The 42,018-nt window shown below is 52.4% G+C and carries 42 protein-coding genes; 9 read left to right on the top strand and 33 right to left on the bottom strand.

Annotated features, from left to right (window positions below; genetic code table 11):
* Positions 1-297: 297 nt before the first annotated feature.
* The 4 genes from AC3Y2E_RS31265 to AC3Y2E_RS31250 all read right to left on the bottom strand — a co-directional run bounded on the left by AC3Y2E_RS31265 (position 298) and on the right by AC3Y2E_RS31250 (position 2,883).
* Positions 298-387 (bottom strand): hypothetical protein, encoded by a 90-nt coding sequence (locus AC3Y2E_RS31265; protein WP_379217218.1) that lies wholly within the window; start codon positions 385-387, stop codon positions 298-300.
* Positions 388-413: 26 nt separating this feature from the next.
* Positions 414-854, bottom strand: coding sequence for a hypothetical protein (locus AC3Y2E_RS31260; RefSeq protein WP_379217216.1), 441 nt, complete (start codon positions 852-854; stop codon positions 414-416).
* Positions 855-1,024: 170 nt separating this feature from the next.
* A complete protein-coding gene (locus tag AC3Y2E_RS31255) occupies positions 1,025-1,924 on the bottom strand; it encodes a GNAT family N-acetyltransferase (RefSeq protein ID WP_379217215.1) in 900 nt (299 codons plus the stop codon).
* A 203-nt stretch (positions 1,925-2,127) separates the two neighbouring features.
* A complete protein-coding gene (locus AC3Y2E_RS31250) occupies positions 2,128-2,883 on the bottom strand; it encodes a MerR family transcriptional regulator (protein ID WP_379217214.1) in 756 nt (251 codons plus the stop codon).
* A 297-nt stretch (positions 2,884-3,180) separates the two neighbouring features.
* Here AC3Y2E_RS31250 and AC3Y2E_RS31245 point away from each other — a divergent pair, with 297 nt between their 5' ends.
* A complete protein-coding gene (locus tag AC3Y2E_RS31245; RefSeq protein ID WP_379217213.1) occupies positions 3,181-7,854 on the top strand; it encodes an S-layer homology domain-containing protein in 4,674 nt (1,557 codons plus the stop codon).
* 124 nt (positions 7,855-7,978) lie between these two features.
* Here AC3Y2E_RS31245 and speE read toward each other — a convergent pair whose 3' ends face one another.
* The 11 genes from speE to AC3Y2E_RS31190 all read right to left on the bottom strand — a co-directional run bounded on the left by speE (position 7,979) and on the right by AC3Y2E_RS31190 (position 19,308).
* Positions 7,979-8,869 (bottom strand): polyamine aminopropyltransferase, encoded by an 891-nt coding sequence (speE, locus tag AC3Y2E_RS31240; protein ID WP_379217212.1) that lies wholly within the window; start codon positions 8,867-8,869, stop codon positions 7,979-7,981.
* A gap of 436 nt (positions 8,870-9,305) precedes the next feature.
* Positions 9,306-10,118 carry a metallophosphoesterase gene (locus AC3Y2E_RS31235; RefSeq protein ID WP_379217211.1) on the bottom strand — a complete coding sequence of 271 codons (813 nt, stop codon included), beginning with the start codon at positions 10,116-10,118 and terminating at the stop codon, positions 9,306-9,308.
* Positions 10,115-11,095 carry an ABC transporter ATP-binding protein gene (locus tag AC3Y2E_RS31230; protein ID WP_379217210.1) on the bottom strand — a complete coding sequence of 327 codons (981 nt, stop codon included), beginning with the start codon at positions 11,093-11,095 and terminating at the stop codon, positions 10,115-10,117. Before AC3Y2E_RS31230 ends, AC3Y2E_RS31235 begins: the two co-directional genes overlap by 4 nt.
* Positions 11,092-12,075, bottom strand: a complete 984-nt coding sequence (locus AC3Y2E_RS31225; protein WP_379217209.1) for an ABC transporter ATP-binding protein — start codon at positions 12,073-12,075, stop codon at positions 11,092-11,094. The genes AC3Y2E_RS31230 and AC3Y2E_RS31225 overlap by 4 nt, the downstream gene beginning before the upstream one ends.
* A gap of 12 nt (positions 12,076-12,087) precedes the next feature.
* Positions 12,088-12,906, bottom strand: coding sequence for an ABC transporter permease (locus AC3Y2E_RS31220; RefSeq protein WP_190929731.1), 819 nt, complete (start codon positions 12,904-12,906; stop codon positions 12,088-12,090).
* Between the two features lie 5 nt (positions 12,907-12,911).
* Complete coding sequence (locus AC3Y2E_RS31215; protein WP_379217208.1) at positions 12,912-13,856, bottom strand: ABC transporter permease; 945 nt, start codon at positions 13,854-13,856, stop codon at positions 12,912-12,914.
* Positions 13,857-13,871: 15 nt separating this feature from the next.
* On the bottom strand, positions 13,872-15,467 hold the full coding sequence (locus AC3Y2E_RS31210) for an ABC transporter substrate-binding protein (RefSeq protein WP_379217207.1): 1,596 nt from the start codon (positions 15,465-15,467) through the stop codon (positions 13,872-13,874).
* Positions 15,468-15,490: 23 nt separating this feature from the next.
* Entirely contained in the window at positions 15,491-16,225 is a 735-nt protein-coding gene (locus tag AC3Y2E_RS31205) for an MBL fold metallo-hydrolase (protein ID WP_379217206.1), read from the bottom strand.
* Positions 16,226-16,247: 22 nt separating this feature from the next.
* Positions 16,248-17,108 (bottom strand): MurR/RpiR family transcriptional regulator, encoded by an 861-nt coding sequence (locus AC3Y2E_RS31200; protein WP_379217205.1) that lies wholly within the window; start codon positions 17,106-17,108, stop codon positions 16,248-16,250.
* A 13-nt stretch (positions 17,109-17,121) separates the two neighbouring features.
* Positions 17,122-17,838, bottom strand: a complete 717-nt coding sequence (locus AC3Y2E_RS31195) for an HAD family hydrolase (RefSeq protein WP_379217204.1) — start codon at positions 17,836-17,838, stop codon at positions 17,122-17,124.
* A gap of 876 nt (positions 17,839-18,714) precedes the next feature.
* Positions 18,715-19,308: a helix-turn-helix transcriptional regulator gene (locus tag AC3Y2E_RS31190; RefSeq protein WP_379217203.1), complete on the bottom strand. Its 594-nt coding sequence runs from the start codon at positions 19,306-19,308 to the stop codon at positions 18,715-18,717.
* A gap of 264 nt (positions 19,309-19,572) precedes the next feature.
* Here AC3Y2E_RS31190 and AC3Y2E_RS31185 point away from each other — a divergent pair, with 264 nt between their 5' ends.
* Together AC3Y2E_RS31185 and AC3Y2E_RS31180 are read left to right on the top strand one after the other, a co-directional pair.
* Positions 19,573-20,148: a sigma-70 family RNA polymerase sigma factor gene (locus AC3Y2E_RS31185; RefSeq protein ID WP_379217202.1), complete on the top strand. Its 576-nt coding sequence runs from the start codon at positions 19,573-19,575 to the stop codon at positions 20,146-20,148.
* A complete protein-coding gene (locus AC3Y2E_RS31180; RefSeq protein WP_379217201.1) occupies positions 20,138-21,193 on the top strand; it encodes a hypothetical protein in 1,056 nt (351 codons plus the stop codon). The genes AC3Y2E_RS31185 and AC3Y2E_RS31180 overlap by 11 nt, the downstream gene beginning before the upstream one ends.
* 167 nt (positions 21,194-21,360) lie before the next feature.
* Here AC3Y2E_RS31180 and AC3Y2E_RS31175 read toward each other — a convergent pair whose 3' ends face one another.
* The 6 genes from AC3Y2E_RS31175 to AC3Y2E_RS31150 form a co-directional block, all read right to left on the bottom strand.
* Positions 21,361-21,822: a GNAT family N-acetyltransferase gene (locus tag AC3Y2E_RS31175; RefSeq protein WP_379217200.1), complete on the bottom strand. Its 462-nt coding sequence runs from the start codon at positions 21,820-21,822 to the stop codon at positions 21,361-21,363.
* Between the two features lie 125 nt (positions 21,823-21,947).
* Positions 21,948-22,220, bottom strand: coding sequence for a hypothetical protein (locus tag AC3Y2E_RS31170; protein WP_379217199.1), 273 nt, complete (start codon positions 22,218-22,220; stop codon positions 21,948-21,950).
* 160 nt (positions 22,221-22,380) lie between these two features.
* Complete coding sequence (locus tag AC3Y2E_RS31165) at positions 22,381-22,632, bottom strand: hypothetical protein (protein ID WP_379217198.1); 252 nt, start codon at positions 22,630-22,632, stop codon at positions 22,381-22,383.
* A gap of 204 nt (positions 22,633-22,836) precedes the next feature.
* Entirely contained in the window at positions 22,837-23,823 is a 987-nt protein-coding gene (locus AC3Y2E_RS31160) for a hypothetical protein (protein ID WP_379217197.1), read from the bottom strand.
* Positions 23,824-24,090: 267 nt separating this feature from the next.
* Positions 24,091-24,828: a hypothetical protein gene (locus AC3Y2E_RS31155; protein ID WP_379217196.1), complete on the bottom strand. Its 738-nt coding sequence runs from the start codon at positions 24,826-24,828 to the stop codon at positions 24,091-24,093.
* A 281-nt stretch (positions 24,829-25,109) separates the two neighbouring features.
* Complete coding sequence (locus tag AC3Y2E_RS31150) at positions 25,110-25,583, bottom strand: hypothetical protein (protein ID WP_379217195.1); 474 nt, start codon at positions 25,581-25,583, stop codon at positions 25,110-25,112.
* A 339-nt stretch (positions 25,584-25,922) separates the two neighbouring features.
* Here AC3Y2E_RS31150 and AC3Y2E_RS31145 point away from each other — a divergent pair, with 339 nt between their 5' ends.
* From AC3Y2E_RS31145 to AC3Y2E_RS31130, 4 genes are read left to right on the top strand one after another with little or no spacing between them, the layout of a single operon-like run.
* Complete coding sequence (locus AC3Y2E_RS31145) at positions 25,923-26,492, top strand: sigma-70 family RNA polymerase sigma factor (RefSeq protein ID WP_379217194.1); 570 nt, start codon at positions 25,923-25,925, stop codon at positions 26,490-26,492.
* Complete coding sequence (locus AC3Y2E_RS31140) at positions 26,449-27,618, top strand: hypothetical protein (RefSeq protein WP_379217193.1); 1,170 nt, start codon at positions 26,449-26,451, stop codon at positions 27,616-27,618. Before AC3Y2E_RS31145 ends, AC3Y2E_RS31140 begins: the two co-directional genes overlap by 44 nt.
* Entirely contained in the window at positions 27,615-28,604 is a 990-nt protein-coding gene (locus AC3Y2E_RS31135) for an ABC transporter ATP-binding protein (RefSeq protein ID WP_379217192.1), read from the top strand. The genes AC3Y2E_RS31140 and AC3Y2E_RS31135 overlap by 4 nt, the downstream gene beginning before the upstream one ends.
* A complete protein-coding gene (locus tag AC3Y2E_RS31130) occupies positions 28,601-29,446 on the top strand; it encodes an ABC transporter permease (RefSeq protein ID WP_379217191.1) in 846 nt (281 codons plus the stop codon). The genes AC3Y2E_RS31135 and AC3Y2E_RS31130 overlap by 4 nt, the downstream gene beginning before the upstream one ends.
* 63 nt (positions 29,447-29,509) lie before the next feature.
* Here AC3Y2E_RS31130 and AC3Y2E_RS31125 read toward each other — a convergent pair whose 3' ends face one another.
* From AC3Y2E_RS31125 to AC3Y2E_RS31105, 5 genes are all read right to left on the bottom strand, one after another.
* Positions 29,510-30,382: an AraC family transcriptional regulator gene (locus tag AC3Y2E_RS31125; protein ID WP_379217190.1), complete on the bottom strand. Its 873-nt coding sequence runs from the start codon at positions 30,380-30,382 to the stop codon at positions 29,510-29,512.
* 220 nt (positions 30,383-30,602) lie between these two features.
* On the bottom strand, positions 30,603-31,919 hold the full coding sequence (locus AC3Y2E_RS31120) for an ABC transporter substrate-binding protein (protein ID WP_379217189.1): 1,317 nt from the start codon (positions 31,917-31,919) through the stop codon (positions 30,603-30,605).
* Between the two features lie 44 nt (positions 31,920-31,963).
* Complete coding sequence (locus AC3Y2E_RS31115; RefSeq protein WP_379217188.1) at positions 31,964-33,499, bottom strand: extracellular solute-binding protein; 1,536 nt, start codon at positions 33,497-33,499, stop codon at positions 31,964-31,966.
* Between the two features lie 78 nt (positions 33,500-33,577).
* On the bottom strand, positions 33,578-34,471 hold the full coding sequence (locus tag AC3Y2E_RS31110) for a carbohydrate ABC transporter permease (protein ID WP_332070656.1): 894 nt from the start codon (positions 34,469-34,471) through the stop codon (positions 33,578-33,580).
* Positions 34,472-34,492: 21 nt separating this feature from the next.
* Positions 34,493-35,368: an ABC transporter permease gene (locus AC3Y2E_RS31105; RefSeq protein ID WP_379217217.1), complete on the bottom strand. Its 876-nt coding sequence runs from the start codon at positions 35,366-35,368 to the stop codon at positions 34,493-34,495.
* A 319-nt stretch (positions 35,369-35,687) separates the two neighbouring features.
* Here AC3Y2E_RS31105 and AC3Y2E_RS31100 point away from each other — a divergent pair, with 319 nt between their 5' ends.
* Positions 35,688-37,922, top strand: a complete 2,235-nt coding sequence (locus AC3Y2E_RS31100) for an AraC family transcriptional regulator (RefSeq protein ID WP_379217187.1) — start codon at positions 35,688-35,690, stop codon at positions 37,920-37,922.
* Positions 37,923-38,051: 129 nt separating this feature from the next.
* Positions 38,052-38,276 (top strand): helix-turn-helix domain-containing protein, encoded by a 225-nt coding sequence (locus AC3Y2E_RS31095; protein ID WP_190929677.1) that lies wholly within the window; start codon positions 38,052-38,054, stop codon positions 38,274-38,276.
* Positions 38,277-38,491: 215 nt separating this feature from the next.
* Here the strand turns inward: AC3Y2E_RS31095 and AC3Y2E_RS31090 are convergent, their stop codons facing one another.
* The 7 genes from AC3Y2E_RS31090 to AC3Y2E_RS31060 form a co-directional block, all read right to left on the bottom strand.
* Positions 38,492-39,262: an ABC transporter permease gene (locus AC3Y2E_RS31090; RefSeq protein ID WP_379217186.1), complete on the bottom strand. Its 771-nt coding sequence runs from the start codon at positions 39,260-39,262 to the stop codon at positions 38,492-38,494.
* On the bottom strand, positions 39,263-40,021 hold the full coding sequence (locus tag AC3Y2E_RS31085; RefSeq protein WP_379217185.1) for an ABC transporter ATP-binding protein: 759 nt from the start codon (positions 40,019-40,021) through the stop codon (positions 39,263-39,265). It abuts the gene before it with no gap.
* A gap of 4 nt (positions 40,022-40,025) precedes the next feature.
* Complete coding sequence (locus AC3Y2E_RS31080; protein ID WP_379217184.1) at positions 40,026-40,388, bottom strand: DUF1048 domain-containing protein; 363 nt, start codon at positions 40,386-40,388, stop codon at positions 40,026-40,028.
* 10 nt (positions 40,389-40,398) lie between these two features.
* On the bottom strand, positions 40,399-40,746 hold the full coding sequence (locus AC3Y2E_RS31075; RefSeq protein ID WP_379217183.1) for a DUF1048 domain-containing protein: 348 nt from the start codon (positions 40,744-40,746) through the stop codon (positions 40,399-40,401).
* The gene (locus AC3Y2E_RS31070; RefSeq protein ID WP_317891237.1) at positions 40,746-41,051 is read right to left on the bottom strand and encodes a PadR family transcriptional regulator; all 306 of its coding nucleotides are present in this window, start codon (positions 41,049-41,051) and stop codon (positions 40,746-40,748) included. Before AC3Y2E_RS31070 ends, AC3Y2E_RS31075 begins: the two co-directional genes overlap by 1 nt.
* Positions 41,052-41,325: 274 nt before the next feature.
* The gene (locus AC3Y2E_RS31065) at positions 41,326-41,604 is read right to left on the bottom strand and encodes a hypothetical protein (protein WP_379217182.1); all 279 of its coding nucleotides are present in this window, start codon (positions 41,602-41,604) and stop codon (positions 41,326-41,328) included.
* Between the two features lie 6 nt (positions 41,605-41,610).
* Positions 41,611-42,018: HAD-IA family hydrolase (locus tag AC3Y2E_RS31060; RefSeq protein ID WP_379217181.1), on the bottom strand; the 408-nt coding region annotated here is incomplete at its 5' end.

Here is a 42,018-nt window from a genome sequence, read left to right as displayed (position 1 = left end):
TTATTTCTGACACATAATCACCTCTGATTACAGGATAACATATGTCAGCGTTGTTCACCTATAGAAACCTTGACATTAAAGGGATTGTTGTAATAGTCACCTAAACATGTATCGGATAGTTAACGTGTCATAAGCCACGCCCTATCCGATATTTTCTAACTTATGACTGAAGTCACGAGTTTGCGAAAACTATGTATCAAAAATAACGGCATAACAGCCATCTCTTCTTCGATAATCGATACGGTCGTTATACTCGCCAAAAACCAATGTATCCTCCATATCATTCACCCCGGTGATTCATACTCCCATAACTACGCCGGAGACCGCATCCATACGTATTCGTTCTCCGTCTTTTATAACCACGGTCGCATTACGGCAACCGACTATGCAAGGAATATTGAACTCTCTGGCTATTATCGCTGCATGGCATACGACACCGCCGCGATCGGATCTGCTGCAATCTGCTGACGCTCATCCAACAAAGTCCGAAGCTCCTTGCTCCAGGGCTGTTGGCTTCGGGACCACTCCCCCCTTTTAATGCCCAGTTCCTGTAACAGAGTCCACAGATGCAACTCATATATCGCCTGGTCGAAACAAACGATTAAATCAAAAGGAGACATTTCCTGTTGTCTCCCTAAAGCTTCAATGTACTTGCCCTTTGAACTGAGGATATGAGGGATGAATATGTTCAAAATAACTGCCGCGGCTGCAATCGCTTCCCGCATTTTGATTTCATTTGCTGGTATTCGTTGCAACTGATATTCATGCACGGTCTGATACGCTTCCCGTAATAATGGCTTAAGCTGCGCTAGTTCATCTCCAAATCCATTTCGAACCTTGTTGAAATCGAACATCCCCTTTGTCAGGGAATACCGGTGTTAGTAGAGCTAATAAACCGTCTTCCCCTTATTCGTATTCGTAAGCTTATGAAAAATAGTTCTTCTTTTCATCTGCAACGCCTCCTTTCCGATTCACCCATCAAAATATAACACTCCGGAACAACATCGTTCCGATCACAATCCTCTTAAAAAGCAGCCGTAATCGGAAAGTGAATCCGCTTCGGAAGCTCGATAGCCCCCCTTACCATCAGATGACCCGGAGAAGGTATCGGCGTCCATGGCCCCGGATGAAGCAGGTCGGGATGAAAATAACATTCCACCTTCGATACCGGTTCGCCAATCGCTGCGGCTACTTCATCAAGTTTCGGTATCCGCCTTCCGACGATGTCGTACAGCTTCAGGGTCTCGCCTTCAAATTTACAAACAATCAACGCCTTAAGCTGCTCGGAGTAATACAAGTTGGACTGCAACTGCGGATCGAGCATGTTCAAATAAAAGGAAGCGCCGTGCGCCATTGGAGCAAAGATAGACGATACGGGCGCATGTTGCCGGAATTGTTCCTGGATCACCTGTACATCTTCCACATTGGTTAAGCTCAGCTTCCTTAAGCTCCGTATGCTTCGTTCGCTCGCTTCGCCCGGACGATATCGATACGGAGAGACGAAGAACGTTTCTTCGACTTTCCTGAAACCGAAGCCTTCATACAGCCGCGGCGAATCGGTAAATAAAAAGCTCGCCTCATGCCGCCGGTCCAGCTCAGTCAGCATCGTCTCAAACAATTGACGAAACAATCCCCTCCCCCTGTGCCCGGGGTCGGTCATGACCGATTGGATGCCCGCCGCATTCACCCTACGCCCGCCGATCCTCATCGGCAGCTCGAACATCGAAACATTGGCAACCGCAGTTCCATCATGGAAATAAGTAAACGGGGTGTACGTAGGATTAGCGAATCCGCTTGCGTATAACGCCTTGAGGTCTGATTCGTTCAGATTGAATACCGCTTGGAACAACGGAAACAGTTGTTCTCTTTTCGGTTCATCCGAATTGTAATTCCACTCGAAATCATACTGGTGGTTGTGACTCACAATATGTCTCCTTTAATTCGCGCTCCGAATCTTCAATCCCAGGTAGTACGGCTCTCAGTATCAGGATAATTTTTCCTTCTCCGTCCGGTCAAGTTGTAAATCCTATTTATTAGATTTCTACGCGCGACCGTCGTCGTATCGCCAAAAGGCCGCCGATTGAAATCGGCAGCCTCTCGAAGCACGTTTATTCTGGTCACAAGCAGCTACTTCCGTTCTTCCGCCGCATAACATTCCGCCGCCGCACTAAGGTAATACGCCAAGCCGACTTGCTGTCCTTCCAGCATCTGCAGATGAAAGTCGTCCTGGAGGAAAAAACGGGTTTGCGATGCAAACTCCTCGGCGGTTACCGACACTCCCTGCTTATTCAGAAAATCCAGATGCTCGCGGATAAGCCGCAGTATGGCGTCGTCCTTGCACTTCACGCCGTTCCTCAGCGCCTCGGCCACTCCCGTCATGAATGCCGCGGCTTCTTCCGCCATCGCATTCATACTTTGGGCGTCCACCTCCACCGAATCCAGCATATCGTAGCCGTACGTTTCTTTCAGATGCTCATTTTGCTCCTGCATCGCTTCTTTCCATGCCTCGTCGCTTTCAAAACCTTTGAACATCTCTTTCATCTCCATCTGTTCTCCTTTCTGTGCGCAAGCAATCGTCGTTCGCAGCGTTTGAATAATGGTTTCCAACCTGCGCTTCCGGAGGACGAGCAGCTCCTCCTGCTGCGCGAGAATGGACGGTCTGTCCGGGTTCCCGTCCAGCAGCTGCCCGATCTGTTCCAAGGTGAAGTCGAGCTCCCGGTACAGCAGAATGTGCTGCAGCCGCTCCAGCTCCCGGACTCCGTACAGCCGGTATCCCGCCCCGCTGATCTCGCAGGGGACGAGAAGGCCGAGCTTGTGGTAGTGATGAAGCGCTTTGACCGTTACGTTGGTTAGGGACGATACTTCCTTAACCGTATAAAGCATATCGATTGGCTCCTTTCCTGAACCCAGTTTAGGGGCTCCCCTCAGAGGAGGGTCAATAGCTGTATCCGAAAAAAATCAGCCGTTTTCTCCACCGGCAGTACAAGTAGTTCCAACGTCCCGAGCCTGTCGGGACTTCCGTAACATTAAGGCTTCGAGTTAGTCCCGCCGAAGTGCGGACTTGAATTAGAATGTCATCATAGTGCCAAAAGTTGTCATCATCTGCTCTATAAGAGGAAACCGCTCCCACCTATAATGAAACCGTATTCCAAACAACAAGAAAAGGGATGGTGGAAAAAATTGCGTAAAAATACGACTAGGTGGAGCGTGCTCCTCGTCGTCTGTCTGCTAGTCTCGCTGTTTCCGAATCTCGGAACGACGGCGCAAGCGGCGGGCGGCGATGAAAGCGCTGCCGTCAGCAATGCGGTGTATGCCGTGACGCAGGACGGAAGCAAGAAGCTGTTAGTAAACCACATTAACATCGATGTGGACAATCCTCAGAAATCCGACTATCTCGCGATCTTTACAAGCGGGACGCCGGTCACCAATGTGGCAGGCAACAGCAACGTGGTGAAAGTGAAAAAGAACAACGCAGCGATCCAGGTGGACGCACAAGGCGTCGTCCTTAAGGTTGCAGGCCCGACCGGAGGCATTAACCCGTCTAACGGCAAGCCTGTGGCATGGGAGTCTGATCAAACTGTCGCAATTCCGCCGGGCGGATTCGTCATCCTGGCTTCCGACGACAACTGGGCTGACAAAAATTTCCGCAAAGCGCTGTACTATGCGTTCCAAGCGGGCGATACGGTTTTCCTCCAGCACGGCGGAGCACCGGTCACCCCGGAATACGTCCTGAACCTGCCGAGCCTGCAAGTCCAAGGGGCAGGGGGAGCGACGGTAACTACGGCCACGTACAATGTGCAGGGCAAGGTGCTGAACTATAAGCCGGATGCCGGGCTGTCCGTCACAGTAGGCGGCACGCCGGTGGCGGTCGGGGCCGACGGAGCGTTCAGCCAGACGGTGACGCTGGTCGAGGGTGGCAATACCATATCCGTCCAGTTGCTGAAAAATGCCGCCGTACTGCAAGAAACGAAGCTGCAGCTCGTGTATCAGAAGCAGAGCGGCGACTTGATCGAGATCGAGGCTCCTCCGGAGGACATTACGATCGTCGTCGAAGGACCGAAGAAACCGATCAACTACATCGACAAGGATGTCACGAGCATTCCCAATATTATTGCCTTGTTCACTCCCGAATACGGCTCGAAAATTCAAGTGCCCGCCTTTAACGTGGCGCTTCAGGTAGACAAGGACAACAAAGTAACCAAGATGATCAATCCGGCCAACGGCAACAGCGCGCCGTCGTGGGTCGGAGGCGAGCTCGACATTCCGCAGGGCGGCTATGTCGTCATGGCGCAAGACAACAGCTACGGCACGTATGACATCAAAAAATATTTGGCGACCAAATTCAAAGTCGGCGATCAGGTCAAGCTGCGCAAAAACGGCAACGTCGTCTCCGTCACCGACCTGATGAGCGGTACGGGCGCTGTCCCGAGAATGCAGCTGGACGGACTCTCGATGTTTACGACAGCCGATACGCGGACGACGATCGCCGGTAAAATTACGAATCCGACCGGCGCTTCCCTGACGATCGGCGGCAATACGGTCGCCTTGCAACCGGACGGCACGTTCCAGCACATCGCAGAGCTCGCGGCCGGACCGAACTATCTCGACGCCGTCTTGTCCAAAAACGGAAACGAGCTGGACCGCAAATCGATCGTCGTGTTCAGCCGGCCTTCCCTGACTTCGGACAAGCAGATCATTTTGTGGGTCGACCAGGCGGCCAACGCGAAGAAATTCCAGTCGAGCCAAAGCGTCCTTAACTTCCTTACCCAAGCCAAGGAAGCCGGCGTGACCGACATCGCGTTTGACGTCAAAGGGGTTGAAGGTTACGTCTCTTACAAACAAAGCGATCTGACCCACCGCCCTTACGTCAGCGAGATGGTAGCCAGCGACCGGAAAGGCTCCAATCCCGATCTGGACTTGCTGGAGCTGTTTTTGCAGCACGGCCATACGCTCGGATTGAAAGTACATGCAGCCTTTAACGTATTCGCCGAAGGGTCCATCGCGGTGAAAGACTTTGCCGTGATCGATCAGCATCTGGACTGGGAAGAACGGGTTTTCCGTCCGGAAGACAACGGGGCAATCAAACGTCTGAGAGAAAGCGCCTACGGCCAAAAAGGGCTAACCGGAGGCTCCGGCGGCGCAGCGGTGCTGTTCGTCAATCCTTCGAATGACGAAGTCCGCGACTACCAGCTGAAGACGTTCGAGGAAGTGCTGAAAAACTACAACGTCGACGGCATCATTCTCGACCGCGGCCGTTACGACAACGAAACCGCCGATTTCAGCGATTTGACGAAGGCGAAGTTCGAAACGTTCCTGCAGCAGCGCAGCAAAACGCTCACGAAATGGCCGGACGATATTTTCCGTTATGTGGACGGCAAACGGGTGGACGGTCCGCTTCTCCAGGACTGGTGGGAGTTCCGCTCCGGCACGATCGCAAGCTTCGTGGAGGAAACGCGCGACCTGGTCAACCGCTACTCGTCCTCCAAAGGGAAGAAGATCCAAACGTCGGCCTATGTCGGCGCCTGGTTTGAATCTTATTACTTGAACGGGGTTCACTGGGGAAGCAAAAACTTCCGCTACGACAGCCGTCTGAAGTTCCCGAACGATTCGATTTATACGAATGAGTATTATCAAACCGGATACATCCATGCGCTGGATTTCCTGATGGTCGGCACCTACTACAGCACAACGCCGGAGATTCAGCGGTATCTGACGCTGGACTCGATCGTCACGAACGGCGAAGTGCCGCTGTATGCCGGGATGGCGCTTGCGGACTTGCAGTCCCCTGCCCTGCAGCGGGAAATTTTCCAAACCGCCCTGGGCGGCTCGAACGGCCTGATGCTGTTTGACGCTTCGCTCGCCAACTGGCCGATTGTGAAAGCGTCCATCGACAACGAAGCGTATGTGAAAGATTATCAGATCGGCATGAGCAAGCCGGGCCATCCTTCTTCCTTTATCGAAGGCAGCTATTACAACGTCAGCCGGAATTCCGGCGACTTGAACGTGTACAACGAAGAGTTCGGCACGTCGACCGGCGCGAACCGTTTCGGCGTCGAAGTCGTAGCCGACGCGACCGGCAAAGTAACGAAAATCGCCAATAAAACGCAGGCGATCAGCTGGAACTGGGGCGCACCAGAGGACAATAACAGCGCGATTCCTGCGGGTGGCATGGTCATCTCCGCGCTCGACGAGAACGGGGTACGCACGAAGCGTCAGCTCGTAGCCAATTCGTACAACGTCGGGGACGACATCCGGGCCGCCGCCCTTTCCGGATATATGGCGTACGACGGCAAGACGGTATCGACCGCTTATCCGCAGATCAAGGGGCATGTCAAACTGCTCGGAGCCGGAACCGATGTCGCCGTCAGCCTGAACAATACGGCCGCCGCAGTCGCAACGAACGGTGATTTCACCGGGACCGTCCAACTGCAGCAAGGCAGCAACACCGTCACCTTCGCCGTTTATGTCGATGGGATGAAAACAAACGAGAAGTCGATCCGGCTGACGTACACGCCGGGCAGCACGGAAGAGCCGGACGATTCGACCTCTCCTTCCACCGGCGGAGGATTCGGACCGGGACCGTCCACACCATCTCCGGAGCCGAAGCCGGTTGACGGCGGCGTAGTACTGCCTTCGACCGCATCCGAGACGACCGACGCTCAAGGCAAGCCGGCCATGAAAGTAGCTCTGGACGCGAAGGCGATCGCTCAAGCGCTGGACGCGCTGAAGAAGCAAGGCAGCGCAGCGAAGGAAATCATCGTCGAAGTGCCGGCCACGAAGCCGACCGCTCTCGTGACGCTTTCTCTGCAAGATCTCGTCAAGGCCGCCGATTCGGTAGCGGGCGCGGTGCTTACCGTAAAAGTCGGCGATGTCAGCTACAAGCTGCCGGCCGATCTGCTTGATAGCGCTGCGCTGGCCGCCAGGCTCGGCGCCAAAGCGGACGACCTTCAAGTTACGCTCTCGATCGAGAAAAAATCCGGAGCGGATGCAAAACCTGTCGCGGATGCGATAAAAGCGGAAGGCGGCGAAATGATCGGGGACGTTTACGATTTCCGTATCCTCGTCCAAGCCGGAAGCGAGTCGCTGGAAGTCCGTGATTTCGGCAACCGGTACGTGGAACGCTCGATTGCCCTTTCGGGCGGTGTACCGAGCTATGCCACCGCAGTCGTATTCGATCCGGTCACCGGGGAGATGACGTTCGTACCGGCCCGGTTCAAGCAAGCGGACGGCAAAACGATCGTAACGATCAAGCGGACCGGCAACAGCCTGTACGCAGTTGTCGCAGTCGACAAAACTTTCCAGGATACGCAAGGCCACTGGGCGCAGGCCGATATCAATCTGCTGGCCTCGAAGCTGCTGGCCAAAGGCGTTACCGATCGTGAATTCGCTCCTGACCGCCCGATTACCCGGGCCGAATTCGCAGCGCTTCTCGTTCGTGGGCTCGGTCTGACCGACCACCAAGACGACGCTTCGTTCAACGACGTACGCTCGGGCGACTGGTATGCGCAAGCGATAGCTGCGGCAGCCGGCGCCGGACTGATCAACGGTTATGAGGACGGCTCGTTCCGTCCGGACCAGGTGATCAGCCGCGAGGAACTGGCCGTTCTGGCTGAACGCGCTGCCGCCTTCGTCACGAGCCAGCCTGCCAAAGGAGCAGCGAGCGCCTTGCAGCCGTTCGCAGACGCCTCCGCGATCAGCGACTGGGCAAGAAATGCGGCCGCTTTCGCTGTCGCCGAAGGCTTGATGAACGGGATGAGCGACGACGCGTTCGAGCCGAAGCAGCAATCGAGCCGCGCGCAAGCCGTCGTTATCCTGAAACGTCTGGCGATCCAGTTCGGTTTGATGGACCGCTAGAACATAGGCAAACTACACTTCAACTAACAAAAAACGGGAGAGTGGCCGAACGGCCATCCTCCCGTTTTGTCGTTTATGCGATTCTGCCGCACGGCTTCGCTTTCCGCGCCCGCCCCGGTCCCGGCTATTGAGCCAGGCCCGCGCTCACGTTCAGCGGAAGCTCCAGCCTCTCTTTCAGAAAGGCGGGCAGGGAGAAGCAGCGGCGGATCAATTCTTCGTTTACATACAACGCTGATTTATCGAAACGGATTCGTTCCGGAGCGGGGAGCTCTCGCTTAGAGCCGATCGTAAAGCTCCACAAGCCCCCCGGGTAAGTCGGTACGACAGCCGTGTATAGGCGGCAGTAAGGGAAAATGTTCCCGATCCGGCGGTACGTCTGCTCCAAAACGTCGCCGTGGAAAATCGGGGATTGGCTTTGACATACCATCAAGCCGTCTTCGCGCAAAGCCCGGTGCAGGCTTTCGTAGAAGGCGGGTTCGAACAATTGCTGCGCCGGTCCGACCGGATCGGACGAATCGACGATAATGACATCGTAGGCGGCGGATTGCTTCTTGGCAAAATCAACGCCGTCGGCATAATGATACTTGACTCTGGAATCGGACAAATTGCCGGACACCTCCGGCATGTACAGCTTGCTGGCCCTCACGACGGCTTCGTCGATCTCGACCAGATCGATCCGTTCGACCCCCTCATACTTGGCCGCTTCTTTGGCGGCGCCGCAGTCGCCCCCTCCGATGATCAGCACATCCTTGGGCTTCGGGTGGACCGTTAGCGGAACGTGGGTAATCATCTCGTTGTAGATGTGCCCGTCCTTCGAAGTCGTCTGCACGACGCCGTCGAGCACGAGCATGGGACCGAAATCGAACGAATCCAGCACCATCACGTGCTGAAACGGGCTCGATTCCTCAAACAATACTTCCTTGATGCGGTAGCTGATTTTCAAATTGTCCCTTTCGTCCTCGGTCAACCACAGTGTACCCTGTGAGTTATGAATATACTTTGGTAACCGTACCATTTTCAACCTCCCCTAATCGTAATCTAATCTATTGTATCAAAAAAACGGGGGTTGGAACGTTGTACAGCCCAAAAGCTTCGGCGAATCACGAAAATTTAGCGGATCTGTTCGGTAACGGACATCACAACACCTTAGACGTCAGTTTGTGCTGTTTTTCATTTCTAACGGTCATTCATGCACCTAAGAAGCAGATTATCCAGCGCAAATAGCAATTAAAGCAACGTAAGCCTCTCATTTGTCCGTTAGCCATCAACTCTTCCGTTTTTGCCTTTCTAAGCTGCAATCATGTCCATTACGGGTTTGCCTTAACAACAACAACAACAACAACAACGAAAACTGACGTCGATTCCATCTCGACGCCAGTCAATTGCCGTTCCTTTCTGTAAAAAAGGGCACCTGACGGTTTCACGTATGCCCTGTTGGTTCCCGGTGGCAGCTACAAAACAATCGTCTGCAAGCAGTCCCGGATCTCCTCGACCGCAGACGCCTTCCGCCACTCCTTGCGGTATCCGAGGCAAGCGCAGATCATCTCCGTTCCCCGATCCGTGTGCCGTTTCCGGTAATGGACATGTCCCATAATTCCGTAACGCACCCCGTAACGCCGGTAGAGCTCGGCATACTCCGTACTTCCCAGAAACGCATTGAAGTACGACCACTGCGGATGCGGCATCGGCACTTTAAAATACGGGTGCGTCAGCATATGCGTAACCATCACGATCGGCTTACCCTGGTGCTCCGCCAGCTCCCGCTCCAGACGTTCGTAGAAGTACCGGTGAATATCGCGGTTGCTCCTCCCCCACGTGACATAGATGCTGTCCTGCCACGTCCGGTCCATCGCGTGCATCCGTTCGAAATCGTCGAACGAGTAGTCGGGCTCTCCCATCGTGTAATCGTACCAGCCGGAGCCGCCGACGACGACCCAGCCGTTATCCAGCTCGCAGGGTCTCTCGCTCAAGCATCCTTCGAGCGATTGAAATTGCCGGTAAATGTGCCACGTGTCGCGGATTCCGTTGTCCTTGCTCCAGTAATCGTGATTGCCCGGAACGAACATAACGGGGAAGCCGCACCGTTCCTTCAATTCATGAAGGACGGCGAGACTGCGGTTCATATCGTTCGAGATGTCTCCGGCAATAATCAAGCCGTCCAGGCCGCGCTCGGCGGCGACCTCCAGCAGCGCTTCTTCGATCGGCGGCTCGCCGCCCAGCTCGTTAAGATCCACATGCAAATCCGATATGACGCCCAATTTCACGGTGTATCGTTCGCCTCCTCGTATAAATGGCAACTGACTTCGTGCCCGGCCGCAACGCGCCTTAATTCCGGAGCGGTTACGCGGCACTTGTCCGTCGCCAGCGGACATCTCGGATGGAACGCGCAGCCGCCGGGCGGATGGATCGGACTCGGCACCTCGCCCTGAAGCGTCACCCGTTCCCGCTTCATCTTCACGTCCGGGATCGACGAGAAGAGCGCCCGCGTGTAAGGATGAAGCGGCCCGTCCACCGCCTCACCGACTGTGAAAATCTCCACCATTTTCCCCAAATACATAACGCCTACCCGGTCGCTGATATATTCGACGACGTTCAGATCGTGGGAGATGAACAAATACGTTAATCCCCGCTTCTGCTGCAGCTCCTTGAGCAGGTTCAAAATTTGCGATTGCACAGATACGTCGAGCGCGGAAACGGCCTCGTCGATGACGATGAACTTCGGCGTAAGCACGAGAGCCGCGGCGATGCCGACACGCTGCCTCTGTCCTCCGCTCAGCTCGTGCGGATACCGGCCCGCATAGCTGGGGTCGAGTCCGACCTGCTCCAGCGTCTCGGCGACGATTTTCCGCCTCGACCGTTTGTCGCCGATCCGATGAATGATCAGCGGCTCTTCGAGAATCCAGCCGATCGTCTTCTTCGGATTCAGGGACGAATACGGGTCTTGAAAGACGATCTGAATGTCTCTGCGCAGCGATTTCATCTCGCCGTCCGACAGCTCGCTTATGTTCCGGCCCTGGTAGAAGAGCTCTCCGCCCGTCTGCTTCACGAGCTGCACGAGCAGTTGGCCCGTCGTCGATTTGCCGCAGCCGCTTTCGCCGACCAGCCCGAATATTTCCCCCTCGGCGATCCGGAACGAAACGCCGTCCACCGCCCGCAGCATGTGCCGCTTCTCGAACAGCTTCTGCCTCGGAACGGGATAATGCTTGGTCAGCGAGCTGGCTTGAATGAGCGCCTCCGTCATACCGCCCTCCCGCCGTTCGCATACAAGTGGCACCGGACCCGGTGATGGGCGACCGCCTGCAGCAGATCCGGGGCGACCGACTCGCACAGGTCCGTTGCACTCGGGCAGCGTCCTGCGAACGGGCATCCGGACCGCCGGTCGGCCAGCGCCGGCACCCGGCCGGGAATCGTATACAGCGGACGCCCCCGCTTGTCTGCGCCCGGCAGCGATTGCAGCAGCCCCGCCGTGTACGGATGCTTGGGATGATCCAAAATATCCCCGACCGGAGCGTCCTCGACGATATACCCGGCATACATGACGATCACCCGGTCGCATACTTCGCGAATGACCCCCAGATCGTGGGAAATCAACAAAATGGCGGTGCCTGTCGAGCGGTTCATCTCGCGCAGCAGATCGAGGATTTGCGCCTGGATCGTCACATCGAGCGCCGTAGTCGGCTCGTCGGCGATCAGCAGCTTCGGGCTGCAGATGAGCGCCATCGCGATCATAATCCGCTGCATCATGCCCCCGGAGAGCTGGTGGGGATAATCGTCGTACAACCGCTCCACCCGGGACAGGCCGACCTTGACCATCATCTCCGTGGCGAGCCGCTTCGCTTCCGGCTTCGAGACGGACAGATGGGTCATCGCCATCTCGGCGATCTGCTTGCCGACCGGCATCAGCGGATTCAGCGCCGACATCGGATTTTGGAAGATCATCGATACCTGCTTGCCTCTGACCGCGCCCCACCTTTCCGGAGAGGCCGGCTCCATAAACTTGCCGTCCAGCACGATCCCGCCCTTGGTCATCGCCGCCGTCTCGGGCAGCAAGCCCATCACGGACAACGACGTCAAGCTTTTGCCGCAGCCGGATTCCCCGACGATTCCGACCGTCTCTCCTTCCTTCACCTGAAACGAAATTTGCTGCAGCGCCGGATATGTCTTCTTCCCGATCGTAAACGCCACTTCCATATCCTGAAGCTCAAGCAAGGCGCTTGCCATAGCGGTATCCCCCTAACCCTGTTTGTCGTAAGCGTCTCTTAGCCCGTCTCCCAGCAAGTTAAACCCCAGCACCATCGCCGTAATGACCGCACCGGTAATGAGGACGTACCACGGAGCGTTGATGATAAAAGGCTGCGCCTCGCTCAGCATCCGCCCCCAGCTCGGATCGGGCGGCTGTACGCCCAGCCCCAGGTAGCTCAGTCCGGCTTCGGCGAGAATGGACCCGGAAAACCGCAAGGAGGCGGCGACGATAAGCGGCGACGTCATATTCGGCAAAATGTGGCGGAAGATAATGCGCAGCGGCCCCGCCCCTCTCGCCACGGCGGCTTTGACGAACGTGAACTCTTTGTATTGAATAAACCCGCTGCGGGCGATCCGGGAAAACGCGGGGATGCTCATCACGCCAAGGGCGATAATCGTATTGCCCAGCCCGGGACCGAATACGGTAACGAGCATAATCGCCAGCAGTATGCCGGGAAAAGCCAGCTTAGCATCGATGATCCGCATCAAAATTTCGTCGACCCAGCCTCCCGCATAACCGGCGACCGCTCCGATGATCAAGCCGAAGAACAAGCCGATCGCTACGGACGAGAAGCCGATCAGAAAGGCGGTCTGCGTTCCCTCCATAATCCGGCTGAAAATATCCCGCCCGAAATTATCCGTCCCCCACCAGTAATCGGCCTGCGGCGGAGCGAGCCGCATCGCCGTGTTCATATCGTTCGGACCGTACGGGGTATAGAACAGGCTCGTCACCATAAGCGCAAGGAGCAGGACGATCAGGCCGCCGCCGATGGCGAGCGGTTTGTTTCGGATCAGCTGTTTCCATTTCATCATGTTCACCTTTTCAGTCGAATGCGCGGATCGATCACTCTATACAACATATCGACGACAAAATTGATGCAAACCACGATAACCGCAATGTACAGCACCATCGTTTGCAGCAGCGGCAAGTCCCGTGTGCCGATCGAGGTGATCAGCAGGTTGCCGAGTCCCGGCAGCGCAAATACATTTTCCACGACGATGCTCCCGCCCAGCGTATCCGCGATCAGCAAACCGACGATCGTCAGCACCGGGATCAGCGAATTGCGCAAAATATGGCGGTACAGCACGATTTTCTCGCGCAGCCCTTTGCTTCTTGCCGTACGCACGTAATCCATGCGGAGCTGATCAAGCAGCGTATTACGCAAATACCGGATGACGACGGCGATGCCCGGTACGGCGAGAGCGAGCGAGGGCAGGAACAGCGACTGGAACGCCCGCACCGGATTTTCACTCCACGGGACGTAGCCGTAGGTCGGAAACCAGCGGAACGTCACGGAGAAGACCAGTATCAGGATAAAGGCGAGCCAGAACGACGGCACCGCAAGCCCGAGCTGGGTGAAAGCCGACAGCAGCAGCGCCGGCAGCTTGCCGTCCTTCCGCGCGATATAGATGCCGAGGGGGACGCCCAAGAGCAGGGTGAGCCCCAAGGACATCAGCGCGACCGATACGGTCACGGGCAATCGCTCCGCCACGATGTCCGCCACCGGGCGATGGTAGCGCAGCGACTGGCCCAAATCCCCGGCAGCCGTATCCTTCATCCAGGACAAGTAGCGTTCCGCCGCCGGACGGTCCAGCCCCATCGTCTGCCGCAGCTCTGCGAGCTGGTGCGGGTCCGCATCGACGCCGAGCACGATCTCGGCCGGGTCCCCCGGCAGCACTTGAAAGACAAGAAACGTAATGATCGACACCAGCAAGACGGTCGAACCTAATGTAAGCAGCTTCCGGATGTAAAATCTCACCGAAACTCTCCCTCGTTACTTCGTGTAGTACATAGCGGCAAAATCGTATTTCTGAATCGGGTACATCTTATAGCCTTGCAGGCTGTCCTTCATCGCAACCGAGCGGTTCGGGTCCATGATGTATACCGCGGCCGCCTGCTCGGTCAGGATCGATTGCGCCTGCTTGTACAATTCGGCCCGCTTGTCCGGATTGATTTCCAGACGGCCTTTGCCGACCAGATTGTCATATTCGCTGTTGCTGAATTTGAAGAAGTTTTTCGAATAAGTCGTCTCATAACGTCCCAGTACCTCGTGCGGATCGAGCTTGCCCGTCAAACCGACGATCGTCGCTTCGTATTTCGCATTGTTGTACACGTCCTCCAGCCAGCTGCTCCACTCGATCTGCTTGATCGTCGCCTGAATGCCGACGGCTTTCAACTGTTCGGCGATCACTTGAGCCGTGTCGACGTGGAACTTGTAGTTGGACGGGACGGTAATCGTCAGCTTGATCCCGCTCTCGTAGCCGGCTTCCTTCAGCAGCTTCTTCGCTTGCTCGGCGTTCGGCTCGTACCGCTTGTCGAGACCTTCCTTGTAATACATCTTCATCGCCGGGCTCATGTTGGAGCCGAGCTTGACGCCGTTGCCTTCGGCGACCGTCTTGATGATGACGTCCTTGTCGATCGCGTGATTGATCGCCTGACGCACCTTCACGTTGTTCAGCGGCTCGACCGAGTTGTTCAGCGCCAGCAGCTGCACCATATTCTGCGGCCCCGACACGATCCGGAACCCGCTTCCGAGCTGGAGCGCGCCTTGCGCGGAGATACCCGGCACCATATCGATATCCCCGGACTTCAGGGCGAGCACGGAGGCGTTCGCGTCCGGCATAAATTTGAATTCCACCCGGTCGAGCGTCGGAGCATGCTCCTTGTCGTAGAAGCTGTCGTTGCGCTCCAGCACGAGCTGCTGGCCCGGCGTATACGAGTTGAACTTGAACGGACCCGCCCCGATCGGTTTCGCACTGTGCCCTTCATAGTCTTTCGGGACGATCCCGACAATGTTGGCGGCCAGAAACGCCGCATCCTTAGCTTTCAGCTTCACGACCACGGTGTGGTCATCCGGAGCGTCGATTTTCTCAATCGCGGCAAACTTCGAGGAGAGCGGCTTTTTCCCGTTCAGACCGGCTAATTTGGCATACGAGTAGTACACGTCCTCCGAGGTCAGATCCGAGCCGTCATGGAACTTGACGCCCTTTTTCAAGGTGAACGTATACGTCAATCCGTCCTCGGACACCTTGTACGATTCCGCTACAGCCGGAACGAGGTCGCTGTTCTCGCCTCCTTCGAACAATCCGTCGAATACGTTGTCCATCATCGAGCCGGTATCCGTCGCCGCGGACAAGTAAGGGTCCAGATTGTCCGGCTCGGTCGCCATCGCTACGCGCACCGTACCGCCCTTGACCTTCCCGCCGGAGGTGGAAACCGGAGACGAAGTGCCCGTTCCCCCGGTTGCGGAAGAAACGCTGCCGTTGCTGCTGTTGCTGCTGTTGCTGTTGTTGCTGCCGCAGCCGGCCAGTACCATCGATGCAACCATAAGCGAAGAGAAGCCAACCACGAACGATTTTCTAAGCTTCAACAAGAGAAAAACCCCTTTCACCTTCAAATGTGGATTTGCATGCCGCCATAAGCCAAACGGATCTGTCCTGCATAATGACGCGAAGCTTCCAGAACCAGTTGATTCAAATCTCCGTAATGGGGAAAGTGCGTCAGAATCGTTTGCCCCACGCCGGCCAATGCCGCGATGTTGCCCGCTTCGCCCGCCGTCAGATGCCCCTTCATCCGGCCCGCCTGAAAGTCGTAAAAGCTGCTTTCGATCATCAGCACGTCCGCAGACCGGGCCAAATCGATTATCGCCTGACAATACCCCGTGTCGCCCGAATATACGAGCGTTCTGCCTTCCCTCGACGTCAGCTTGACCGCCAGACACGGAATCTCGTGCACCGTCTCGGAAAACTGCAGCCGCACCTGGCCGATCATCAGTTCCTCGCCTGCCCGGACGGAATGGACACGGACATAATCCGGGTATTCGAAAGCAAGGCGGTCCAGCTCTTTCTCGTTCACGTACATGTCGAGCGGCTTCGACCGTCTGCCGATCTGCATCAAAATTAATATGGCAAACTCCAAACTGTACACGTCCGCCATATGGTCAGCGTGCATATGGGTAAGGACGACGGCGTCCAGCTGTTCGAGCGCGCAATGGTTTTGCAGCCGGGACAACACGCCGCTGCCGCAATCGAGCAAAATATGGCTGCCCTCGCACTCGACCAAATAACCCGAGGTCGCTTCGTTTTTCTCGGGGTAAGCCCCCCAACAGCCGATTACTGTAAGATTCATCGAGTATCCTTTCCTGCAGCGATTATGGTTTCGACCGGTTCGTCCACTCGAAGTTGTCCTGAAACGCCTTGAACATCACTTCCATCTTCTCGATATTGATCTTGACCCGTTCCTTCTCCAGATGGGAGATTTCATTAATAAGGGCATTCACCACGGATAACGATGCTGTGTACGAATCGAGAAATCCGGTGGACCGGCATGCCGCGTACAGCGTCAGATCGGCCAGCTTCGCAAACGGGGACAGCCCGGAGTCGGTCAGCGCGATTACCTTCGTTCCCTGCTCCTTGGCCAGCGCCGCCACCTTGAGCGTACGCGAGCAGTACCTGGGGAACCCGCACACGAATACAAGGTCCCCGGGTTGGATATAGGCCGCGTACTCCGCAACACCTCCCTGGGGAATCAGCTCGCAATTGCCTAGCATATATTTCAGGACGAAGCTGAAAAACGAAGTGACCGACAAGCCCATCCGCCATCCGGCGATCCAGATCCGGTCCGCATCCAGCAGCATCCGGGCCGCCTGATGAACGTCCGCCTTATCCGTCCACGCCATCGTTTCCCGCAGGTTCTCGATTTCCTGCACGAAATGTTTCTCGATCCAGGAATCTTCCTGATGGCTCGTCGTGTATACGAAATTTTTGACGGCCCGCTGATCCTTCAGCACATGACCGCGCAAATCGTGAAGCATGCCCGAGAAGCTCGGGTAAGCCAAAGCTTGCGCCAGCCGGTGGACCGTCGCCTCGCTGACCCCGGACTTGCCCGCGATCTTCTGCGCCGACAGCATCACGGCATCCTGCATATTGGATTGAATGTAGTGCGCCACTTTTTTCTGCGCGACGCTTAAGGTATCGAATTGGGCTTCGATTTTCTCCGTGATCGTCGACATCCGCCAAATCTCCTTACCGGTTGATCTCCAACTGCACCCGAGGGTGTCCGAGGTAGGCAGCGACGTCCTGAATGCCGGTTATGATCGGATGGTACGACAGCTCCTCGACCCCGCGGTTGCCGTAGGCATTAATGAGGAGGCAGTGCATGCCCACTTTCTGGCAGCCGACGACGTCGTCGTAATAGTTGTCCCCGATGTACAGCGATTCGCTCGCCGTAACGTTTGCCTGGCTCAGGGCCATCCGGAAAATGTCCGGATTCGGCTTCTCGATGCCGACCTCCGAGGAGATCACAATCTCGTCGAGTTCCTCGTCCAGTCCATTGCGAGCGAGCACCGCCCGTGCCGACTCATCCCAATTCGAGATCAGGCCTAGCCGGTATCCGAGGCTCCGCAAATGGCGAAGCGTCATCTTCGCCCCGTCGAAAGCTTTCCATTGGACCGGACATTCCCGGGCTACGTCCCGCTGCACTGCAAGCACGTCCTCGATCGGCAGCGACAGCCGCAGAAAATAGTTCAGCGTCCCGATATACCAGGGGAAAAACGCCCGGCTGTCTTTGCCGAGCACGCCCGGATATTCCCGCATGAACAGCTTGTCCGCCCTATGATAAGCGATTGCGATCTCTTCCCGGTTCCGGAATACGTCGAAACGTTCCAGCACTTTCTGATACACGTCTTCCCGGTTCGTGCTCACCAGCGTATACCCGAGGTCAAACCATAAATACTGAATCATCTTCGCATCCACATCTCCTGTTGTAGGATTTCCTTCATCATGCTTGAAATGTTTTATTTCCTTCACACCTCCATCATAAGAAGCAAGTATTAGTGGAGCGTTAAGTGCAGGTGGAGATTTCGTAAATGTTGGGCGGGAGCGGGGCCATTATTTGTTGCGGATGGGAGAGGGGCGTTCCGGAACCGGCAGCAAAAAAGCAGCGGAACTGTTCCGGGACGGGTCCCGGGCTTCCGCTGCTGCTATGTGAGGGGGAGTTGCTCGCTGCTCTTAAGGAATCGTTCACGGTTTTATCAGACAGAACATGTTCCGGCTTCGCTAAAACGTAATGCGTATCGGCTCTAGCACAAAATAAAAGTCTCTAGTACCTATTTTCGGCATATGGGAACGAGCAAAACAAATAAAGGTGGTTTGTACCCCTTATTTCAGCCCACTGGTCCGGTCTGCACCCTTTTCGCGGAATTTAGCAGCTTCGAACCGCTCTTATTTCGCGCCATGCCGGTTTTTCGACAAAATAAAGGGTACAAACGAGACTGTCGATTCATTGTGTAGAAGTTTTAGCAGACCGTTCCAAGTGAAAAGTTACCTTCTTCTGCTCAAACAGGTTGTCCGGAATCCCTTGATTTCATAAGGATTGTAAGGTAGGGGATTCCAGACAAAACTCGCCAGAAGGTAATCTTTTCCCTTTCCACTTGGTTGTCCACATTGAATCGACAGCCTCACAAACCGCTCCTATTCGGTTCCTTCCCTGCTTGAAGCAAGGCAAGAGGCCCGAACGGCCACCCACGAAAAGCAACTTGCGGCACTTGCTGACTCGGCAAGGAAGCGCAAAGCCCGCCCCGATCGCGGCGGGCACCAGCATCCCGGACCTCTCGGCCGCTAATAGTTATTTGCAATCCGCTCTGCCTGGTCTTTAATCTGATCCGCCACAAACGAAGGCTCCAGCACGCGAACGTCCGGTCCGTAGCTGAGGATCATGCCGTACATCCAATGATTATCCGGGTAGCTGGCTCTTACTAACAAAGAACCGTCTTCCTGCGTCTCCACCTGGTCCAGACCGAAGGCTTCCTCCATACGTACTCTTAATCGCGGGTGAGCATGCAGCAAAAGGTCAACGGAAGAGCCGGTCTCCGGATTGCCCCATCGCGCGTCAAGCTCTTCCATTCGTACGCCTCGATTGGCGAACTGCTCCATATGAACACGCAAGTCGCTTATTCGGGAGAGCCGGAACGTCCGGTAGTCGCTGCGCAGCCTGCAGTACGCATACAAATACCAGGCATACCCTTTCCAGGCTAACCCGACAGGCTCCACCTCCCGCTGTTCCCCGGCTCCATCCGTATTCGTATACCGAAACGATACCACCATCCTGTTCTTGGATGCCTGTCGAAGCGCACTCAGCACGGACTTATCCTTCAATCCCCCTCCATGCCACAGGTTCGTATCGAATATAAGCGTTTCCCCTGCCTCTTCCATCCGGTTTTGCTCCGACCTTCTGCAAGGCAGTCATCCGGTTGCCGTGACCAGACATTTCCGCCGTTTCGCCGTGCGCAATCGTATGGAACGAACCGGACCATAACAGGTTCCCCCTAATCCATATTCGCTCCATGAGGCTGCCGGTTCTTCGGCAGCCTTGACTAGTTGATGTTAAGCTCATATTACCAGTCGCCAAAAACCGAACCTTTTTTCGAAATAGAGACAATATAGGGTGTAAGCTGCTTATTCAGGAGGGCCCTCCGCATGCAAAGTGATTCGATGTACCAATTGCTCACAAAAATGAAAGACGGTAGCCAGGAAGCCTTTCATACGCTGTATGAGGCTACCTATCAGGATGTCTACCGGACCGTCTCCTTTCTGGTGGATCATCAGCAGGATCGGGAGGATGTCATGAATGAGATCTACATCCAAATGTGGACCTCGCTGGCTACCTACGATACGAACCGGCCTTTCCGCTTCTGGCTGCACGGCTTGGTCATCCGTCAAGTACAGCGATTTCGGGTCAAGAGCTGGCGGAGATTCCGGATTTTCGAACGCATCCGGGCCTTCACCCGGGAAGAGTCTCATTGGGATCAGCCTGCTGTATGGATGGACGGGACAAGCCAAATGATATCGCAGGCCATCCAAAAACTGACTGACAAACAACGAACGGTCATTGTCCTCCGCTTTTTTCACGACTATACGCTCGAGGAAATGGCGACCCTGCTCGGAATTCCAATCGGCACAGTCAAGTCCAGATATCATGCAGGTCTCCAGATGCTTCGAAAAATTTTAGGGAATCTCCCCCCGGAAAGGATGGAAGAGATCCATGACTATTGAACGCAACCTACGCGAACATCTGCATAAGGAAGCAGAAACGATGGAGTGTCCCCCGGCCATCTCCAAACGAATCGAACAATCCTATTCTCAATATTTGCAACGAAAAAGGAGCAAACCAACCATGAAAAAACGTTTAATCAGCGGAATCGTCGCAGCCGCTATTTTGATTCCAACCGCAGCCTTTGCGGCTCCTACTCTGATTGATATGCTGACCAGAACGCCAATGACTGCTGAACAAGTTAGAGTGGATGAAGTCGGACAAGCAACACTTGAGAAGCTGTACCGCGCATTTCCCGAAACCCAATCGTTTGAGATTATCGACGCAAGTTCCGTTCAAGGTGTCCAAACCAGCATCACCCTGCGGGAAAAAGGAGGAACCGGCAAAACGATGACGCTTCATACAAACAGCGTGACAGGTGCGATCGAACATGTGATTCAAGAAAATTGGGAGTCTGCCGGGAAGCCGCTCACGGCTTTAAGCGGTCAGGACATCAAGGCGAAGGTAGATAATCTTCTGGATAAAATGTATGGCAGCATTGAAGAATATGAGTTTGCTATGGAGCAGATGGAAACCGCAGATCAAAAAACGTTCATGTTGAATTACACCAAAAAGGGATCGAACACGCCGTTTTACCAGGTATTTGTTCAGGGTCATACCATCAGTGCTTCTCTGATCGGAGGCGAGACTACGCCTGCAACCATTCAAGTAGAAGGTTTTTTCTCTACCAATGGCAAGCCTGATTATTTTGCCGATGCCTTTCTAAATGATGCCAAACTGTTTGCTTTACTTCACATGAGCCCGACACAATTAAAGCAAGAATTAGCTACGGGTAAATCGGTGGTGGAGATTGCAGCCTCTAAAAACGTCTCCAAGCAGCAAGTAATAGATGTGATTGCCCAAACCCAGGTGGATGCGCAACTTCAAGGCGAGCTTCATGGCGATGCTGCTACAAACAATCGCTCGAATGAACAAATGCTACGAGCTATTGAACCCAAAGTATTGCAAGTTATTGAACACAAAAGCGAGACACCGGCGAAGCGGTAGTGAGTTCCTAAGCTTCGGAATATACTTTCGTTAAATTGTTGGCAACGGAACATCCAAAATGAGGATGCCGCATTTTATTGTCGGCATCCTCTTTTCGTATGTTCCGCTGATTTAGGCAATCGATCCGTCCAAATCAAGAATGACAGCATGTAGAGTGATGCTTCAGGTCACCAATGCTTTTCCATGGCCTCTTCACAGCGGGAAAATCCGTTTCTCCTATAAAACGGAGTGCTATCGCTGCTGGGCCACAAGATAAGAAATTCAACTTCATGTTCTTTGGACCACTTTTCCATAGCCCGATGAATCTCCGTCCCAAGCCCTTGGCTTCTAAAGGCCGGACGAGTATACACATTGGTCACATAGCCGTAGTAAGGGTCTGGTGATTTACCTGGCCTCGGTACTTTATGGATAAGCTGCAGATACATATGCGAAACGATGGTACGATCAACCTCCGCAACCCAAATGTACCAATCTCCGCTTCCGATAGCCTTAATCAAAAATTCGCTGCAAATCCGGTGAAACTCTTCAAAGTTAGCCGTACCAAGTCCGTAATCTTCTGCAGAGAAATCCCATCGCATTTGAACAAGTTCATCAACATCGTCTAAAGTCGCCAATCGTACAATCGTCATTCCCTCGCCTCCGCAATTTCATATATCCTCAAGTCGGGTTATCCCTACTACTCCTATTACGTCATACCTGTCATCGAGCAAAAAACAGCCGTTCCTTCTGAACGACTGCCTTCTGTCTTAATCATCTAATTTTTATAAGCTCTAGCCAATTGGCGCAAAAACCAAACGATAAAAGCCGCAAATACGGTAAAGGCAATATTGATGCCCATGAACACTTTTAGCCAGAGCTCCGACCCTTCCTTCGAGATCCATACGAGCACGAATTGCAAAATGGCCGGAATGAGAAATGATAGCCAAATAGAATTTATGTATTTCTCTTTGTGTAACATCCGCCAGCATACGACGAGCGATACTAGAAAAAGCGGGAACGTAGCCGCAAATTTCAAAATCGTCAGCAACGGTATCCCCTCCATCCCAATGAACACTTTGCGGACTCGGCTGAGTCGTATTGTGTCATTATTCCATGAGACGGCCCCCGAATACAAGCTGCGATGGACCCAAGTTGATTTAAATGAGCTCCAACTTCCCCCATGTGATCTTTCTGAATTCCATCAATACTTAAATCTGAAAATGACTTTTAAATTCGAAAATCTCGTGAACCGCTTGTTGATACCCCTCTGTTTTTCGAAAGGATTCCCCAATAGCTGCAGCAGCTTTCTTGAAAGAAGAACGGCTTAACACACAATCTACGACTTCACGCAGTTGATTTGCAGTCAAACCTCTCATTTGTAATGGAACGCCTGCTCCGATTTTGGCGACTTGTTCAAATACCGGGCACCGTCCCGTAGCATCTCTATTGTGCCCGCCCATCGTAGATCAACCGTTCCTCCTATCCAGTTAATGGTTTAAACCAGATACTAATTCATTTCATTTATCTTCTAAAGAGTTATAAAAAGTCACATCTGCCTCGTTATCATAATAATGATGACAATGTCACTCGACTTATACACTCCGACCATCGTTGAAGGCCAACGGGTTCTTTTCCGTCTCTGCCTCAAGATCATTTATATTTTTTTAAACAGACATTTTATGAGCCAACACAATGGCATTAACCGCTGATACGGTATCCTTGGCTACCAGTTGTTCATCCAGCTTCAAATGAAGTTGTAAGGTAGAGACTGGTGGATTTTTAGTTGAAATCATGAGCTCAACCTCATGAGATGTAAGCACCTTCGCTTGCATGATTTGCAGCCAGGGGATAAGATCCGGTAATGATTTATCCTCCGAAGGGCCGGTTTCCATGCCATCCACCCCAATAGGTGAATGCCCATCGAAATACTCAATCCTGAGCACAACATAAGAGGGAGTACTGTTCCTCTTCAAGGTAGTGGCCGCCTCCGGCTGACGGCGGGAGGTTTTTTTAGGACCGATAATCCTATTCCACAAAACGATAAACAAAGAGGGGATGAAGAAGCCGATCACCGCCAACCAACCACTGGATGTATTGACATAGACGGTAAAAAAGAGGGCTGCGGACAGAATCGCAAGCAACCATATGTAGAGCTCCTGCCGCCATTTGGGCTGGCGCCTCCCAGATGCTGGAGGGATGGACTGTGCTGGCTGAATTTCAGGAGCTTGCTCCGGTTGAGCTGCTGTACGTTCTCTCCATGGCAAATGTTCCCCATTCAGCATATAGAAGTTGTCGGCTGCTCCCTGCCAGACCTTCTCCTGCGAGGGATGCGGCGACTGCCAGAGGGTAACGTATTCTTGAATGTCTTTCAGATAGAGGGCGGGATCGCCCGTGAACGAGAAATATTGCGAAAGCTCCAGATGAATAACCGCAGCAGAATACCGCTGTACATGGGTCGACAAGGTTTCTAGCCACTCATGCACAGGAGCGGCAAGCGATGGAAAATGGGCCAGCGTGCCGGGTAAGCTCAGGCGCAACTGCTCTGCAGCATCCGCCCATGGAATCTGCCATTGGAATGCCTCGGAAAAGCATCCCCACTCAGGCAGATCCTCCACATCGGTTGGTCCATATAGGGTTGAATCTTGCTCCATGCTTGCATAAGCTGCCCGCTATACCGCTGGAACTCCTCTTGGCTGACCAGACAAAACCATACTGGAGCGAGAAAATTATTCGTCTCGAAAGCTGTATTCTCATAATCGACCGAATCTGTATCGGCACTTGTAACGCTCAGGAATGTCCGGTTTCCCATATCAGATCCTTTCCTCCTACCTTTGTTTCACATCCAAATAATAGAATCAAAAAGCAATGTTTCAGACTAGAGGTGTTGATCCGAAGCGGTATATTGAATGCAACATGAATTAATGTAGAAAGCCAACATCGAATAAATTTCTTACCTCAATTGCTTTATCAATACTTTCGGCTGAAATTTCTAATTTCTCATTTAAATCTATAAGAAAACCATCTTTGAGTTCAATAATACTAACAATGCCGGGAAGTATATTATTAATCTTTTGATTTTTAAAGTAAGTCAAGTAGCCTATCCATATATTTTGACCATTGGTTTTAACCTTACGTCTAAAATCATTGGAAATAACAACAGCATAGTCTAGGCGGCCTGTCATTTCTATACTTTTAATTATTTTTATCAAAAACTCTTTTGATATTAACTTCAGAAAGCTATCTGAAAATTCAACATTGATAAACGCTGTTTTATTGGCTTCATAAGCCCCTTGTGTAATGCTTATTGATATTTCGCTTTCTTCACTTTCTTTAATTTTTTTAATGTAAAGTAAAGAGCTAAAGCCGGCCCAGCTTTTAGAGTTCTTTCTCAGTTCTTTATCATCTTCATTTTCATTTTTAAAAACATCTTTTGCTTTATTTGCAATTATTATTTTTTCAAGGTTTTCATCATTAAAATCGGATAGATTATTTTGGAAATGATAAACTGCATTCCTACTGTCATCCCATGTTGATACCGTTACGTCCTGAAGAAGTTCATCCTTTATATTCACAACAATCTCTTTACAAAAACTTATAAATTCAGAGGCATACATTTCAATGCTTTGTAAACGAGTAATTATTTTTATTTTATCCATTATTGCACTACCTCCTTCTGTCGCTATCTGAATGTCATTTTTTCGAATGTGTCATCACGTAACTAATAAGAAATGAGATTTGAAGAGAAATAACTAAACATACAACAGTTAATAATCCTTCATCACTAACAGGGTTCAATATGCTTGCAAATAAGTAGAACCCTATAATTGATAAAAAAACTAAACCAAGAAAAATCCCAAACATTTTAACCAATCTTTCATTCCTTAGTCTATTATGCAATCTTATATGTGCCTCCCATCAGCTACATTTGTTAATCGCATTACTGTTGAACCTGATTTACCAAATCTATTAAGTCGGACTTAGCTAATTTGTCATTACCTAGTCGCTCGCGATTACCGTCAATATAATAAACAAATCGAGCTAAGAAACCATTATCACCTTCCCACCATATGGATTGGCTGGTCGGATCTTCTTGGTAATACGCTAGCTTCCCACTTTTAAGTTCTAAGGGTTGCTTGTCTTTTTGGGATATTTCTTCTGGTTTGTCAATAACCTTGCTTAAAATGTATCGTATTTCTTGCATCGTTTGCTTGTTTTTATAATGAAAAACGAATTGATGGAGATAGTCTGGGTTATCCATTGCGATCTCTGAACGAACCTCATTAACTTCAAAAGGAAATCGAAAAGGTTCTGAAAAATTATAAAACATTGATTCGCTGTTTATTTTGACGTGCTTGCTGCTGCATCCGCTTATTAGAAAACAAAGTATGAAGAATACAATGAATCCCCTCATTTTCCCACCTCTTCTAATTTAACGCAATACAGAGGCGAAATGTTGCGTTATTCCGCCCGATTAATCATGTAACGCTCGCTTGGGTTTCGCAGATTTTAATAGGTCGGGCTCTAATGGGTAACATACATGTTTTGGCCAAGTTAGAATGACAGAAAAAAGGATTCACAGGCCCCTAATGGAAAACGAAACGAAGCTAACCGACTTTGATAGATCCGGATGGATCATAATGGGAGTAGGAACTAATTAGGGAATGCGCCCGGAATGATTAAATCCTGCTTTCCCCTGCTATAAAACCGCCCTGGCATCCGTCTTATACATGAAAGGGGGGACGGCAGCAACATGGAGGATGGCGCACAGGTACCCGAGCTGTTCCAGCGCTTGTTTCGGGAGCATTATCCCGGAGTCGCGCGGAAGCTTTATGCGTTGACCGGGGATTACGCGGCGGCGGAAGATTTGGCCCAAGAGGTGTTCCTGCGGCTATACCGGAACCCTCCCGACCGGCTGGAAGCCGTCGGCGCTTGGCTGCACCGGGTGCTGACCCGGGTGGGGTACGATTATTTAAGGCACCGGTCGTCGGGCGAGGCATTGCTGGAAAAGGAAACCGCCCGCATCGCGGCTTGGTCGGAAGGCGCCGTCCCTTCGGGAGAAACGGAAGTCATCCGGGAATGGGAAATCGACGTGGTCCGCCGGGTGCTGCAGAAGCTCTCGGACCGGGACCGGACCGCCCTTCTGCTTCGGGAGGAAGGGTACAGCTACGAGGAGATTGCCCTCCGGCTGGAGGTCAACCCGAAGATTGTCGGGACGCTGCTGGCCCGTGCAGAGGAACGGCTGAAGAAGAAATACGGGCAGGAGGAGGAGCGGCACGATGGCGGACGGAGAGAAGCGGACCGGCGGGGAGCCGATTTTTGATACGGACCGGGCTTGGGACCGGTTTGAGAGACTGACGGCACGGGAGCCGGCTCCGGCGTTTTGGAAGCATGCGGAGCAGAGCCCGCGTTCGGATGAAAGAAGAAACAAAGCCCGATCGGATAAAAATCCAGATGATCACAATAAGGATGGTGCGGTGGAGATGAAGCAGACGAGAGCATTCGAAGGGAAACAAGGGGCCCCGGTTGCCGGGACGCCGAGGGCGGCAACAGGGACAAGCGTTAAAGGAGCAGACGGTTCCTGGCGAACGGAAAGACCGGCCAAGCGCAGAATTCGGAGATGGACCGCAGGGGTAGCTGCCGCTGCTATGGCAGTCGTCCTGTTCACCACCCCCCTGGGAGACCGGGCGCTGGCGGCCATGCAGCATACGTTCCGCATTCAGCATATGGTCGGAGTCGGAATATCGGCGGATGACATGGCGACCATCTCCAGCCTTCTGGAGCGCGGCTCGCCCGAAGGAGACCGGAGTTTCACACTGGCCCAGTACGGCACCTTGACCCAATCCGGAGGCGGGGAATCCCATACCCTCACTTGGGACGAAGCGGAGCAACGGATGGGCGGGCTCCTTCAGCCTGGAACCCCCGCCTCCCCCGTCTTCCAGCCGGCTACCACACTTACCTTTAATCTGAATGTAAAAGCGGTCAACCGGCTGCTCACCCGTTTGGGCGGCACCACTACCCTGCCTGTCGATGCCGACGGGAAAACGATCCGGCTGCACGTCCCGGACGGCATCACCTCGGAGGGCACCTTGTCGGGCAAGCCGGTAAGACTGCTCCAATTCGGCAAGCCGGAGCTGACCGTGGAGGACGGCATCGATGCGGCAACCGTCCGGGAGGCGGTACTCGGGCTGCCTGTATTGCCGGACAGCCTGCGGACCAAGCTGGCGGCCATCGGCGATTGGCAGAGCACCCTGCCGGTGCCGGCCCGTGACGGCGTAACCATCAACTTCAAGTTAGGCGGACACGATGCGGTCATGACGACAGACGGAAAGAATCGCTACCTGCTCTGGCTTGCCGGGGACCGTATGGGGCTGCTGAGCGGCACCTTGAAGGATTTTCCTGTGGAGTCCGCTTTCCGCCGGGCAGCCGAGGAGCTTATCCAGCCATGATGATGATCGACACCGAAGAATTGACCAAAACCTACAACGGCCGCGGCGGCTGCCGCGGCATCACCTTGCAGGTGCCGGAGGGCTGCATTTTCGGCTTGCTTGGACCCAACGGCGCCGGCAAAAGCACCTTCGTTAAAATGCTGGCCGGCCTCCACCGCCCCGACTCCGGGCGGGCCGCCATGCTGGGCCGGCCCTTGGGCCGGCCGGAGGCGAGACGCGAGCTGGGCTATTTGCCCGAGCTGTTTCGCTACCAGGATTGGCTGACCCCGGCGGAGGTCCTCCGCTTCCACGGTCAACTGGGAGGGCTGCGCCCGCAGGAGACGCGGGCATCCGCTTTCCGAAGCCGGGTCCGCGATACCCTGGAGCTGGTCGGTCTGTCCGAAGCCGCAGACCGCCGGGTCGGCGGGTTCTCCAAAGGAATGCAGCAGCGTCTCGGCTTGGCTGCCGCCCTGCTCTTGGACCCTAAGCTGGTCATCCTGGACGAACCCGCTTCGGCCTTGGACCCCATCGGCCGTTATGAGATCCGCAGCCTGTTGAAGCAGCTGCGGGGCAGGGGCGTGACCATTTTCCTCAATACCCATCTGCTCGAAGATGTGGAGGAGCTGTGCGATGAGGCCGCCTTCCTGTACGACGGCGAGCTGCTGGCGTCGGGGCCGCTGCACGAGCTGCTGAGTGGCACCGGCGATAGCGGAGGCGGCAGTGCCAACTGGCGCTTCCGGCTTGGCGGATGGCTGCCGGGGACGTGGGAGGAGCTTGGCGGCGCTGTCGGCGGCGCTCTCCCCTCCCTGCTGCGCCTGGTCGAGGCCGACGAGAGCGGCAACGCCCTCCTGACCGCGCTTGTAACGGACCGGGAACAAGCCGGCTATCTGTGCTCGCTGTTCGTCCGCACCGGCCTGACGCTTTACGAATCCGGCCCCGAGCCGAACAGCCTGGAAGCCTGGTTCCTCCGGATGGCCCGGTCCCGCCAAGGAGGTGGCCCGTTATGACGATGTATATAGCCGCCACCTTCAAGGAGTTGACCCGTAAGCGGGTGTTCCTGGTCACGATTATTCTGACCTTCGTCTTTCTGGTGCTGTTTGCCTTCGGGGTTCGGGAGCTGGCCGGTACGCTCGAACAGAACCGGGTATCCCCTGCCGAATCTCTGTTGAACAGCATGGTTCTGACGGTGCTGGGGCTTTTTTTCGCACAATTTCTAACGGCCTTTTTCGTGCTCTTCTCCGCCATGGGGATCGTCACGGGTGAACAGGAGAACGGTCTGCTGCTGGCTGTCGCCGCCCGCCCCATCTCCCGCTGGAGGCTGTATCTGGCGAAATGGCTGGGCCATGCCGTCTGGATCGCCGTGTACAGTATCATTTTGTTCGTTTCCGTGGTCTGGACCATCCACAGCCTGGCCGGACTTCCTCTGCTTGTGGGGGATTTACTGCGGGGTCTCGTGCTTTTTATTTGGATGCCGCTTCTTCTCCTCACCCTGGTCATGCTCGGTTCCGTCTATTTGCCGATGCTGGGGAACGGGATTTGCGCCGCCTTATTGTACGGATTGGCCCTCTTCAGCGGTCTGGTCGAAGGGATCACGATCTATGAAGGAAGCCACCCTATACTGGACAAATTTCTCCTGCTGACCGGGCTGCTCCTGCCCACGGACTCCGTTTACCGGAGAAGCCTCTACGAGGTTCTCGGGGGGGCGGATTGGGCCGGTCTTGCCACGGCCGACATGGGTCCATTCTCCATGCCGAGCGTTCCATCGGACGCCTTCCTTCTGTACACGGTCGGGTATGCGGCGGTTCTGCTCCTGTTGGGTTGCCGGGCATTTAGCAGGAAGGATCTGTAACATGCCGGTGAATGCAACGAGGGGCTGTCGATCTATGTCGGCAGCCCTGTTCGATGCGAATCCTTATTTCTTTTGAATCGGTATCCATATTTCGCTTTTATACTGCGGCGATGTGGTATCCTTATGCTCGTTCCAGAGAATTTCCGGCCCTTCGCTTAACTCGTACTCCGACGACGGAAACCATTCCGAATAAATGCGTCCCCATATCTCCTGAAGTGCACTCGGAAATGAGCCTACTGCCGTGAAAACAGCCCATGTCGAGGCCCGCACCTCCAGCTGCGCCAAGCCGTCCCTCGCTTCTTGCGTAGTGGCAGCGCCGATATAGTGGTCGAGCTCTCCTTTCTCCTCCATCCGCCCTTCGCTGAAATTCGTGGATGCGCTGATCAGTCCCGAAGGCTGGACATTCGAATAGCTTTTAATTTCCTGAATTAATTCTGGAGTGAGCCCTTCAACCATCGACGCAATCTCCGGGTTTACCCCTTGGAACACGATAGGGACCCGTTTCTTGATCCCCACGATGCGGAAAGCCCCTTTCTCTTCAATCCGGTAGTTCATTTCACTTCCTCCTTTGATGGTCAGTTGAAACGTCATCCGAGGGAAGGCTTTGAGGGACTGGCCATGAAGCCGGGCTTCCGAAGGAGTAACCCCGTGCACACCCTGGAAAGCTCTGGTAAAGGAATCCGGTGACGAATATCCGTATTTCAGCGCAATTTCGATGATTTTCATATCACTGTGGCTTAGCTCTAGTGCCGCCAAGGTTAGGCGTCTGCGGCGGATGTATTCCGACAGCGTGATGCCGGCCAGAAAGGAGAACATGCGCGTAAAGTGGTATTCCGAACAGCAGGCAATCTTCGCCGCCTCCTGGTAGTTCACATCATTCGTCAAGTTCTCTTCGATATAGCTTAAAGCTTCGTTCAGCTGTGCCAGCATATCCATGATCCGGTTCCTCCCCTCGTTGCTTCCAAGCATAACAGAGATGCGATTTCCCTTCCCGACATCCATTGCACCATCCTGCAGGGTCTTTATGTATCATTTGCGGGGCTCGCCGCAAGGGAGAGGGATTATCTCCATTTTCATGAGTATACAATAAAAAGACCGTCGAGACTTTCTCGACAGTCTGGATGAATCCCCATTAAACCTTTCTTTTTACCCTAAATTACTGACCGGATTTCAATTTTTCAATTTCCTTCACCGCATTCTCATCCGCCATCCGCAAGGTGGTATTGATGTCAAGCTGACCTTTACCGAGCTGATACCAGAGCTTTTCAAGCTGGTTGTTCGTAATCGCTTGATAAGGCGATTGCTGGAATGGCGCAGCCGGTTTATTTTTCGTTAGCGCCTTCAGGTTTTTCCCTGCAAGATTCGGGTTGTCTTGACCGAACGCATCTTTTGCCGATTGGGTTGTAATGACCGGCAGTCCCAGAGCTTTTTTGGCAATATCGGTCTGATATTCATCACTGGTCATATAAGCGATAATTTCAAAAGCTTGCTCCTTATGCTTACTGATGCTCGGTATATAAGCCAAGTTGAGCGAAGCCTGCGAACCAATACCGCGAAGATTGCTGATTTCCGGCAAAGTGACCAAATCCCAGTTCACTTGTTGCGCTGTTCCGGGAATGGAAGCCGCGTACATAGCCGCTACTTTTGAACTATAGAACAGGTTGTTGATTCCGCCGAAGCTGCCTTCCAATAGTGCATTGCCTGGAATCTCGTAGAAACGATTTATATTTTTGACAAATTGAGACCAACGTTCATCGGAAGAAAATAAGGGCTTATCTGTTTTAGGATCAGCGAATCCGAGGGACATTTGGTTCTGCCAAGCGATGCTGTAAGACTGGGTAATAAAGCCTCTGTATTGCGTATCCCCGTCTTTTCGAGTGAGCCGCTTCGCAAGCTCGTAAGTTTCGTCCCAAGTCATTCCGTCCGTTGGATAAGGAACAGCGAATTTGTCGAACAGGTCTTTATTGTACAATAGGGACATTACATTCATCCGCAAAGGCAATGCATATATTTCGCCATTCGGGGAAAGGGCCTTCACAGCCTCTAGCGTACTAGGCTCAAGACGTTTCAGATCATAGCCGCTTCTCTTGATCATGTCCGTTATGTCGTACTGAAATTTAAACGGCGTTATGTATCGGTAATGATTGGTATCGCCGTTCAAGAAAATGTCGATTGGTTCTTGCGAAGCAAGCAAGTTGGACAGATTGCCCGCCACGTTGGTATCCGGGGAATTGACGAGTTTTAAAGTAACATGCGGGAATTTCTTAACGATTGCGTTACCATACTGCTCCATGAACGTAGCTGTATCGGTTGCATATGGCAAATAGAAGCTAATGGTAACGGGCTCCTTCGGTGTCTCCCATGTCTTCGCCGCGGAGTCCGCAGTTTGACCGGTTTTGCTATCTTGTCCTCCGCTGCACCCGGCTAACATACTGACTGCAGTAACCAACAACACTATCGGTTTTTTAATCAACCTTATCGTCCTCTCTGTATAGGAGTCCCGGGCAATTTCCATTCTCATTTCATGCCGGATTCGTCCAAATATTGAAGCCACTGCTTTTTATATTCAGCTTGGATTTTTTCCAGCCCTGCCGCTTTGGCTTTTTCAATAAACAGCTTCAGACCCGCTTCCACATCTTCGACAAGCCCCATTTCGAGCGGCGCGAGATACTGCTTGGACACCTGCTCCAGCGCGGCTCTTTCCGCTTGATAAGCCGTATAGTCTTCGGCGAAGCCGGAATAAATATCAGGCTTGGCGATTTTGTCCAGCTGCGCAAATATTTCTTTGACCCCGTCGTACCCTTTGTCGAACAGCATATATTCCGGATTCCGCCACGACCAGCCGTTCATCGCCTCGCGCGGGAAACCGTTCGATTTACTGTCTCCGATCATTTGGTAATACCCGTTATCGACCTTGTAGTTAACCCCTTCGATTCCGTATTCGGTGAGCCGGTTATACTCTTTATCGGTCACAAGCTTTTCGTAGAAGGCGATGGCCCGCTCCGGATTCGGGCTGCTCTTCGGAATGGCGAAACCGTTACCGATCGGCGTAACCGGCGTCGCGTATCCTTTGATGAACGGAAACGGCGAGTATGCCAGCTTCCAGTCCGGATGCGCCGCTTGCGTCTTCGTGTTCATGTCGTTAAACATGGACGGATTGTGAGAGAACAGCGCCGCGGACTTGCCGCCGATGACCAGATTGTTGCCCAGTTCTTTTTCGTTTAGCACGTTTTTGGACCAGAAGCCTTTATCCGCCCATCTCTTCGCTACTTTCAATCCTTCCAGATGGACCGGCGAACCCCAATATGCCGTCATCTCGCGGGGGTTACCGTAGGAAGCCGTCATCCCGTAAGGGAACGATCCGGCGGGATCGATGGTAAGCTCCAAGTAGTTGCGCATATTGAAGCCGGAAGCGAGCGGGAACAAATCCGGAACGTTTTTCTTGATTCCGTCCAAATAAGCTTCAAACGAAGGAATCGATTCCGGCTTCGGCAGATTGAACTTCTGTCTCAAGTCTTCCCTGTAGATGAAGCCCCCCGTCGTATACTCTTTGTACGTCGAAGGTACTGTGTAGATCTTGCCGTCGATCCTGGCCGTGTTCCACATATCCTGCGGCACGAATCCGTGCAATTTAGGCGCGTGCTTGGGCAGCAGCTCGTCCAGGGGCAGGAAAGCGCCTTTCTTCGCGTACTGCTGGTAACCGAACCAGTTCGCCGTATAGATCAGGTCGATGGGCTGGCCGGACGTAAGCAGCAGTTTGTACTTGGTCGTATTGTCGGTCCACGAAATGTAATTGAATTTTACCGTGGCGTTCAAGTCTTTCAAAGCTAGCTCGTTAATTTTCGCTTCGATGATCGGCAAATCTTTCGGCGGATCCCCCAGCATGTAAAATTGCAGTTCCACCCTTTTCGAAAAGTCCTGATCTTTGCCCATACCAGCCGTATTCGCGGTTTCCCCGGCATTCTGCGTTTTGCCGGTACACCCGGCAAACAGCACGACTGCGAGCGCCGCGACGACGAATCGCGCAAAGATGTGCATTGTCTTTCCTTTCATGTGATGCCTCCCTCTGCTTTCTAAAAGTTTATCATACTATGTCAGCCGGCGTGCCGCGGAAAGCGGTTGAAGCCGGGTCTAACCTTTTACGGCGCCGATGGTCAAGCCTTTGACGAAATACCGCTGCACGAACGGATAGAGCAGCAGAATCGGCCCTGTTACGATGAGCGACATGGCCAGCTTCGTCGACTCCATCGGAATGTCGCTTGACAGCGTGACCCCGGAGCTTACCCCCAGATCGGCCAGGAATGACATCGTATTAATGATGTTGTACAAGTAAAACTGAAGCTCGTATTTGCTAGGGTCGTTGATGAACAGCGACGAAGAAAACCAGCTGTTCCAATACCCGAGAGCCATAAACAGCCCGATGGTGGCGATGCCCGGCATGGCGAGGGGGAGAACAATGCGGAAATAAATGCCGAAATCGTTCGCACCGTCGATTTTCGCGGATTCGATCACCTCGTCGGGAATCGTTGACTTGATGAAGCTTCTCATCAATATGATCAGAAACGGCGAAGCCAAACCGGGAAAAATGAGCGCCATGTACGTATTCGTCAAATGCAAGTACGAGGTCATCATGATGTACCAGGGTACGAGCCCTCCGCTGAACAGCGTAGTAAAATAAATAAAGAACATGGCCTTATTTCGGTATTTGAAGTCTTTGCGCTGCAGGACGTACCCGGCCATCGTCGTCATGAACAACCCGATCGTCGTACCGACTACCGTCACGAAAGTCGTCACGCCGTAGGCCCTCAGAATCGGACCGGGCGTAGCGAAAATCGTCCTGTAAGCCTCGAGCGAAAATTGTTTCGGAATCAGCCGGTATCCATCCCTGATGATCGATTCGTTCAGAGTCAAAGACCCCGACAAGATGAGCAAAAATGGAAATAGACAGACGATTGCTGCCAACGCGACGACCGTGTAGGCGAGCACGCTAAAGGCGGCGGATTTCTCTGAAGCTCTCACGTTCATAACCGAACCTCCTCCCTCAAGTTAAAACAAGGCGTAATCCTCGTTTATTTTTTTGATGATGTAATTAACAGTCACGATCAGAATGAAGCCGAATACGGATTGATACAGTCCCGCCGCGGTCGCCATGCCGATATCGAACGTTTCTTTCAGCGACCGGAACACGTACGTATCGATAATGTCGGTGCTGCCGAACAATAGGCCGTTGTTTCCGATCAGTTGATAGAACAGATCGAACTGCCCCTTCATGATGCTGCCGAGAGAAAACAGAAGCAGAAGGACGAATGTCGGCTTCAGCATCGGGACGGTTATATGCCGAATCCTTTGCAGCAAAGTAGCTCCGTCGATCCGGGCCGCTTCGTAATACTCGTCGCTGATTCCAGTTATGGACGCCAAATAAATGATCATGCTGTAGCCGATATGCTTCCACAGGTAAAATACGACGAGCAGGATGACCCACACCCACGGCGCGCCATAAAAGTTGAACGGCTGCATGCCGAGCGACTTCAGAAACGTATTGGCAAAGCCGGTTTCATAGTTGAACATGTTGTACGAGATGGCGCTCAGCAGGACGAACGATACGAAATACGGCAAAAACAAAATCGATTGCGATATTTTTTTGAACAGCTTCCCGTGGATTTCGCTAAGCAAAATCGCCAGGACGATGGCCAGCACGTTTTTGAGCACAATAAAAGCCAAATTGTAGCCGATCGTGTTCAGTGTGAGCTCCGCAAGCTTACCGGACTTCCACAAAAATTTAAAATTGTCCAACCCGACAAAAGGGCTTCCAAACAGCCCGCCGTGAAAATCGAATCTCGTAAACGCAAAATAGATGCCGACCATCGGAACATACGAATTGACGAAAAAAAACAAAAGAGTCGGCAGCAGCATTAGAAACATAAGCTTGTTTTTATTCAGTTCATTCCAAAATCCTCGCTTCGACACGAAATCTGTCCTCCCCGGCTGTAAATAGGACAGGCGGAAGATACGTCTGATAGCGTGCCTGCCCATCCGTTCCCCATCGTACAAGGAAAGCAGGCGCAATTAAACTCCACATTGCGTCATAAACATGAAGTTTTCGCCCTTATTGCGCTTGTTCCCGGAGTGAACAATTCGCACTTTTATGTGTTCTTTCTACTTTTTCACTCTCCCTATGGCAACATGGACGGCATGTAAGATATACTTCTTTGGAATGACTTTGTGAGGGGATGAGAAGCGGGTGAGTCAACGCGAGAACAGGAGCTTGTACAAAAACATCTTGATCAGCCTTGTGGTTAGTACAGTCATTACTCTGCTCATTTCTTCCACGCTGCTCATTATGAACTTTGAAAACATCGCCATCCGGCAAGTATCCCGCTCCGACTTGAACTCTCTGAAACAAACGAGTCGGGAGGTGGCGAAGATGACAGATACGGCAAAGACGCTATCGTTTCAAATTTACGGAGACTTGACGATCTCCAAGCTGATCTTCTTCCCGAAGCCGGACATTTACGATGTAACACTGGCGATGCAGCAATTGAACAACTACCGGCTATCGATGCCGTTTATCGAATCGATCTATGTATACAATGCAAGCTCCGGAATGTACTATATCAGCTCAGACACGTTCCGAAACGGAAGCCAAACGGAGGAGGAATTGGACGACCGGGGAATTGTAGACATTTTCCATAACATTCAGGAATACCGTCCGTATTATCCGATACCGAGAATGTATGCAATCGGCGATGGAAAGCAGGTCAGCAGCTACTCCTATTTATCGTTTGATATGCTCGAGAAAAAAACGAGCGCCGCCGTCGTACTCAATATTGCCGAGTCGTGGGTCAATAAAGATTTCGGCAGCTTAACCGCCGACTTCGGCGCCAGAATGTTCATTATGAACGAACAAGGCATTTTGCTTTCGCGCAGCGGCGACGATCCGATGTTGACCGATTACTCAGGGAATGGTTATATTCGGAACATTCTGGATAACCGCGTTGCCTCCGACTATTTCGTGGATATCGTTGACGGCGTCAAGTCGCTCGTTTCTTACACTGCCCCGGATTCGCTTGGCTGGAGGTATGTGCGGACGACACCTTATTCGGAGATTACGCGCGAGATTACGAGTATGAGGACCAAAACGATTGCCTTCAGCTTTATGGTGCTGCTGTTCGGGTTACTGCTGTCCGTTGCTGCTACCCGCAAACTGTATGGACCGATTGATAAAGTGCTCAAGCGATTAAAGTCGCTTGAAATCGAGCGGAGAAACAACCAGCATATCGTAAAGCAGCACTTTTTACGGAGTATTGTGCTTCGCAGGGAGGCCTATGGCCCGGAAGCGCTGCAGGAGAAGCTGACCGAATTCGGTTTCACCATCCGGGCGGATCACCCCTCCAGACTCATCTTGCTCAAGTTGGATCGTTTTGCGGAGTGCGCCGATTATTACCGGGACCATCTTAAGCTGGTGAGATACGCTATCATGAACATTTGCGGAGAAATTAGCTCCTCCTCGTATCATGCCGAAGGTGTCGATATTGGCGACGATCGCGTACTTTTATTGCTCGCAAGCGACGATCCTCAGGGACTATCGGATAGAAACGCATTGATAAGCATGCTGAAATTAATGCAGGAAGAAGTTCGGAATCATCTTAAAGTATCCGTTTCCGTCACCGTAAGCCCGGTCAGACCGTCCCTCAACCAAAGTATCCTGATGTACAACCAGGTCAAAGAAGCTTCCCTTCACCGGCTGTTTTACGGCCACGGCTGCCTGATCTGGTCGGAGGACATCATGAACTTGAAGCTGAAGGATTACGCGTTTCCGGTCCACCGGGAAAAGCAGTTGGTCGATTGCCTTATGACGGGGAAAAGCGAAGAAGCCAAGGCCATTTACTCGGAAATGGTGCGTGCTACGGGGGAATACCCGTATTCCGTCGTCCAACTGACGATTTCCCATCTGACGTTCACCGTCATCAACGTCTTGAAAACGATTCGGAAAAATAACGCGATCGTCGTCGAAGCCGACTTCGACTCTGCGCTTGCCTCGTTGAACCAGGTGGAAGTCATCGAAGAAATAACGACACAATTTTTCGGGATATTCGATCAATTAAGCAAACAGCTAGAGGCGAAAAAAAATTCGAAACAAACCGATTTGATCAAACGTATCAATGAGATTATCGATCGGGAATATGCGAATCCGAACCTTTGCCTGAACTCGATTGCGGACGAACTGGACATGTCGCCGATCTATATAAGCCGCTTGTACAAACAGCTTACTTTTTGCACACTGACGGACGCCATTCAAGAGGTGCGGATGAATCAATCTAAGCAGCTGTTGCTGGAATCCGATTATTCCGTGGCGGACATCGCCAAACTGACCGGATTTACGAACAGTTCGTACTTCTACCGCATGTTTAAGAAAAGCAACGGTGTAACACCGAGCGATTTCCGTAAACAGACGCCTCGTACCGAGACGATCTGAGAGGCTTTGAGAAGGCATTTTGAATCGTATAAAATGGTAATTCCGAGATCCAAGCCGGGGATGAAGCCAAAGCGGAAAGGAAATCATAGAATTCGTTGGACGATTTTTTCTGAGAGGGGCATATGCATATTGAAGTACGAACTAGGCCGTTGCCTGCTGGAAGAAAGACTTCAGGAAGCAGGAATGCCGCTGGAACGGCTGGCGCTTGAACTGCGAGTGAGACGGGAGCGGCTGGGTGATTTTATCGACAATAAAAGAGTGATGTCTCTTAAGCTCGCGATTTCGATCGCCGATACGCTTCAGTGCGAGGTGCGCAGCCTGTACGAATTAACGTCTTCCGATGAACGCCGTTAGTCAGCGGATGGGTAACCTATATAAATAATCTGCCCGTTCGCAACGACGGCAGCCGAACTTTTGGCCGGCTGCCGTTGTATACCGATTGAGCTATCGTCTCCGCTAGTTCTAATGAAAGATGGAAAGCTTTTGTTGTTTGATCCTGAAATTTAATCTTCAAATTGTAAGTGGGGGCCTTTACTTGATTTTATCATTATTTTTAATGCCTATAAGCATTAAGTTGCTTTCCGTTTGTACGCGCGCATCGCAAAGATATAAGCCACGAGCATAATTCCGACGCACCACGCCAGCGCGATCCATATATCGTTGCCCACAGGCTGACCTGACAACAGAGCACGGATGGTCTCCACGATTGAAGTCACCGGCTGGTTATCGGCAAAAGCGCGAACGACCTTCGGCATCGAATCGGTCGGCACAAAGGCCGAGCTGATAAACGGCAGGAAGATAAGCGGGTAGGAAAATGCGCTTGCACCTTCCACCGTTTTTCCGGACAAACCGGCAATCGTCGCGACCCAAGTCAAAGCCAGCGTAAACAGCACGAGTATACCGGCTACGGCGAGCCATGGCAGGACTCCTGCCGACGAGCGAAAGCCCATAATAAGCGCTACGAGAATGATGACGACAAGAGAAATGACGTTGGATACCAGCGAGGTCAGCACGTGCCCCCACAGCACGGCGGAACGCGCAATCGGCATGGAGTGGAACCGCTCAATGATGCCCCGCTGCTTATCCATAAAGAGACGGTAAGCCGTATAGGATATACCGCTTGCAATCGCAATCAGCAGGATACCGGGCAACAGGTAGTTCACATAGTTATCCGTACCGGTTTGGATTGAGCCGCCAAACACATAGACAAACAGCAGCATCATCGCAACCGGAGTGATGCAGACCGTGATGATGGTGTCCATGCTGCGGAAAATATGACGCATGGAACGTCCAAGCATCACGCTCATGTCGCTAAAAAAGTGACTCTTTACCGTCTCCATTTACATTGCCTCCTTTTTACCGATAATTGCGAGGAAAATCTCTTCCAATGAAGGTTGTTTTTCCACATACTCCACCTTTGCGGGCGGGAACAGCTTTTTCAGTTCCTGAAGCGTGCCATTGGCAATAATCCTGCCTTCATGCAAAATGGCAATTCGATCGGCTAGTTGTTCAGCCTCATCCAAATATTGAGTGGTCAGGAATACCGTCGTTCCACCGTCGGCAAGTTCTTTAACAATTTTCCAGGCCTCAATGCGTGCCTCGGGGTCAAGCCCGGTGGTCGGCTCATCAAGGAAAATAAGCTGCGGTTTTCCGATCAGGCTCATGGCAATGTCGAGCCTGCGGCGCATACCCCCCGAGTAGGTGGACACCTTGCGGTCGGAGGCGTCGTTCAACCCGAAGCGATTCAGTAAATCATCTGCGACATGACGCGGATTTTTAAGGTGTCGCAGTTTGGCGATCATGATCAGATTTTCCCGCCCGGTCAATATTTCGTCCACGGCGGCAAATTGCCCGGTCAGGCTGATCGCATGCCGCACATTCTCGGGTCTTGACGTGACGTCAAATCCGTTTACGGTGGCGGTGCCTCCGTCCTGCTTGAGCAGCGTGGTGAGGATTCTGACAATCGTCGTCTTGCCTGCGCCGTTGGAGCCAAGCAGGGCGAAAATCTCACCCTGCTTCACTTCAAAATCGACGCCCCTTAGGACTTCTTTGTCCTTGAAAGACTTTCGCAGGCCTTTCACTTGAATTGCTTTTTCCATCCCGTTATCCCCCCTTTTCCTTTTTTTTATCCGTAACCTTTTTCATTGCCTTGCTAACTTCTTGGTTAACAGATTCTTGATAGATGTCAGCGTAAGTTTTAGAATCTTTGATTAGTTCGTCGCAAAAAGTCGCTACGTCACTTCCCGTCACATCGAGCACGCCTTTCCCCAAGGCCGCGCCCTCTTCAAAAAGATCGACAATCCCCGATAGCAAACCCGTACCTTCGGTTAGTTCAACGGGTCCGACCTTAAAGAAATATTTTTGAATCTCTTTATAAACGATCTGATAATCTTGTGGGAGCCTTTTGACACGCGCCACGTGCGCTCGCCATTCTTTTTTGCCTTGAATGATATCTTGTATTCTCATTGTTATCCTCCTATTTACCCAATTTTTTAGCGATATTATGGTTGAGCTGCTCGCGCCATTTGTCGCGATAAGATTTTGCCCCTTCTTCGCCGGCCAGCGCTGAACAGAAGCCTTGGATATCGTCACCCAAAACCTCTTGGACGCTCTGACCGTCAGCCGCCGCTTCTTCGAGCAGGCCAAGCACGCCGTCGAGAATTGGCATGAGGTTGCGACCGCTGAAATCGGAGTACGACCAAAGATTCGCACTTATTTTTTCCCATGCCGCTTGATAATCAGCCGGCAGCTTTTTGGCTCGCGATTCAAAAGTTTTCATTTCCTTAGTCATGTCGCTGCCGGTGATTTTTTCCCAAAAATTCATTATTTCTTCTCCTTTAACTCGTTAATTTTTGATGATACGAACTCCCATTTTTCCCAGAACTTCCGCAGCTCCTCGCGGCCCGCGTCGTTGATCGCGAAAAACTTTCGCGGCGGTCCCATGTCGGAGGGCTTCTTGGTGATCTCCACCAACTTGTTTTTTTCGAGCCGGATCAGGATGGTGTACACCGTTCCCTCCACAACATCTGTGAAGCCGAGGGCGTTTAGCCGCCGCGTGATTTCGTAGCCGTAGGTTTCTTCGCGGCTTATAATTTCAAGGACACAGCCCTCAAGCACGCCTTTGAGCATTTCCGTTAGATTCTCCAGCACAATCACCCCTTGCTATTCTGTATAACTGGTATGAAGTATTACTTACTACAACTACAAAGTAACACGTAGTAGTTGGTTTGTCAATAGCGGTTGCTCTGCACGGATTTATATTTTCAACTATTATCCTGCATATCTTCTGTTGTCTGAATCTTGTGTGTGGGGGATACTCCCACACTCGGTCGTCCCGTGAGCATTAAACAACAAATTTGTATGTTGTTGTTCAAGTGAAACTAACGATATTAACTATTGCCCTTCAGGTCGGACAAGCGATCAGACCGTCCCGAATGGCGATGCCAACGAGCGCATTCATGACGCTCTTTGTGATGGATTTGATGCTGTAGGCAGCGGTCGGCTCGACCTGCGGCGCGTATCGTTCGAAGACGAGCTGCGCATCCTTGACGATCAGGAGGCTGTAGAGGCTGGGAAACGTCCGGAGCAGCGTTTCATAGGCTTGGTTCAGTCGTTGTACGTCTAGCTGGGCACTCTTCGGTTCCGTCACTGTGAACGGGACGGCTTCTTTGATCCGGTGCACCGGGCATCACTCCTTCCCCGGTAGTTGAGGAGTCTCTCTTTCCATATTTACTTGGTTAATTAAATCAGATAACTCGATTTCATCTAGAGAGTTTATTCGTAAGTCAAATTCCTGAAAAGTTAATCTTTTAGTAACTTCATTTGGCACTATCACACAATATATCCCCGCTCTTTTTGCAGACATTAATCCCGCCGGTGAATCCTCAATCGCAATGACATGAGAAGATTCTAAATTCATTTTTTCTAATACGTTTAAATATAGATCCGGATTCGGCTTCACATGATCCACATCTTCTGCGGTTGCAATATGTGTAAAAAAATGGGCGATTTCATATCTTTTTAAAAGGTCTACTATTCTTTTTCGCGGGGAACTGGAAGCCAATCCAATCTGGAGGTTCATTCTTTTTGCGGCTTC

This window comes from Paenibacillus sp. MAH-35 (genome assembly GCF_058135425.1).
This window is presented reverse-complemented; position numbering and strand designations above follow the sequence as displayed.

Excerpts from the sequence above, each read along its gene's own strand:
- AC3Y2E_RS31260 (WP_379217216.1), bottom strand. The coding sequence starts at position 854 with ATGTTCGATTTCAACAAGGTTCGAAATGGATTTGGAGATGAACTAGCG.
- AC3Y2E_RS31250 (WP_379217214.1), bottom strand. The coding sequence starts at position 2,883 with ATGCTTTATACGGTTAAGGAAGTATCGTCCCTAACCAACGTAACGGTC.
- speE (WP_379217212.1), bottom strand. The coding sequence starts at position 8,869 with ATGGTACGGTTACCAAAGTATATTCATAACTCACAGGGTACACTGTGG.
- AC3Y2E_RS31230 (WP_379217210.1), bottom strand. The coding sequence starts at position 11,095 with ATGACGGAGGCGCTCATTCAAGCCAGCTCGCTGACCAAGCATTATCCC.
- AC3Y2E_RS31225 (WP_379217209.1), bottom strand. The coding sequence starts at position 12,075 with ATGGCAAGCGCCTTGCTTGAGCTTCAGGATATGGAAGTGGCGTTTACG.
- AC3Y2E_RS31220 (WP_190929731.1), bottom strand. The coding sequence starts at position 12,906 with ATGAAATGGAAACAGCTGATCCGAAACAAACCGCTCGCCATCGGCGGC.
- AC3Y2E_RS31205 (WP_379217206.1), bottom strand. The coding sequence starts at position 16,225 with ATGAATCTTACAGTAATCGGCTGTTGGGGGGCTTACCCCGAGAAAAAC.
- AC3Y2E_RS31200 (WP_379217205.1), bottom strand. The coding sequence starts at position 17,108 with ATGTCGACGATCACGGAGAAAATCGAAGCCCAATTCGATACCTTAAGC.
- AC3Y2E_RS31195 (WP_379217204.1), bottom strand. The coding sequence starts at position 17,838 with ATGATTCAGTATTTATGGTTTGACCTCGGGTATACGCTGGTGAGCACG.
- AC3Y2E_RS31190 (WP_379217203.1), bottom strand. The coding sequence starts at position 19,308 with ATGGAAGAGGCAGGGGAAACGCTTATATTCGATACGAACCTGTGGCAT.
- AC3Y2E_RS31185 (WP_379217202.1), top strand. The coding sequence starts at position 19,573 with ATGCAAAGTGATTCGATGTACCAATTGCTCACAAAAATGAAAGACGGT.
- AC3Y2E_RS31180 (WP_379217201.1), top strand. The coding sequence starts at position 20,138 with ATGACTATTGAACGCAACCTACGCGAACATCTGCATAAGGAAGCAGAA.
- AC3Y2E_RS31175 (WP_379217200.1), bottom strand. The coding sequence starts at position 21,822 with ATGACGATTGTACGATTGGCGACTTTAGACGATGTTGATGAACTTGTT.
- AC3Y2E_RS31165 (WP_379217198.1), bottom strand. The coding sequence starts at position 22,632 with ATGGGCGGGCACAATAGAGATGCTACGGGACGGTGCCCGGTATTTGAA.
- AC3Y2E_RS31160 (WP_379217197.1), bottom strand. The coding sequence starts at position 23,823 with ATGGAGCAAGATTCAACCCTATATGGACCAACCGATGTGGAGGATCTG.
- AC3Y2E_RS31155 (WP_379217196.1), bottom strand. The coding sequence starts at position 24,828 with ATGGATAAAATAAAAATAATTACTCGTTTACAAAGCATTGAAATGTAT.
- AC3Y2E_RS31150 (WP_379217195.1), bottom strand. The coding sequence starts at position 25,583 with ATGAGGGGATTCATTGTATTCTTCATACTTTGTTTTCTAATAAGCGGA.
- AC3Y2E_RS31145 (WP_379217194.1), top strand. The coding sequence starts at position 25,923 with ATGGAGGATGGCGCACAGGTACCCGAGCTGTTCCAGCGCTTGTTTCGG.
- AC3Y2E_RS31140 (WP_379217193.1), top strand. The coding sequence starts at position 26,449 with ATGGCGGACGGAGAGAAGCGGACCGGCGGGGAGCCGATTTTTGATACG.
- AC3Y2E_RS31135 (WP_379217192.1), top strand. The coding sequence starts at position 27,615 with ATGATGATGATCGACACCGAAGAATTGACCAAAACCTACAACGGCCGC.
- AC3Y2E_RS31130 (WP_379217191.1), top strand. The coding sequence starts at position 28,601 with ATGACGATGTATATAGCCGCCACCTTCAAGGAGTTGACCCGTAAGCGG.
- AC3Y2E_RS31125 (WP_379217190.1), bottom strand. The coding sequence starts at position 30,382 with ATGGATATGCTGGCACAGCTGAACGAAGCTTTAAGCTATATCGAAGAG.
- AC3Y2E_RS31115 (WP_379217188.1), bottom strand. The coding sequence starts at position 33,499 with ATGAAAGGAAAGACAATGCACATCTTTGCGCGATTCGTCGTCGCGGCG.
- AC3Y2E_RS31110 (WP_332070656.1), bottom strand. The coding sequence starts at position 34,471 with ATGAACGTGAGAGCTTCAGAGAAATCCGCCGCCTTTAGCGTGCTCGCC.
- AC3Y2E_RS31105 (WP_379217217.1), bottom strand. The coding sequence starts at position 35,368 with ATGTTTCTAATGCTGCTGCCGACTCTTTTGTTTTTTTTCGTCAATTCG.
- AC3Y2E_RS31090 (WP_379217186.1), bottom strand. The coding sequence starts at position 39,262 with ATGGAGACGGTAAAGAGTCACTTTTTTAGCGACATGAGCGTGATGCTT.
- AC3Y2E_RS31085 (WP_379217185.1), bottom strand. The coding sequence starts at position 40,021 with ATGGAAAAAGCAATTCAAGTGAAAGGCCTGCGAAAGTCTTTCAAGGAC.
- AC3Y2E_RS31080 (WP_379217184.1), bottom strand. The coding sequence starts at position 40,388 with ATGAGAATACAAGATATCATTCAAGGCAAAAAAGAATGGCGAGCGCAC.
- AC3Y2E_RS31075 (WP_379217183.1), bottom strand. The coding sequence starts at position 40,746 with ATGAATTTTTGGGAAAAAATCACCGGCAGCGACATGACTAAGGAAATG.
- AC3Y2E_RS31070 (WP_317891237.1), bottom strand. The coding sequence starts at position 41,051 with ATGCTCAAAGGCGTGCTTGAGGGCTGTGTCCTTGAAATTATAAGCCGC.